Source organism: Fluviicola taffensis DSM 16823, assembly GCF_943372375.1.
GTDB classification, from domain to species: domain Bacteria; phylum Bacteroidota; class Bacteroidia; order Flavobacteriales_D; family Crocinitomicaceae; genus Fluviicola; species Fluviicola taffensis_A.
Map to the genome: position 1 here is coordinate 288,358 of NZ_CALRYJ010000004.1, position 57,671 is coordinate 346,028.

Consider the following 57,671-nt stretch of genomic DNA (forward strand, 5'->3'; position numbering starts at 1 on the left):
TGAGTCTTATTCAATTTACCGATGGTTTGATTCAAAAATCTTAAAGCGAGATTAAAATCCAATGACTGAACTTTCACCAAGAAATTAAGAACATGTTGAATAACCTCTCCTCTCATTTCCTGTTGAATTAATGGAATGAGGAAATTTGTATACAATCTCTCAATTTCAAAATATTTATTTTCAGTAAGATTTGCTTCTCCCAATACATCCAGAATTGCAATCAATACATTATCACGTTGTGTTGGAGAATATCTACGATTATCTTTAGAAGCATCTTTCATACACCAATCGAACCATTTATTTATTGCTTCGGAAACTTGCTCCGGATAACTCTCCATTGCCAGTACTAAACCTTCAACAATCGGTTCTCGTAATGCTCCGATTGGCATCAATTCCTGGAAAAGAACATGCTGTAACTGCAAAGAATGATGATGAATAAATTTTGGTAATGCCTGGCAAATACTATTATGGACTCCTGAATAAGGTTCCTTTGCAAAGTGAACCATTCCTTGAACGATTTCTTCATGGAGTTTATTTGGCTGATCATAATATGAGGCATGTCCTAATGCTAAAACAGCGGTCGTTTTAATTAAATCTATTGCATTTTTGGCATCAGTAGAAGAGTCTTTGATACTTCTTTCGAACAAATCTTTGATTCTATCTTGGATATCATTGTCTTCCTGCCACTTTTTCAAAGTTTCAAAAAACTGCTCTTCTTTACCTGACAAACGCCATTGAGCTATTGATTTCGCACAAATATTCTGCAGATGTAAGTTTCCTGATGCTGCCAATTCAAGTAGATGGCTTTCTACCAGGTTAAATTCAACGGCACCCGCATCATGCAGAATATCCCCAAACGACTTTCTGATTAATACACGTCTGGAAGAGGTTCCGTATAATTCCCAATTAATACTTTGTCTTAAGTATGAGTTCCTCATTAAACGATAGAAAACATCCATAGCGGCTTTAAAATGCCTGCGATACTCAACCCTCCCCAAATCCAATAAAACAGATTTGACTTGAGGCGTTTTACAAAAGATATACTGTTCCTCGTTGCGAAGCTGTATCTGAAAGAAGGGATCCAGGAATGACAATTGAAAATAATCCAATGCTTTCAATGTTGGATCGCTGGTTTCCCAAAATGTTTGAATATTTATATCATTTAAGGCTTCAAAAAATTGATCTACCAACATTCCGTCAAACATTGTAGCTCCTAAAACAACCATTTTATTCCGATGGTTTAGTTGATAAAACCAAGAACGCACCATTTTTGAATTTCCTTGGCATAATGCTTCTACAAGCTCCAATAACTTCCTGTCATCCGGAAACTCTGATAATCCAACATAATAATTCAGGAAAAGATTCACCTGATCAATATTCCCAAAGCGATTAATAGTACTTTCAACGCTCCAAGTTTCACTTAACAAACTGTCTTGATTCGTAGCTTCCATTGATAAAAGCCAAAACTTAGGACGTTCTTTGTGAAATCTTTGTAAAAAGTAACTTTGCAGTTGGATCTCACTGTAATGACGCCCTTCTGGTATTTCAAACCAATAATCGACCACCAATTTTCCCGCTTTTTTCCAGATCTCCAAGCCATAATCCATTGATATGATAAACAAACAAGATTCGTCTATGGAATAATCCAGCAAGCGGTCAAAATTATAATCAATTTTCTCTGGATGTAAATTAGTGAGCAGCACAATTTTTTGGTGGCACTTTTCATTATACAACAAATCAAAAAGAGATTTTCTTTCTTCCTGATTTTCATTTTTATCAAATAGTTCTACTATTTCTTTATCCTGAAACTCCTCTTTGGCTTTAATTTGAAAAGCAAGGTATCTTGCCAGATCATTTTGTCCAAAAATGTTATCTCCTGCTATAAATACAATCCGTTTTTCCAGTGCGAGCTGAAGCAAATTCTCCATATAATTTGGCGGCAAATATTGCTTATCTGAATTATTATAACTCACCTCAGTCAATTTACTTTTATTCGTGTAATTGTACTGATGAAAATCTCCCATTGACAAGTTATCAGTTTGGATTGAACCTGTAGAAATGATATTCGACTGGCTTGCATTTTCATTTATTTGTGTCATCTTTTTTTGTGTTATTATTATGAATAGTTTGATGAATGTCTCCTAATGAGGTATTTGCACTTGTGATTTTAATATCTCCCAGAAAGAATGTTCCACGACTACCTTGAAAATTTTGAGTACGGGAGTTCCTTACTTCATCAGAGGCTTGTTGCAGTAAGGAAGTTCCACCATCGTGAACTTTTTTGATTGCTTCATAGATATACAGCAAACCACAAAAGAGTCCTCGAAGACCTCCAATAGTTTGATGATTCTTTAGCCATGGAATCTTTGACGTCTGGATTTCCCATACATTCGATTCATCGATCCAAACAGGGAGTACACGTCTGGATTGCAGCATTTCTTTCCAAAGGGGATTATCCAATATTTCCAACTGGTTATTCCAAAGTACCGGGATCGCCCAAATGACAAACGGGTACTCCTTTAGAAGGTTCATTGTATGAGTCAGATGTTCTGATATCGATTCTTCATTTGAAGAACATAAGTGAATGGGATATACCGATGTTTTTCTTGCAAAAGCTAGATGCGGAAGTAAATCTTTTTCCAATATGGAAGGAAAAGAAATTCCAATCTCAATCGCCGAAAAACCAGATAAATCGAGATTTCCTGAAGAAATAAATTCATTGGCATTGAAAAAATAGTCTTCCCAGGTTTTCCAGCTGTCAAAACCACCACATCCTAAGAGAAGTTCTATGTGTAATTTACTTTTTGAAAGTTTGTTATCATTCTTTGAGGCCTTATTTGCCTCGCTTAAGAGATCCACCAGATACTTTTCATTCGGAGGTTTTAATTCCTTTGCTTTTGGTCCCTTGTCTGCTTTTTCAAAAGCATTGATTTCTTCGCACCTCGCAACTAATTTAGCTCTTAAGCTAAGAAGTCCGGGATGGTTCATTTCTACACGCGAACTCCAACAACAAAATTGCAGAAGTGCTATAACTTTATCCGCTTCATATTGGGACATTTCGAGCATATTTGAATTTTAACTCAAATAGAACTCAAAGAAAAAGGGAGACAAATTATTCTTTCCGAATGGACCGGATTAGTTTCCGAACCAAGAATTATTCTTTCCGAAAAATTACAATTGTTTCAAATGACGACTAAAATCAGATTTATATGATTCTGTAATCCCTAAACGCACATTGTGAGGCATTTCGACATCATTACCTCTAACCGCAACAATGTGTTTCAAATGGACGCAATGTGAACGAGCTATTCTTACAATGTTAGGATGTTCCAGTTTTTCGTATACTTCTTTCATTGAAGAAACAACGGTATTTTTCTTTCCATCAACAAAATGAATATCACAATAGCTTCCGGCAGCAATTAAATGAGTAATCGAATCCGGATCTATTTGCAATTTAACCCCATCCTTTGTTGTCATGAGTAAAATTTGAGCAATGTCAGCAACCATTTGTGTTGACAAATCAATCTCCAAAATTGCATTTCTCAAACTAAGCAAGTTTACTGGTTTGGGAAGATTTTTTAATGGTGCCGTGTTTTTGGCAAGTAAGTAAGTTGACATATCCTGAATACTTGTCAAATAGATAAATGGGATTCCCATTTGAGAAAGTACCTGTGCCAGATCTATTCCTGTTAACTCTCCTTTCAATTCGATGTCTAAAAGTGCTAGATCAGGTTTTTCTGTTTTCACAGCCAGTAATGCGGTTTCATAACTTTCTGCAATAGCCGTCACACGGTATGCCAATGTATTAAGCTTGTCAACTAAATCATCAGCAACCAATGGATCATCCTCCACAACCAGAATTTTCATAACGAAAGTTTAATACCTTTGAACAGCCCTAATTTAACTGAAATTTAGACATTATGGGACATTATGCACTATTCGCAATCGCCTGCCTGATAAACCTAATCGTTTCCGGGCAATCCAATATGAATCAACTTCTTGATAAGGGGTATTCCGAATTGGAAAATGGAAATTTTCGGGATGCTAAGCAAATCTTGGAAAAGGCAACAACCTTCATCAGTAATAAAACAGATTTGCGTGAAAAGGCGATCTTATTCAATAATCTAGGGGTTTGTTATTATCAATTGGGAGAATTCAAAAAAGGAATTGATCAATACACACATTCATTAATACTCTATCGAAAACTGGGAAATGATACTCTTATTGCAGAATCATTGCTCAATTTAGGACTTGCCTATAAAGACATTGGTTCGTTTGATCGTGCAACAAAAACCATTTTAAATGCAGCAGCTATCTTTGAACGGATTAAAAATGAAAAAGCACTTTCATCTGCATGGAATGCAATTGGAAACATTCAACGAAAAATAGGGAACTTCAATAAATCACTGGAATACCATCACAAAGCTCTAAAAATCAGACAACAGATTCACTATCTAAAAGGAATCGCCGATTCTTATAACAATATTGGTTCAGTTTACTTAGATTTTCATCAACCCGATAAGGCAGAATGGTATTTGCAACAAGCCTTGAAGCTCAAAAAAGAATTAGGCAATGAATGGAACTCCATGACCACTCTTACCTTATTAGGTCAGCTATATTTGGAACTTGACAAACCTAAGAAAGCTTTTGAATATCTAAATGCAGCGTACAATATGCGGATGGAAGCTGGAAACACTATCAAAATTGCATCCAGTCTTTATTATTTAGGAAGTTATTATTCAAAAACAAAGGAGTTAAATAAGGCTGTTGAATCTTTTCGTCAGGCTGAAATACTGGCTAACGAATTAAACGATCAACAATTATTAGCAAATGTATTGTTAGAAGAAATCGAGCTTCTAAAGAATCAAAATGTCAATGTATTACTAACGAAGTACCAAAAATTAACTATTGCAAGAGAACGAGTAGTTTTTGAAGAAAACCAAAAAGAGATTGCACGCTTAGAGATTGCCTATGATGTGGAACGAAAGAATCGCGAAATAAAGCTTCAAAAAAAGCAGGCTAAAATAAGTCGAATTGAATTAGAGAATCAACAGTTATATAGTCAACGACTGGTTACCTGGTTAATTGGAACTCTTTTAGTGACAATGTTTATTATCGTTTCCTGGTATCTACTTAGGAAACGCAAACTGCTCATAGAAACTCAAAAAAATGAACTTGAAATCCAGAAAGAGGAAATAATCAATCTTCACAGCGAATTAAGCCATCGAACAAAAAACTACTTTGGAATGTTGTCGGGGATCTTAAAATCTGATAAATCCAATGTCACTAATCCAGAAACTATTCAAGTATTAGAAGAAAATATTCGAAGGCTGGATGCCATGTCTCTTATTCAACATTATTTACTGGACGATTCTACAAAACACAATAAAGAAGTTCGTTTAGACTCCTACTTAAACAATCTGATTGATTTGCTTTTACTCAATCTTTTGTCTCAAAACCATTCTATTCAAGTAAAAAAGGATTTGAAAATGATTTATGTTGACTATGACATTGCTATGCGATTAGCTATTGTTTTAAATGAACTGGTATGCAATGCCGTTGAGCACGGTTTAGAACATGTAGAAGATGCTGAACTACAAATATCTGTTATACAAAAACAAAAAAGAATTCATCTTACAATTTCAGACAATGGAACAGGTATCTCGGAAGAATACCTGCAAAAATCCAATACGAAAGGGTTGAATTTAATTGGAAAGTTATTACAAAAAATCAACGGGTCTATTGACTTCAAAAACCAAAATGGCTGCACTGCTGAAGTTGTCGTCCAATTATAAAATTCAGGACGGAAATATCCGTCCTGAACTTATTAAAAGAATCTTACAAATCTATAAGAATAGTTACTATGGAATTTTCATTTATTGTAACTGTATCCGTAATAAATGGAGTCGACTCTCCCGGAACTGTTACTCTGAAATAATAAACATCCACTGGTACCTGATGTTCGAATTCACCATCATCGTCTGAATATGAAGCTCTCGCAATCTCATTAGTAGTATAAGATATCGTTTCCACATATGCATCATCAATTACTGACAAACTATGTTTCTTTTTTACCCTACCTTGAATGATCGGGTCTTCATCATCTTCACCTACATCTTTTGAGGTTACTACTTCTACCTGGGTCTTGTGGTTCTTTACTACTTGTTTTTTACAAGACACTGTTATTGCTCCAACCCCTACTAAAATAAGTAAAGAGGCAAGCATGAAATTATAATTTTTCATTGTTTTTCTCTGTTAAAAATTAATTGCTTGCGTGTCTTGACTTATGTCTTGAAACACGCATTTTAATTGGGAGAAAAACCGACCTTCCTTTTGACTCTTCTCCCAAAAGCAAAGAGAAAGTCGGCATGCAATGAAATTGATCTCAGATCCGGTATCTGAAAGTGCACTGCTTACCTTTTAGCTAAACTGGCAAGCTTATCAACTCATCAACAATGCAAAGATTTATAATTGGTGCGCCCGAAAAAAGGACAATAGAGAACCGCAAAAAACCGAAAATCGGTTTTAAATTAAAGCCTTGATAATCATGGTTTTAATTTAAAAAAGAAATTATTTTTTTTGAAAAAAATATTTATGAAGTGAGAATAAGCTATCGAAACACCATTTTTTAGAATTTACCATTCAACTAAACAAGCTGACTTGATGAAAAAAGGGGAGCAAAAACAAAAAAACTCAAGACATTTATGACTTGAGTTTTCAAATTATTTGAAAATGTTCAGTCACTTCCTGATACTTTTCTCTACCAAAAAACTAAATCGATTTATCATTTAACTTACCGTTTCTTGCCAGTCATATAACAAGTCCTTAATGAGCAAGTAATTTATCTAACATTCCTTTGTAGAAAAGAAAAATTTCTATGAAATCAGTTATTTTATTGTGCCTATTTGGTTTTTCCTTTGCTGCATTAGCTCAAAATATCAAACCATATTTACAGGCTCCAACTCCCAATTCGATTTATGTCAATTGGATTTCACAAAACTCGGGAAGCTCAACTATCTCATTGGGAACTTCTCCTACCAATTTGAATTTGACGGTAACAGGAAATCAATCCTTATTTAATGACGGTACTATCAGTTATTATTACAACACCGGGTTATTGAATGGATTGAACGCAAATACGAAGTATTATTATTGTGTCCATTCCAATGGGCTTTCATCAGACACCTTGAGTTTTAAAACAAAACCTCTTCCTGGTCAGGCAGCTTCAGCTGACGGTCATTTGCGTTTCCTGATCATGGGAGACAACCAAATTCAAACTACGGGAAGATATGACACCTTGGTTCATCGTGCAAAAGAGAAAATTTTCGAAAAATATGGTGGTGATCCCTCCGATTTCATTGAGTTGACCTTCATGGTTGGTGACCAGGTAGATTTAGGAAATTTGACGCAGTACAAAAACATTCATTTTGCTTACAATCAAGAGTTATCGGGGTATATTCCTATTCAAACAACGGTTGGTAATCATGAAACATACGGTTCCATGGGAATGAACGCTTACTACGCTCACTTTTACCTGGATCAACTGGCTTATCAAGGAATTAGCTCCGGAACAGAAAATTATTATTCCATGCAGGTTGGGAATGTATTGTTCATCAGTTTGAGTTCGGAACACACAGGAACTGCTCAATACAACTGGTTACAATCGGTCCTGAATGCAGCAGACAATGACAATACAGTAGACTGGATTTTAACATTCAGCCATCGCCCATATGAGTCGGAACAATATGTCGGAGATATTTCTTCCTGGATTAAAAACAATGCTGTTCCCATGTGTATGCAACATGAAAAATACTTTATGCATGTTGGTGCACACCACCACATTTACTCCAGAGGTCAGTTCAAAGAAGAACCTGTCTACAATATCATTTCCGGTGGAACTGCATGGGATCAATATTGGGGACAATCTACCGAACAGGATTTCGAATACATTCAAAAAACCATCTCCAATTGGTGTTACCAAATCATGGATTTTGATGTGACCAATGGAAAAGTGGATATTGAAACTTATTCCATCGGAAGTCCTATGCTATTTGCCAATTCAGAATGGAAGGATAATCAATTGGTTGATGAGTTCCACCGGTATAAAAACCAACCCATTCCCAATACTCCTTCCATCACTACCAATTTTGGGGATTCACTGCAATTGCCGGTTGCTGTCCAATCGACTTCCTTCTCAACAACTACTACTGAATTGTTGAATTCAACCGAATTCCAGGTTTCTCAAACAAGTAATTTCTCTGTTTTGGAACTGGATAAACTGCGAGATTATGAAAACTTATTCGGTCAGGCTCCAGGTCAGGCTGCCGATTCCACACAAGATTTGAATGCTGGAGTAAACATTTTAGATTATACGATTCCAGTTGGTTCAATTGGAAACGGAAAACATTATATCCGCGTTCGTCATCGCGACCGAAACCTGAATTGGTCCAACTGGAGTTTGACGGATTCGATGATTGTTTACAATTCATTTGCATCATTGCCGAGCCTTACCATGGATTCTACGGCTTATCCGTTAGGCGCTCCCATGCAGGCGTTGTATGCCAATGGACCCGGAAATGCTACAGACTGGATTGGAATTTATCATACCGGACAAACACCAGGACAAGTAAACTCAACTTCCTGGCAATATTGTTCCGGTGGCAATGGAACGATGAACTTTGCTTCAAACGCACTCACTTCTTCTGACATTTATTATGCTGCGTATTTTGAACTGGATGGATACAATGAAATTGCACCAAGAGATTATTTCTATTACGGTTTGATTCCGACAATTACTTCAGACACCAATTCCTATCCGGTTGGTCAATCCATTCTATTATCTGTTGACAATGCTCCTCATGTTGCCGATTCAATCGAAGTGATTAAAGTTGGATTTACACACGGGGTTCAACCGGCTGCATTTGCTGCACAAGTGAATCAAACTTCCGAGACATTTACGGTAAACCCGATCCCAAAAGGATATTACAGCGTGAAATACTATTTCAAAGGAATCGAAGTCATTGGGGAACCTTATTTTTTCAGTGTCGGAGACACCATTACCAATTTGTGGATTGATCAACCAATTTATGATTTAGGAGAATCCATTATTGCAACTTGGACGGATGCCCCCGGAATTGCCAAAGATTGGCTTGGGATTTATCATGCTCAGGACAATCCGAATGTGGATCCTCTGGTGAGCTACTCCTATTTCAACGGACAAGCTTCCGGAACCAAAACATTGACGGATTCCTTATTACCTTCAAGCATTGGGAATTATTTCATCGTCATGTTTACGAACGATTCCTATACAGAAGTATCTAATAGAAATTACTTTTCTATCATCGACCAAAGCGCTGGAGTTGAAACAAATGTGGATCACGGAGTAAGTATCTATCCAAATCCTTTGAATAAGGAAAACCTCACTCTATTCTCTTCCGAATATCCCATTGAGTACATTCAATTAATTGACAACGCCGGGAAAGTCGTTTATAGAACAGACAATGTTGCCAACCAAAAATATTCGATGGTTTCAGAGCAACTACCGGCCGGAACGTATATTGTAGAAATTCAGACTCGCAAATTATTCCGATACAAGTTAGTTGTGAATTGATATTCTCATTATCTACTACTACCCAAAACGAACAAATCCAATGGATTCCATTGGATTTGTTCGTTTATAATTAATGAGTTCCGTAAGGAATCGGATTTCTTATAATCACTCCTCCACCTCTCTTCGAATCTCCATCGATCCTTTCGCCCATTCGTGCATATCGGATGAACTCCAACTTCTTACCGTTTGCGGGAAAATCCGTTGCAGTGCGCCCTTGAATTCCTTTGACTGGATTTCCTTGAAAATCAAATCATTCTTTCTACTGCTGTTGCTGATGATGGCAGGACCGGTGATATCCAACACAATTTTTCCCTGGTAGTTGGGTTCGCTGTAAATGATCAAACGGGTACTATCCGGAATGGCGATTGCATCCATGTAGTATTGATTGATAACCGGATATTTTCCCTGGGGAATGAAATTCGAATACGAATCAACGTTGTAGGCTTGGGATGAAAGTTCATTGATGCTGGAATCAGAAATAGGCAAACTACTGATATGAACCGTTTTCCAACGTTCCCGTTTTGTTTGGGCCAAATCAATTTTAGCTCTCGGGTATTCCTCCTCCCTGATTTCAAGTGCTTTTGCGTAGTAGCGAATGGCTTTAGCATAATTCAACTTCGTATATTCGGCATCTGCAGTATCCAGTAAGGCTTCGTATTTCTGAAGGGTTACCCGGGTCGATTCCGTGTTGCATCGGGCAATCTGTTCCATCGGATATTCATCCCTTCGAAACTGCAAAGCCCGGTTATATTGCTCCGCTGCTTCCGTATATTTTTCTTGAACGAACAGCGAATCCGCACTTTGGATAGCAGTCATGTACTCTGCTTCATGCGCTTGCTCTTCTTTCTTCGATTTCCTGTATTCAGCGGCATTTACAGCTTCCCTTCCTAAAGTGGAAACAGCATTGATGATTTGGTATGCTCCCTGAACGCCGATATTGAACTGGCCAAAAGCGACTGGGGATCCAAACAAAAGAAATACAAGTAAGAGTTTACGCATGCTTAAAAAACTGTTTATTGATAGAACTAATTCCAGTAACCCATTCAAATTGAACAAACTAAATTCCACCCAAGCAAATATAATTCCTCTTTCAAAGTAATCAAAAAGAATTTGTCAGCGGAAATTACCTTACTTTTCATCTGCCGTCTTAATTTCCATTGAACCATTCAGCCAAGTATGCATATTTGTTTTACTCCAGCTTCGGACCGATTGCGGGAAATTAGATTGAAGCGCATCATAGAACTGTTTCGAGCTCAATTCTTTAAATTGCTTATTACTGATCCTGTATCCATTATTAACAATCGCCGGACCTGTGACATCTAAAAAGATCTCACCTGTGAAATTCGGTTTTTCATAAACGATCAGACGCGTATTTGCCGGAATCGCAATCCCATCCAAAGTAAAGTCAGTTGATTTTTGAAGATCATGCGCAATGTCATTGTATCGTCCCTCTTGCAAAAAATCCGAATAAGGGTCTTTTTTATTGAACGCCTCACTCGTCCAGTATTTGGAAGAGGATACATCAGACATCAAAGCTCCTGTAAAATGAACCGTATGCTTATCAAGCTTGTTGGACGAAGCTAGTTCTGCTTTTTCATAAAGCATTTTATCTTTTTTACGGATTTCTTCGTCCTTTTGCTGTTTTTCGATGAGCGCTTCAGCCTCCAATATTCGGTCTTTCGCATAACGATCTTCTCGTTCTTTCAAGATTTCCTTATACAGCTGTATCGCCGCATCATACTTTTGTTGTATCATGAAATCATCTGCTTTAGTCGTAAGCGTCAGATAATCGGCTTCGCTATAACCCCCTTTGGGATTTGTTTCTTTCGTTGCAGTTTTCACTCCCATACGGATCGAATTAATTACTGCGACTGCCTCAGATGCGTCACGAGAACCCGCTGCGTCACGAACGGCTACAGTTTGTTCATTTCCGAACACTTCTTCTGTGCCAGGTATTCTTTCTTGGGGTTGTTGTGCAAACAAGACTGAAGAACAAAGTATTGCAACAATTGCACTTGTTAGTTTCATATCTGTTATTTTAAGGTGTAGTAATTTCCATGGAGCCTTTCACCCATGATTTCATATCACTCACACTCCAGGTTCTAACGTATTGCGGAAATTTACCTTGAAGTGGGGCAGTAAATTCATGGGTCTGAATTTCTTTCGCATTCGATGTATTCTTTTTGTTCATATTATTGATGATTGCCGGTCCTACTACATCAACGAGTACAGTTCCTTTGAATTGTGGCTCACTGTAAATGACCAGGTGCATATTTGCGGGAACTGCAATACCATCCAGGGTTTGATAGTTGGAATACGTCAGAAAATCATCTATGATATTGTATTTTCCAGGTTTGATGAAATCGGAATAAGGATCTTTGGAAAAGGCCTTAGAAGCTAAATCATCTTCCCGTTTATCTGAAATAAGCAAACCACTGAAATGTACTTTTTCCCAGCGTTCCTGATCTGCTTTTGCTTCTTTGATCTTGTCTTTCGGGTATTGCACCTCTTTTTTTGTCAGTGCTTCCGTATAAGATTCAATAGCTGCTGAAAAATTCAATTGTGCATACAAACTATCGGCTTTATCGATGAAGAGCTGGTATTCTTCGCGTTCAATACGTGCCAACTCTGCATTGCAGCGAGCTATTTGATCTCTCACATATTGTTCCTGTTTGTTTTGCAATGCCAGGTTGTACTTTTGGTTTGCTTCTCGGTATTTTCCCTGATCAAAAAGCTGATCTCCTTGTTGAACCAAAACGCTGTATTCCGCATCGCGCTGTTCCCGTTCTTCCTTGGTCTTCTTGTATTCCGCAGCACGGACGACCTCTCTTCCTACACTGGAAACAGCTCCAAAAACCTGCTGTGCGCCAGAATTTCCCAGTACAATCTGACCGAAAGCTGCGGTTGATCCCAATAAAATGAATAAAAGTAAGGCTTTATGCATACGCTATAAAAAATGAACCATAAGCAAAATTAATGCCAGAAACTCCCTATAAAAAATAGACGAATTATTCAAAATTAAGGCTTCACTCGGATGATTCCAATTCATTGTTTTGGAAAAAGACTATTTTAGAATTTTAATAACACAAATACCTCATTCGATCTGTTCCATATTAAATCTTGTAACTAAAAATCCATGTCACTTGAAGATATTTTATATCTATTCACATTAGGTCTAGCGGCCTTTTCCGCTACAATCCTTTTATACCTATTGGTGAGAGCGAATTCAAAACTACCTGAAGGTTGGAGAACATCTTCTTCATTCCAACTCTTTAAACGAAGTGTTTTTCTTTTAATGGGTTATCTTTTTATCGAGTTTTTGGGTGAATTTATTTCACTTCATCTTGCAAGGAATGGCATTTACAATAGTTATGTAATGAGTATTAACAATACCTTATCTATTCCATTTCTATTTGGATATTTTTTCATCAATACCCCCAAACTCTGGAAGCGATATCTTTACGTTGTGTTCTACCTAATTATTGTTCTCTATTTAATATCCGGAGGATATTACCATCCAAAATGTATACTACCCGGCATTTTTGCTGTGATTGTATACGTTTCTCATTTCTTAGCAGCGCTTATTTATCTAACGGATTTGCTTGTTGCTTCCCGACCAGATCATTTCAAATTTCATGTAAAAATTAGCTTCAGCATTTTGATTTACATGCTTTTAGCATCTGTAGTCGGTTCTTTTGTGTGGTTTACTAAGGAAGACCCACAGTTTGATTACAAGCTCGTTTTCGATATCCATTTTACTTTTCTAATCTTATTTTATCTTTCATTGGCAATTACAATCATCATTGAAATCTTGAAACTTCGCCACAATAAAGGATTTTCGAAATAAACTTGTAAAATCACTGACGCTTCTTTTTAAATATGCTTAGAACTAAGCATATTTAATCTCTTTATCGCTGGTATCTTTGTTATCAGATAATCACAGGAACAAATTGAACTTATCATATTTGATCACATTATCCGCCACCTTATCAACACTCAACGACCGTAAGATGAACCTAACACATCTTGCGGTTGGTATGGGTTGTTCAGTCTATTCTAATGATAACAATTAATTATGTGCAAAAAAATCTATTTTTAAGGTTAGAAAGAAATTAGAGATTAAGTCAACCCCATAAACGGTTTCTTTGGATTTGTTGTGCCATCAAGTAGTTTGAACCTTTTATATCGAAACAAGCGTGTCATTTGAAAACAGTATTCTTAGCATCTATTTCTTTACAGTAGTACTGGGGATTATTACTTCTATAATACTACTATTCGCATTACGCAAATCTGCTTCAAAACTGCCCGAAGTATGGCGAAATTCAAAATCATTAAAGAAGTTTCGTCTTAGCATTTGCTTTTTAATGATCTTCTTAGTGAATGTTCTTACAAGTGATGTTGTGGGTACCTATCTTTCCAGACATCATATTTACAATCATTTTGTATTTAGTATTTATTTCACCATATCGACACCTTTTCTATTCGGTTTTCTGTTTATTAATACGCAAAAATCCTGGAAACAATTTTGTTATGTTGTTCTCTATCTGATTCTTGTCGGATATCTTATTTCAGGAGGTTATTATCATCCAAGAAGCGTTTATACAACTACAACTGAATTACTTATTAACAGTATTTATTTCCTTGCAGCCTTATTACACCTAATAGATTTACTCGTGACACCGAAATTAGATTATTTCAAATTTCAATTAAAAATTAATTTGGTCTTCTTGATTTGGGCACTCCTTTCAACCATCATTACTTCCTTTATGTCCTCTCATACCGAAGAAAGCAGGCTTTACTTTGACTTTTTCTATGTTACGAATGCTTTCAGTAATACACTTCTTTATCTTTCGTTTGCATTTATTTTTATTATTGAAATCCTAAAATTACGTCGTGGATAGTGCTGTTTTCATCATATTAATTGTTGTGATTCTCCTCCTGATTATATTGGGAATAGGGATTTATTTCGTGATTACGAGGCTTTACAAGCAACTTCGAAAGGGGGAAGCTGAAGCTATTGAATCTATTATTACTTCACAAGAACGCGAACGAACGAGTATTTCCAGAGAGGTACATGACAATTTGGGACCAATGCTATCTATCACACAAATGCAGATTGGATATTTAATAGAACAGACAGAAGCTTCAACCCAAAAAGAGCTCTTGGTCAAAATGCAGAAGCAGGTTCAAGAGGCAATCAAACAGTGTCGAAACATTTCGCACATGATCTCTTCCGAAGTCAATTCGTCCAAATCCTTTCATACTGTCCTTCAGGAGCAAATCGCATTTATCAATGAATTTGGAAATATTCAAATCGTTCTTACCATTCCGAATGACTTTCCGGCAATTGATCCGGCAAAAGGAACCTCACTCGTTCGGGTTTTTCAGGAACTACTGATCAATACCGTTCGCCATGCTGAAGCAACTCAGGTAACTATCCAGATTGAGAAAACACCGGATCATTTGTTTTTCAGTTATCAAGATAATGGCTTAGGCTTTCAGTTGAAATCGATCCCACTTGGATTAGGGATCCAGAACATTACCAAACGTATTGAAATCATTGGTGGAAAACAACTGTGGAATGAAGGAACGAACACTTCCGGGATGAATTTACAAATCATGATTCCACTTCAAAAGATCATTTTATGAAAGTACTAATTGTTGACGACCATTTTGTTTTCCGGGAAGGTTTGCATCTACTATTGGAGCAATCCAATCCGGATTTCGAAATAATGGAAGCATCCAATGGAAAAGAAGCTTTGTCGATTATCAATAGGACGACCATTGATGCCATTCTAATGGACGCCGAAATGCCGGAAATGAACGGTTTGGAATGTTTGAAAGCTTTGAAAAAAGGTCCTTTCGCGTCTATTCCCGTGGTCATGTTGACGATGCACAATCAATTGAACCACATGATACAAGCTTATGATTTGGGAGCTAACGGTTATCTGACAAAAGATTCCTCCATCAAGGAAGTCGTTTTAGCCATTGAAACTGTCATTCAAGGGGAAGAATACTATTCAAACGCAATTCGCACTCCATTTTTAAAAGAACTGAGTCGCAGGGAACATACATTCATAGATAAAGCCAATAAGCTGACATCACGCGAAATCGAGGTCTTGCAAATGATCTGTCGTGAATTTTCAACGGAAGAAATTGCTTCCAACCTGTTTGTATCACCGCTCACGATAAACAATCACCGAAGAAGTCTAATCGCCAAGACAGGCGCGAAAAATGTGGCAGGATTAGTCATGTATGCTGTAAAGAACGGACTGTTTGTCATTGAATGATTCTTTGATACCAAAAGAAAAACAGGTATCTTAGTCCAAAGAACTCCAATTATGATGCTCTTGAATTTCCGTTTTCCGAAAGGATTGATTCCTATTATTGGTTTGCTGTTTACGGTCTTTACCGTTGCCTGTAAAAAGAACAATCCCACACCTGAAACAAGTTACGAAGCTGCTCAGGAATATAATTTGCAGAATATCTCTTATGGAGCGGACAATCAGCAAAAAATGGACATCTACCTTCCTGCCAACAGAAATTCGAACACCAAAGTGTTTGTTTTGATTCATGGTGGTGGATGGAGCGGTGGAGACAAAGCTGATTTCACCAGTTTATTGAATTCATTGAAAGCCTATTATCCCGATCACGCAATTATCAATATCAATTATCGTTTGGCAACACAAGCCAGTCCGGCATTCCCGAAACAGATCGACGATATCCAGTCGGCTTTGACAGAAATCAGTCTTCCGAAATACAGTGTTTCATCCCAATTCCTTTTGTTTGGAGCTTCTGCCGGTGGACATCTTTCTATGCTTTATGCCTATGGGTATGACCCGAACCATCATGTGAAGGGAATTTGCAATACGGTTGGACCGTCAGATCTGACAGATCCGAATTACCTGAACAATCCGGTTTACAGTTCTGTTTATCCGATATTAATCAACGGAGGAACACAAAATCAGGCTGGAATTGAAACGGTGAGTCCAGCTCTTCGTGTTACTGCTGCTTCTCCTCCAACCATCTCGTTTTATGGAAGTGCAGACCCCTTGGTTCCTTCGACACAAATGGCTCGGTTACACGACGCATTGAATGCAAATGGAGTCTATAACCAGGCAACCATGTATCAAGGAGCAGGACATGGCAATTGGGACACAGCACAATCAAATGATTATATTGCGAAAATTGTGCTGTTTGTAAATGCTTATTTTCAGTAAGGTTCCCGGAATCAATTAAAATTTACCGGTTTGTCTGTTGGTTTCGGATCCCAACTCCCTTCAAATTTGAAGGTCAGTTTACCAAAATAATCAGAAGAGTAAAAAGCAACGCGATCCAAGGTTGCATCGATCTCACTTTTATCCAGGTTATCTGCTTCGCGCAAGGAAAGCACATAAGTCCAATCTGCTTTAACGCTTATTGCTGAACCATACATCGTGTGATTGATTTCCAATGTATTCTTGAAAAATGCTTCCTGATTGCGATCCGGAATGCGCAACAAAGGGCTCATTACCTGGAAATAATACTTATCCGGATTCTGTGGAAAGTTGAATACATCAATCCACACTGTCGACCCTTTATAGGTCATGTTCCATTGTCCGGGTTTATCGCCTCGACATAATCCCGGATCCACTCCCAACTCAGCAAGGCTCTGCTCAATCAGAAAAGATGTTGCGTCCAAATTCATTTGGGAAAAATAGTAAAAAAAGTTTTTTGAGGCAAGACACCAGGACTTTAAGTCTCCTTCATTTGAACGGATCCTCTCTCTTTTCAATTGTTATGTGTAAGTTTATCATGCAAATCCTGAAAGAAAATGAATCCCAAAAAGGCTCCGTGGTATTTCCTCTTGCTGCTTATTCTGGCTGGTGAATCGGTATTTATTCTTCCATTTGTGCTTTCGCGTGTATTCCGCCCGATTGTATTGGAGGCATTCGATCTGGACAATTTCCAACTGGGTATCTGCTTCTCTATTTACGGAATTGTCGCCTTATTCTCTTACCTTTTCGGTGGACCGATTGCTGATAAATTCCCGCCAAGAAGACTGATAGCAGTCGCTTTGTGGATGACAGCTTTGGGTGGATTTGTTTATGCAACATTTCCGGATTTCATCGTTTTGAAAGTCCTTTATGGTTATTGGGGATTCACTACCATTTTCCTGTTCTGGGCACCAATGATCAAAGCTACCCGCGTTTGGGGCGGTTCCACCTCACAAGGAAAAGCATTCGGTTTTTTGGACGGTGGACGCGGATTGGTAGGTGCATTATTCGGAACAATGGGAGTTTTGGTCTTTTCGTTTTTCCTCACTTCAAATAATTCTCATGCATCCATCCATGAAAGTAAACTGGCTTTCAAACAGGTCATCCTGATCTCTTCCTTCCTGATCATTCTGGTTGGGATCCTGGTCTGGTTTTTCATGAAACTGGATCCAAAAACAGAACAAGAACTCGAACTGGACAGGATCACGTCCTCCCAAATCCGAAGAGTGATCAGTTTGCCTTCCGTTTGGTTGTTGATGATTATCATCCTGTGCGCTTATGTAGGCTACAAAATAACGGATGTGTTCTCCCTGTATGCGCAGGATGTGATGAAATACGACCAGGTAAAATCTGCGCAAGTGGGTACATTCCTGCTTTTTATCCGACCGATCATCGGAGTTGTTATCGGGATCCTGGCAGACCGATGGCAAACCACTTCGTTGTTATTCGTAAGTTTCATTATCAGTTTCTTCGGAGCACTCTTATTTGCAATGGGGCTTGTTACGGCTTCCACCACCTTTCTGTTTATCCTCTCGATCCTGATTGTAGCAAGTGGCGTTTACGCAACTCGCTGTCTGTATTTTGCCGTGATGGAAAAAGGTCGGATTCCATTGGAACTCACAGGAACAGCTGTAGGGTTGATTTCTTTGGTCGGATATACACCGGATATCTTTGCCGGACCGGTCATGGGATTTTTATTGGATGGTTCAAAGGGAATGGTCGGGCATCAGCATGTATTTTGGATGCTGGCCCTGTTTTCGTTGATTGGAGGAGTGACGGCATGGTGGTATGATCGACTTTACAAAAAACAAGGAAGTTAATTCCCTTCTACAAATCACAGAAACCGCACTTTCTAGCTTCCATCCTTGAATTGAATTCCTCCACCTAAGCGAGGGTCATATTGTGTAGTTACACCATTATCGGTCACTTTCACAGTAAGCGTAGGGTCATTGTAATTTTGCACTCCGCCTTTCACATCGATATCTCCTGGTCCATAAGCCGGTGCAGCTACACATTCATAAGAACAATTTTCTTTAGCTTCATTTTGCCCGTCAAAACACTTGTCGAATTCCTTTTCCGCTTCATGCAGGTGATGACTGTTAGCTGCAGGCGACCCGGGAACGATATTCCCATCGGTTGCTCCTCCAAGACCTCCCCAACGCTTATTTACTACATGGAGCTGTGTCGCATTTCTACCGGTATTTGCCTGATTCACTAACCAACCAGCCCAATCAGAATCTCCCGTAATTGTACCTTCTTTTTTCTTTTCTCCTTTATTGTAACTTACCGTATTTTTGGTGCATTCTTCAAAGGTTTTAGTGTCATTGTTTCCAATTACTTTAATCTTTCGAGTGGTACCTCTGGCATAAGCATAATATTGAATCGGCATCAGCTGGCTTACTCCTGATAGTTCTTTTAACTGAGTTGCATGATTAACAGAGGAGCTGGTTCCGAGTGCTTTCGCGCCCATTACATCTGCTTCCTTTTCCAGTCCTGAATCATCGTTTATGGAAGTCCCTTTGAGTTGAGTTGTTGGTTTTACACGACCTTGAGCCTGCTGAACTACGTGCCATGCTTCATGTGGCAAATGTTTTTCCTGACCTGAAGCCACGTGAATATCCGTTCCTTGTGCATAGGCGTGAGCCTGCATTTGTGCCGGTTTTGCAGAATTGTAATGCACCTTCACCGAATCCAAACTCATTCCTGAAAGTGATTCGACTCCACTTTTCAATTGATCCGGCAAGCCTGTATTATTGTTTTTTTCTTTCAATTGCTTTACAGATTCACCCAATGGGCTGCAATCGGCCATACTCTGGCAAGCTTTCAATTGTTTCGAATTTCCACTATTCAAAGCAGCTTGCTGTATTTGATGTTGTTGAGCTACTTGCGGACGGTTATCCACATGCTGATGACTTGCTGTGCCTCCATCCTTGGTACGAGAATCCGTTTGAGCGACTGCTTTATTCTCTTTTGCTCCTATTGTGTTCATAGTGAAAGTTATCGGTTACTCAAACATATCAATAAAAACCATAAGAATCAAATTAAAAGAAGAAACCGATCAAAAACAGCAGAAGTCCGAAGAAAATCATACAAGTCGCCACTAATAACGACCATTTTAAAAAGGCGATAACGAGGTCATATCTTTCCTTCGTTTCACTCTCCTGAATTTCTTTCAAAACTGCTCTAAACCGGAGAATGAACCGGATAATCGGAAAACTGTTCTTCTCCTTCTCCCCCTTTTCTTCTTTCTCATCATTCAGTTGTTTTATATGAGCAACTATCTTATAATAAGAAAATAAAAAGATCAATGTATTGAGAATCAAACCCACCACCATTAGCAGGAATCCCACCAATTGCGCACTATTTATTTCAATGTCCATGGTTAACTTTTTAAGTGAAATTTTTCTACAGTACCGGCTACCCCAATTTTATCCTCATTCATTTCAGGATTTATCTTTTTCCTTCGGAACCTTTCCTCCTTCTTTCCGTGCCTCCGAAAGTCCGATCGCAATAGCCTGCTTCTTGCTTGTAACTTTTTTTCCGGAACCTGATTTCAACGTTCCCTCTTTCATTTCATGCATGGCTTTTTCCACTTTCTCACCAGCCTTCTCTCCATACTTTGCCATAACGAATGCTTTAAAGAAAGAAGTTAGGACAATTGAAAAAGAGAAAGTTCTATTTTTTGTTAAAAGATGTCGGAAGATTTTCCCGGCAAATCACAATTTATTTTAAAACCAAAAATAATGCAACATCTACCGGAAGTTGTGTAACCCATTTGAGAACTCCAGAGTTGATCTTTACACCATCACGTTCCCACTAGAAACACAGCTATGGTTCAGGTTATAAAAGAAGGTATCCTATTGGAAAAAACGGCTCATGACTTTGAGAGTCATGGGGTGCTCAATCCGGGGGCGATCCGCGAAGGAAGTGTGGTACATCTATTTTACCGGGCTGTTAAGGAAGGGAATTATTCATCAATCGGTCATTGCACACTGGACGGTCCTCATCAAATTGTCAGCCGTAATACGAATCCCATTCTTTTTCCTGAATTCCCTTACGAAGTTCATGGAGTGGAAGATGCCCGGGTTTGTAAAATTGACGATACCTATTATTTAACTTATACCGCTTATGATGGGAAGAACGCATTGGGCTCCCTGGCGACTTCACAGGACCTGATAACTTTTGAAAAACAGGGGATCATCGTACCTCAGCTTTCCTATTCCGACTTCGAAAAATTATTGGAAAAAGCCGGAATCGAAAAAGAACACTATTTGGGTTACTGCAACTCAATCAGCTTCATTCCGGAAAGGAATCAGGCCAATCTGATGTGGGATAAGGATGTGTTTTTCTTTCCGCAACGCATTCAGGGAAAACTGTGTTTTCTCCACCGCATCAAACCGGACATCCAATTGGTGTTGATCGATGAATTAAGTGACCTGACTCCTGAATTCTGGACGTCTTATCTTTCGGACCTGAAAAACAACACCATCCTTACTCCAAGATACGACCATGAAATAAGTTATATCGGTGGAGGGGCTCCTCCGATAGAAACAGAATCGGGATGGCTGTTGATCTATCATGGAGTGAAATGCACTCCTGAAGGGAACATCTATTCAGCCTGCGCATCCTTATTGGATCTGCATGATCCCAAGAAAGAAATTGCACGTTTAAATTATCCATTATTCGAACCGGAGTATCCCTGGGAACTCAAAGGAGAAGTTGACAATGTTTGTTTCCCATGCGGAACCACACTTTTCGGCGACACCTTATACATTTATTACGGAGCTGCAGATGAACAAATCGCATACGCTTCCTTAAGCCTTTCAGAACTCATTTCAGAACTCAAATTAAATACAATTAAAGATGAAACAGTTTAACAATAAACCTTCAATGGCAAGACCTGCGCTCTTGAATCATATCCCCATGAATAATTTAAAGTTATCAAACCAGGACGTTCCTGTCGTTTTATTGGTTACTTCCTATCCCCCAAGAGAATGTGGAATTGCGACCTATTCTCAGGATTTGTACCATGCTTTGGAGAAACAATTTGAGCATTCATTTGAAGTACAGGTCTGTGCTCTTGAAACCGGATCGATAAACTACCCTTCTTATCCTGAAGAAGTCACTTACAAACTTAAGACGGACCAGACTATTGAATATGCAGCACTTGCAAATAAGATCAATCAGAATGACCGGATTAGTCTGATAGTCATCCAACATGAGTTCGGGCTTTTCCAAACGGAGGACGAAACTGTTTTCCTGAAATTCATCCAGGCAATCGAGAAACCGGTAATCACCGTTTTTCATACGGTATTGCCAAACCCGGATGGGAAACGCAGAGCACTTGTCCGAAACATTGGGCTTATCTCAGATTCCATCATTGTCATGACCCATCATTCTGCGGAAATCCTGAAAAACGAATATGCCATTCCTCCGAAAAAAATAACGATCATTCCTCACGGAACGCATCTGGTACATCATCTGGATAAAGAAGCGCTGAAGCAAAAGTATAGCCTGAAGGGAAGAACCATACTCTCCACTTTCGGGCTGTTAAGTTCCGGCAAAGGAATTGACACCACACTCGATTCGCTTCCTCCAATCATTCATCAAAATCCGGAGGTAATCTTCCTGATTATCGGAAAGACTCATCCGGGAGTAATTGCAGTAGAAGGAGAAGTTTACCGCAACAGCTTGAAGTCCAAAATAAAGGAATTGAATCTGGAAGAGCATGTTCTGTTCATCAATGAATACCTATCATTGAAAGATTTGCTGGAATACCTCCAACTGACTGACATCTATCTCTTCACTTCCCTGGACCGAAACCAAGCGGTTAGCGGAACTTTTTCCTATGCAATGAGTTGTGGCTGCCCTATCATCTCCACACCAATTCCTCATGCAAAAGAGTTTTTGAATGAGGAAACCGGTATCATTGTCGATTTCAACAACTCCGATCAATTGGTCAGTGCGGTTAACAGACTGCTGGAAGACGAGCCTTTGAGAAACGCTTGCCGCATCAATGGTTTGGAACGGATTGCCTCTACTGCCTGGGAAAATTCTTCACTCGCTCACGTTGCACTTTTTCAAGAATTGATTGCTGATAAAATACAATTGCAGTATAGTTTGCCCGAAATTAACCTGTCACATTTCAGCAAACTGACTACCCGATTCGGAATGATTCAATTCTCCAAGATCAACCAGCCTGACCTCCAATCAGGATATACACTGGATGACAACGCCCGGGCAATGATCGCCAGCTCGATGTATTATGAAGCGACAATGGATGGTGCAAGCCTGGTAGCAATCCGGACTTATCTGGATTTCATTGAATTTTGTCAGCAACCGGAAGGCGAGTTTCTCAACTATGTTGATGAAAACCACCAATTCACACCTCAGAATGACGAAGTAAACCTTTCCGATTCAAACGGAAGAGCGATTTGGGCATTGGGATATTTGATCTCAAAACAGGCCATTTTTCCGGAACATTTCGGAGAACAGGCAAATTCCATCCTTCAGATGGCATTGAAAAGAGTTGAAGAAATGCATTCTCCTCGTGCTATGGCTTTTACTATTAAAGGATTGTACTATAGCAACCTGGAAAACAAGTCCGAAGAGGTGACTGCGCTAATCAAATTATTAGCAGACCGACTGGTTCAGATTTATCGTCACGAATCAGAAGAGAATTGGCCTTGGTTTGAAAGTTATCTAACCTATGCCAATAGTGTTTTGCCGGAAGCATTATTGTATGCCTGGAAAGAAACAGGAGATCAATTTTATAAGATGGTTGCAAAAACATCCTTCGACTTCCTATTATCGATGACATTCAACAAAACCGGAATCAAGTTAATCTCCAACAAGAGTTGGCTGCTAAAAGGCCATAAATCGGAGGAATTTGGAGAACAACCGATTGATGTAACCTATACTATCCTGGCACTTGACCGATTTTATGAAGTATTCGGTGATCTGAGCTACCTGGCAAAATCACAAAGCGCTTTCAGTTGGTTTTTAGGAAATAATCACCTCTCACAAGTAATCTACAATCCTTGCACAGGTGGCTGTTACGATGGTCTCGAACAAAAACATGTGAATTTGAATCAGGGGGCAGAATCCACCGTGAGTTACCTAATTGCACGAATGACGGTTGCGGATCAAAGGAAACTGAGAACCTCCCGCATACCCAGATTACATTTAATTAAAGAGGAACAGGAAGAATAACTGATTCGCAAATTGGGGATATGCATCAGTTCAAAGGAGGGGTGCATCTCCCTCCTTCAACGTTGACCCATCTACCACGAATGGATCTCCTTAAAACATCTGATGATTTATCGCTGCGAAAGCGGGAATGGTGTAATCGATTAACAGAGATTTCTAAATCCGACAATTGGGATTTCCAGATGCAAAAAGGGGGATTTTAACCTTCACCTCAATCTCCCCCTTCTTAACGCTACCTAACTCTTTAACCTCTATCTTTTCTTCATTCTAAAAATAGAACGGTGAAAAGACAATCTGCTTATATCATTTCTGAGGTTATTTACATCATTTTGAGATTTGTTAAGATTCAAAAGGTTTAAGCGCACCTTGCATTATTTTCTATTCAGTTATCAACTTATAGAAATAACCATTTCCATCTGATGTCCGGATGTTTTAAAGCAGCTGAGCTTTTACGTATAAATGTCGACTGTCAAAAACAAGTACCTCACTAATCCAAATTCCTATGACCTCCCTTCTTCCACCCAATCCTGAATAGAACCTATAACCTTGCCTTTGAACGCGTTTCCTTTTTCAGTTGAGAGCCACATCCCAATCCCCACTCCTGTTACGGTACCGATTGCAAATGCCTTTACGATTTTAGAAAAACTTCCGGATTTCTTTTTGCTCTTCGTTTTATTTTCAATTGCTTTCATCTTCTCTATTTTTAGGATTTTCTTCTATTTCTCTATCCTAAAATAACACTTTGGACCGCTAAAAACCTTACACAATTCACACATTCATTTGCAGACATCGCCAAATTATGCTAAATGATTCCGAAGCACTTTTTCTCTGGGATTGAATGTCCTAACTTTAAGAAAGTGACCTGATATTCAGGTTGGGAATATTCATTAAAACGTGCAAGATGGGAAGAGAGAACAATCAGGAATTTCAAGAATTTAAGGACAGACCGGATAAAGGAGAAGGAAGCGATCACGATTCAATGAAAACATTGTCCTCAACTACGAACAAACTTTCGCAAGAGGGTTACCACACGCAGTTCAAAGCATCCAAAAGCGGATTAGAATCCTTGGAAACACATGAAGTATTTAAACCTGACGAAGTGAAAATTATCAATTTTTATCGTTTTGAAGGAGAATCTGATCCGGCAGACAGTGCGATTCTATACGTTATTGAAACCAGCACGGGTGAAAAAGGAACACTAACAGATGCTTACGGCGTTTACACAGACCAGAAAGTATCCGAGTTCGTCCAGCAAGTTGAAGAAATCCAAAAAGCAAAAAGCAATCCACCGATAGACGGAAGACCGGAAGATCAGGAAGCTGGTTAACCACTCCGATGTATGTCATTAAAATCCCTCAAACCGTTGGCACAGTTTGGGGGATTTTGATTATTTGCTCCCATTTTTAAGGGAATCGAATCCGGCGAAGAGTATTGCAAACATTCTGACAGCAGAGAAAAACACCACAAAAAACGTTCAACGAAAAAGTGGTGGTTTCAAGGGATTGAGAATTATATAATTAGTGACACAGCCCTGATTCGAAAGAGTTGGGGCTTTTATCTACAGAGTGCAGTTCCTATTATCACACCAACTAGCACAGAGAAAAATGTTCCGAGATACACAATGACATTTCTAGATGATTTTCCAGTTAGAAGTTTCAGGATACCGTAAGAAATCAGCACAAATCCAGGTATTAAAATGAAAAACATATGACCTGAATAAACGATGGAATAGAACCAGATTAGGGTATTAATCAAGCTGGCAATTACTATTCCAACTAGTGTTCGGATAATGATTCCCCAATGAATTGAAAGGTCTTTTTCATGTGCCTCAATACTATTGAATTGTTTGGCAATAATCTCAGTTAATTCCTCCGAAGGAATTAAATCGGAGGTAATCTCGGATTGAATCACTTCCAAGTTCTTCCCATGAAGTCTCATTTGCACTACAATTTTATAGATTCTCTTCATTTCCAGCGGAAACCTTTCTTTCAACTCAATGTTCTTCTTTAACTGATCAAGACCACCTCTGCGTTCTATTTCAAGAATTAATTCATTGTTTACCTTGCCGGAATAGTCCAAAGTTGTTTGGTAACTTTCAAATAGGTCTTCGTCAGAAAATTTAGTGTATTTCATAATCCGATCTCAAATAATTATTTATCTTCTTTTTTACACTTCTTTGAAGCATCCATATAATACTCAAACCCGGTAAAATATAAATCTTCATTTTTATCCTTCACCACCCAAACATAAGGTTTATGATTCCTCTCTCTATCACTTATATTATAAGATAAAGTAGCAGACTCACAATCTCCGGATATTGTAACATGGAAAAAGTCAATGAGGTAGCTGGTATCCTTTAAATGAACCCAATTGGCTGGTTGCCAATTGGAAGTCAGAATGATTTGCCTAATATTATTTGCTAAGCGCTCAAATTGTTCATCTTCATACTTCACAGATTGTTCGCATTTTTTTATTCTTCCAAGTGAATCTAGTTTCACATTAAAATCAAAGTGAAAGTTACATTCATATTTCTCTGCTGTAAAATCATACTTTTTAAATTCTTTGTCAATTTTCTTTCGAATATCTTTGTTAAGACCACCCGTTAAGTACTTAAATGAATACTGAATCCATTGATCAAATTTTTCACGATTTTCAAACCGACTCGTATCCTGAGCCATCACAAAGGAAAAGACACCTGAAAGTACGAAGGATAATATAGCTGATTTCATGAGTTATTAATTTAGATTAAAACCAACACTTTCTTAGTTATTCTCATCTAATACACATTGATTTTCAACCATATTAATGCTTAACTCTCTTCACCAGATCAATCGGAGCAAGATAAAGTTTCAGAATCCCCTTCTCTCCCACCATTCCACCCAAGACATGGCCCACTACTCTAAACTGATCATCAACTACCGGAGCTCCACTCATACCTGCAGGTTCAATGTTGGAAGAATCCATAAAAATTTCCATTTGGTCAACAACCGTATACTGTTGAAAAGTGCCAAAGAATTGTTTTTGATTACAATCGGGATCAGAATATTCACACCCTATTATCGAAACCCGATCCCCTGGCTTCAAACGGTTAAAATTTGGTTTAAATATTCCTATTTCTTTCGGTTCATTCTTTAATTTCAACATTATCAAATCATCCATGATATCTTCACCGTATAACAAATCAGTTGTTTCAATGATTTCTTTTGACAATGTCCTGGTCCTTGAAAGTCCATACCAGTAATTCACGCTATCAGAATATGTTTCCAAGTCCAGAGCAGGACTAAAACCCATTTCATCTCTTGTTAGATGTTTTGCAGTAACCAGATAAGTGGATCCGTCAAATTCAAGTAAATAGGATGATGCTCCAGAAGCCAAGCTTCTATTCTTCATACTGATCTCATTACTGAGCAAGTACTGGGTTCTATTCAATTGCGGAAAGTGAAAAACATTCGATTTTTTTTGTTCACACGAGGAACAAACCGTGAGTAAAATAACACCAAGAAATAAATTGACGTATTTAACCATATAAATTGGTGTTAATTTAAAAAGACAAAACCCTCAAGACATTTGATACATCTTGAGGGTTTCTAAGCTTACAGCCATATAAGCTATTTTCTTCTAACGTTTTTTTAGCGGTCTGGACGGGACTCGAACCCGCGACCCCATGCGTGACAGGCATGTATTCTAACCAACTGAACTACCAAACCAATTTTCTTTCCGCTTTCACGAATCAAGCAACAGCTTGATTAAGAAATTGTGTAATGCTTTACGTTAAAAGCGTTGCAAAGATACACTGTATTTTCATTTTAGCAAGGGAATCTTGAAAAAAAAATCATTTTTATTCTTTCAAATTCCCATTATCACTAGAAATCAGAAGATTATTGATGGATTTCATGTTCCGTTTGTATGAAGAAATTCTTAAAAAATCAAAAAATATTATTTACCATGGTAATTAATTCAAAAGTTGTTGTACCTTTGTCATGTCAAATAATCCAAAAAGGAGAAAACAATATGAAAACAATCTTCCACTCAGAAAACTCAAGAGGTCATGCCAATCACGGTTGGTTGAATGCGAAACATTCTTTTAGCTTCGCTTCTTGGTATAACCCGGACAGAGTTCACTTCGGTACTTTACGTGTATTGAACGATGACACTGTTTCACCGGGAATGGGGTTTGGAACACACCCTCACGATAATATGGAGATCATCACGATTCCATTGGAGGGAGCTATCGCACACAAGGATTCCATGGGGAACAGTGCAACGATCAATGCCGGAGAAATCCAGGTAATGAGCGCAGGAACAGGCGTACAACACTCGGAATTCAATCCGAACGAGGATAAAGACCTGAAACTATTTCAAATCTGGTTGTTCCCGAACAAACGCAATGTGGAACCTCGTTACGACCAGCAAAAAATCGAGGTAGATGAGCATCCGAATGAATTGGTTCAGATCCTTTCACCGAATAAAGACGATGCAGGAGTTTGGATCCATCAGGATGCTTGGTTTCACATGGGAAAATTCACGGAAGACAAAACAATCACTTATGAACTTAAAAATCCAGCGAATGGCCTGTATGTGATGCAAGTGGAAGGAAGCTCGGTTATCGACGGTCAGCAATTAAATCGTCGGGACGCATTAGGAATAATGGATACTTCCTCCGTAACTTTGCAACTAACGAAAGGCGCTACTCTCCTACTCATGGAAGTTCCGATGGAAGTGAAATTGTAACAAAAGAGAAATGAAGAATGCATTAGCATGGCGGTATGCCACACAGAAATACGATCCAACGAAGAAAATAAGTAACGAGGATATGCAGGAAATTTTGGAAGCGATCAATAGCGCTCCAACTTCCTATGGTCTGCAACCCTTCAAACTGATACACGTGAAGTCTCCGGAATTACGCGCACAGTTGCGGTCTGCTGCCTTCGATCAGTCTCCCGTTACAGATGCTTCAGATTTGGTCGTTTTCACGGTAAATCGCAGCGTAGCGCATCAGCACATCGATTCATACATGCAGCGCATTGTAGAAGTTCGGGAAGTAGAACGTGAAAGACTGAACCGATTCCAGGAAAACATCGCGGGCACCTTGTCCAACTTGAGCTCCGAAGAACTGATTGCCTGGAATACCAAACAGGCATATATCGGATTGGGATTCGGATTGGTCATGGCAGCAACTTTAGGAATTGACAGCACGCCGATGGAAGGCTTTCAAAAAGAGAAATACGACGAGATCTTAGGTTTGACAGACGACCATTCGGTCCTGGTCTTAACCTTCGGTTATCGTTCGGATGAAGATCACACACAACATCACAAAAAAGTCCGCAAGACTTTAGAACAATTAGTAACGATTAAGTAGATTTTAGGATCTTCGGATAACAAGTAAAACAAACAATTAATAATTAAAATTCAATCAAAATGAGTACAACTAAATGGACAATTGACCCTTCTCACAGTGAAGTAGGATTTAGCGTAAAGCACATGATGTTTACAAAAGTAACCGGAACATTTGACAAAGTGGATGCAACGGTAGAAGCAGAAGACGGATTCAAAAATGTAGTAATCCATGCAAACATTGACACGGATTCTGTTAACACAAGAAACGAACAACGTGACGGACATTTGAAAAGTGGCGATTTCTTCGACGTGGAGAACCACCCACAAATTACATTTAAAGCAGAACTTCCTGAATTGAAGTCAGGAAAGATCGAAGGAGAGTTTTCTCTTCACGGGGTAACGAAACGCATTCCTTTGGATATCGAGTTCCACGGGGAAGGAAAAGATCCATGGGGAAATGAAAAAGCGGCATTCAGCTTTGAATCTTCTATTAACCGTAAAGATTTTGGGTTGACCTGGAACTCTGCTCTTGAAACAGGTGGTGTACTAGTTGGAGAAGACGTGAAATTACGCGGAGAGATCCAATTGGTTAAAGGATAAATAAGAACACAATATAAGAAAGGCCTTCGTCATAGACGAGGGCTTTTTTTTGTATAATCAATTAGTAAATCTATTCATCAAATTCAATCAATGCCTCGTGCTCTTCGTGTTCCTCGTGTTAATTAAAATCAACCACAAGGAACACAAAGCACACGAAGAAAATTTATTAATCACACTCAACAAAAAAAGCGGCCACTCTTTCGAATGACCGCTTTCACTTCTTAGAAGAAGATCAGATTATTAGTTCTTCACAATTCGTTCCAGAGAAGTGCCGAATTCGGTTTTAATTCTTAATGTATAAACACCTCTTTCGTAAGTGCTAAGATCAATTTGATCTCCGGACTTGATTTGAGTTGTTTGGATCAATTTTCCTTGAACATCCATCACTTCAACAGTTGCTGAAGCAGCTTCCATTGTCACGACAACTACATCGTGAGTCGGATTCGGATGAACTGAAATCGTTGAGATCATACTTTCCTTGATTCCAACGTTTGCAATAGTCACACAGTTCGTTGTATCCGAACATGTTCCATTTGATACGATCGCAGCATACGTTCCATTTGCTGTTGCAACAAACGTTTGTGCTGTTGCTCCTGCAATCGGTGAATTTGTCGTACAGTTGATCCATTGGTAAGTTGTACCGGCAGATGCAGTAGCTGTAGCATTTCCATTATCCGTTGCTGTTGCAACAAACGGTGCGATTGTCAAGTTCAATGTAACCACTGAGTCACAACCCGCAGCATTTGTAATCGTATCATTATACATTCCGGAAGCAGTGTAAGTCATTCCGCTTTGTGCCCATGTATAAGATGGGTTACAAGTCGAAACAGTTACCGTTGCCGTTGTCGGTTGGTTGATAGTTAAATTCAATGTGATAATCGAATCACAACCAGCCATGTTCGGAATGGTATCCGTGTAAGCACCAGAAGCAGTATACGTCATTCCGTTTTGAGCCCATGTGTAAGTTGTACACGCAGTTGCTGAAACACTTGACGATGTCGGTTGAACGATTGTCAAATTCAATGTGATCACTGAATCACAACCTGCAGCATTTGTAATCGTGTCTGTATAGATGCCTGAAGTGGTATACGTCATTCCGTTTTGAGCCCAAGTGAACGAAACACATTCCGATTCGACAACCAGACTTGAAGTTGGTTGATTGATTGTCAAACTCAAGGTAATTACCGAGTCACAACCAAACATATTTGGAACCGTATCATTGTAAGCTCCGGACACTGTATAAGTCTGCCCTGTCTGTGGCCATGTATAGGATACACAAGCTGTTTGAGTAACCAAAGATGCAGAAGGAGCACCAATTGTCAAATTCAATGTAATCACTGAATCACAACCAGCAGCATTCAGGATAGTTGCAGTATGCGTTCCTGAAGTTGTGTAAGTTGTACTGTTGATAGGCCATGTATACGTTTGACAAGCAACCTGATTTACCGTCGCTGTTGTCGGATGATTGATTGTCAAGTTTAATGTAATGACAGAATCACAACCTACCGCATTCAGAACTGTATCAGTATAAGCACCGGAAGTAACGTAAGTCATTCCGTTTTGAGCCCATGTATACGTGTCACAAGCCGCAACGCTTACAGATGATGCAGAAGGACTGTTGATAGTCAAATTCAATGTAATCACTGAATCACAACCAGCAGCATTCGGAATGGTAGCTGTGTATGCTCCTGAAGTAGTATACGTTGTGCTGTTTTGAGCCCATGTATAAGAAGAACATGCAGTTGCAGAAACAGACGAGCTTGAAGGTTGGTTGACAACTACGTTAACAGAACCGGTTGATGAACACCCGAAACTATTTGTAATATTAACCGAGTAATTCGTTGTTACAGTAGGGGCAACTCCCGTTGGATTTTGAACTGATGATGTGAAACCAGCAGGAGCAGATGTCCATGCGTATGTTGTCGGATCAACCGGAGTTGAAATGATTTTCACGTCATCTATCACCCAATAGTAACCCCATGCCGTTACGAAATTATAACGGATTTTTAAGTTTGATTGATTCAGGTAAGGAGCTCCCAAAACGATACTTTCATTTGCAGGAACTTGTGCCCCGGATGTCACCACCCCCTGGCTTCCCAAAGGAAGATAATCTTTCAATGTAGCCCATGAAGTACCTCCATCAGTAGATATTTCAAGGCGCACTAAGCTATCTCCTGAGTTCCATTTTTGGTAAAGGTTTTGGAAAGTAAGTGTTGCAGAAGTCATACCAACCGTACTGAAGGTAGGCGAAATCAAAGCAGCTCTTGTTTTAAGACCAGATCCTCCGATATCCCCATTCGTCATTGCGAAACCACCACCTTGTGGTGTTGCGAAGTTATTGAAGTAAGTCGTGTAGGTAAATGGTGCATTTTGTGCAAACCATCCCGACGCAGCAGGCGCTGTTCCGGAATAAGTTGTCGTCCAAGCACCCAATCCTGCATCAAAGTTTTGAGACAGAATAGTCACCGGATTTATTGGCGAACCTGTTGTAGAAGTTACTGACAAATTAACCAATTGTCCATTACAGATATCCGTATCATTTGCACCAGCAACAACTGCTGATGGATTCGGGTTAACTGTTACAACAACTGTATTTGTTGTTGAACAACCACCATCCGTTCCAGTTGCTGTATAGGTATATGTTCCAGCCACTGTTGGAGTGATAACTACCGGGTTACCAGCAACAGGTGTTGCAGCACCACTTCCAGCTGCACTTACCCAAGAATAAGTATAAGATTGGAATGGAGTTGGATTTGTATTTACAGCAGTCAATGTTACTGATCCATTCTCACAAACAGATGCAGCTGAAGTTGAAGCTGAAATCGCATCCGGTGAAGAAACGTTCACTGTAACAGGCACTCTTGCACTTTCACATCCAGTGACTGTGTTTATTTCACTTACATAGAATGTAGTGGTAACTGCAATCGTAGATGTGTAAGTTGTTGAAGTTCCGGATTGAAGCACCGTTCCTGCTACAGCCGCATCATACCATTTAAATGATGGAGTTGGCAACCCGGAAGTTGAAGTAACAGAAGCTGTTGGAACCTGAGTACCACATTGTGCAGAGTTTACAGCTGTTGGTGTCGCAGGTAAAGGATTTACTGTTACCGAGACACTTGGTGCAGGAGTAACTGTACATCCGGCAGCCGTTATTGTTGCTGTATAAGTAGTCGTTGCTGTTGGAGTAACAGTCAATGGGGTTGTTGTACCAACCGTTCCTACTCCATCTGACCATGAAATTGCAGAGATTGCAGGCGCACCATTTCCAGTAAAGACCACATTTAATCTATTCGTACTAGGTGTTCCAGTTGCCCCACCATTTGTTGACCAAGCAACCGTGTTTCCTGCGGTAGCTGTATAATATGTTTGGGAGTTATTTATTGAATTGGCTCCACTATGGCTTACTTCAACAACAATATTGGATGTTCCGTCCCAAATGTAAGGAGTCGAGAAGTTGATTACATTTACTCCAACTGCATGCGTATAAATTGCAGATGGAAAAACCGTGGTATAACCTGTTGTAGCTACAAAATCAGTAAACGCTGTAAGTCCAGTCGTACCTACTTTAACAATAAAGTTTGCATTTGTTGCTCCATCACCCAGAGTTGTAATATTGAAAGACATGGAAGTAATCGGACCTGCACTCAAACCTGCAGCCGTTAACTCAGCAGCAGTATAGATCGTTTGCATACGGTATGATGACCATCTGTTACAAAATGCTGTTGGCTGAGCCGTTGCACCAGTTAAAGTTGTTGCTGTTCCAATTACAGCACTAACATTCTTTGATAGACTTGCAGTTAGTGTAGTTGGGCTTCCAGCACAAAGTGTTGTTGTTGATGCTGTCACAGATGATGTAACACCCGTTAAAGGCTCATCTGTATAAGTTGTTCCATTAATAGAAGCACTTAAAGCAGATGAATTCGTAGCTGAAACCGCCCATGAAATAGTTGCATTGGCAGGTGTTGAAGCAGGAATAGTTGCTGTCCAAGTTGTTCCAGAAACGTTTGTCATTGCTATTGCAGTCTGAGGCGTACCATTGATTGAATAACCTAAATTCGCAGCAATGATAGTTCCAGTAGGAGTTGTAATGTTAACAGAAACCAAACGAGGTGCTGTAGTACATTGAGGAGCCGCAGGAGGTGTTACAGAGTTGATTGTAATCACTGGCAAAGCAGGAACACCATCAAATTCGTCAGCTCCCAAATCAGGAGAAGTACCACCACCATTCACTGAACCAGCCGGACCAGGACGAGATTGAGCATCAAAATCAGTAGTTACAGCTGCAATAGTTGTTCCACCTGATTCCATTGGAGTTGCACTAACCCCCATGTTTAGGTGAAGATCTCCAGTTGCCGTATTAACAAAAACAACCGGTAACGCAGAAAAACTATTTGCATCACTTGATGCTGCTACTCTCCAAGCATTAAATGTTGCATCAGTAGATCCCCAAAGACCAACAGTGGCTGTGTTTGCAGTATTTAACATATTGAAGTTACTTGCATTCACTCCCCAACCGGTTGCACTTGGCGCTGTACTTTGGTTTGCAATTGCATAGTGTTTTCCAGTACCTCCAGAACGTGTATTGTTGAAAATATTATTTCGAATATCGACAGTTGATGTAACTGAAGTTCCACTATTATCACCTCTCAACAAAGCAAAGGAAGGAAGAGCACCAGCACCAGCTGTACCTTCAACATGAATTGAATTATGATAAATGTTGATTGCACTTGCAGAAGTTGCACTGTTCCAAACTCCAATGAATTGGGTATTGGTTGTTTGAGCATCACCAAGTGAGATCATGTTGTTACTGATATTACTTCCAGCACCAATTGAACGTACCATAATTCCGGAAGCCGTTGGAGGAGTTGTTGCAGTTACTCCTGTTGAAGCATTCTGTAAATTGTAAATTTTATTCACTGAAACAACAGCAGCAGACAAACCAGCAATCCCAATACCATTTACATTTGATTGAACAGTACCAGTATTTGTTGCAATTAAGGTATGGATTAGGTTACCTGAAATTGTACCTCCAGCTGCAGAACCGCTGTGTAAAATCCCTTGAATTCCAGTACCAGCTAAACTTGTATTTGCATTCGCACCAGTAATCACTGAAATGGTATTTTGTGAAATAGTTGCAATTCCTGTTCCTGCATAAGCGATTCCACGAATCGATCCACCAGTAGTTGTACCGGATTGAGTTAAGTTGGAAATCGTATTGGATTGAATACTTGTTGCAAGTGTAACTCCGGATGTCACATCAATTCCACGGACAAGTTGCGCACCAGATGTAGCAACTGTAATTGCATTGATACTGTTTGCAGTTGCTGTACTACCGATAGTATTACCGTTAATAGTCGGAGTACCACCTGAAACCTGAATACCAGTTATTGAAGCAGGTGATGTAGCTGTAGAACCTAATCCATTGATTGATCCGATGGTATTACCTGTAATATTAACCGTTCCTGAACTGGAACTATTGATACCGACTACCACACCACCAGCAGTGGATGTTGTAGCAACGATTGCACCTGTTCCTGTTCCGGAACCAATCGTATTCGGTGTGATATTACCCACATTCACATTACCACCTGTAACGTTGATACCAGCGAAAATACCATTTCCTGTAGTCGCACCGCTTGAAGTGGTTAAACTAAAGTTAGTGATTGTATTATTTTGGATCGAAGAAGGTGCAGTTGTACCAGCTGAGATATTGATTCCAATAAATCTTGTGGCTACTGTACCTGCCATCGTATATGTTCCTGTTCCAGTGGAAGAAGCATAACCGATAGTGTTACCCGTGATTACGAATCCGTTACCGGAAGTGTTACTTACTTGAATACCATTATGTGTATTTCCTGAAGTGTAAGTGCGTGTTGCAGTTTGGAACAATTTATTATTACTAATTGTCCAAGTACTATTACCTCCACCTACAAAAACACCAACAGTAGAACTTCCTGCACTGAAGAAGTTAGAGATGTTATTACCTGTAATGATGTTATTGTCATTGAACTGAGCTGTTGTAGCTGTTGTACCGACAGAATAAATTGCATTGAAAGGTGTTGTTGCCCCATCGCGAATATCACAAGCAGAAATAGTATTGTTATCATTTCCATTTGCTCCAGTAGTTGTTCCAAAAACAATCGTACCTGAAGAAGTTGATGTATTCGTACTTTGAACGATACAATTTTGAATAACATTCGTGCTTGCATCGTTATTCAGCAAGATAGCATAACTTGTACCTGCATTTGTATTTGCGATAATCAAGTCATTAGCCCCAGCCTGATTCACACGACCATCAAATGTAATGTTCTTTGCATTGTTCAAGTTCAGAGTTCCTGTTGTATTACTACTTGTAATTGATAAACCGGATACTGTCGGGTAAACTTTCACGTTAAATGCACCAACAGATGCTGTGTTTGAACTTTGAATAGGGTATGTTTCCGGAGAAGCAGGGTATCCTGCTATCAACTGAAGCTCTACATCACCAATTAAACCTTGCGCATTAATGGTATTGAAAGCAGTAGTCAGGTTATTATAATCTCCACCTGAACCAACAGTTTTAATACCACTTAGTGTTCCCGTTGAAAGTGTCATTTGTGAGCCAAGAAGGTCAGGTGTACTAGTTGCACCCTCACTAATCGCTAAAACTTTCCAATAATAAAGTGTCGAAGTTGTAAGAGAAGTTGCGTTATAAGATGTCGCATTAGCAGCAGTAGTTGCAATTAAATTATAAGTAATTCCATCCAAAGAACGGTAAATCTGATACCCCACTTCAGTTGTGGCATTATCAACCCAGTTTAGAGTCATTCCAAAACCTCCAACTCCTGAAAAAGCAAGAGAGGTCGGAGCAGCTGGCATTGGAGAAACATATGAATATACACGTCTAGATCCGTCAGCAGCTGAAGTTAAATCTGTAATTGGACCAACTGCGGCAATATTCGGATTTGCGGCATAGGCCGCAACTGTAGAATTTGTGTGAGTTGCAAAAGCAACTGAAGCAAAAGAATTTGTTGCCGCACCAGTGTAAAATCCGATTGATGCAGCTCTGTTTCCAGTTGCGACGTCAGTAGCAGACATTGTTCCATATACGTAATCTATTTGACCTGTTGTTTCAGATAAAATCATTTGGAATGTAGATGTACCAGCAGTCCCAGTAGTTGTATAGAATAACTGCATGTTTAGGAACTCAACTACTAATTGACGATTCGGAGCAGCGCCAATTACTTTGTAATGAACTTTTCCGGTAGTTGTTCCCGTACGAAGATCCGCATTGAATGCAGCTAATCGGGGAAGTGCAATTGTACCAGCCGATATGGTGTAAATATTCGCACCGATTGCAGTACCACCAAGTTGCATAACCGCATCTTCATTAACTGAAAATTGAGTAAACACGTTACCCATCAACTGAAAAGAAAATCCGATTGGAGCTAACCCGGATGTGGCCGCATCTAATCCCGGACCAATCAATTGTGTCGTACCAGTGCTCATATCAACCAAAGATCCGGTTGCATTGGTAGAGAATGTGTAGTTGGCTGAACTCTGAGCTTTTAGCAGCGCATGTGGAGAAAAACACATGAATGCAAATAAAGCCGAAAGCGTTAACCACTTTTTAAAGGTATTATTCTTCATAAGTAAAAATTAAAATGTGTAGGTGATGAAATATGAAAAAATCAAGAGTGATCATTTCAAACCATAGCCTTATAATTTAAGTAACACTACAAAAATGTCACTATCCCAGCTACAAAAAAAATTGATATGCTAATTGATAGGACAATAATTGATTTGGTAAACCGATTTAGCTGAAAATTAAAAACTTAAAAAGCTAGTTGAATCCGAGCGAAAATGGGGTGAATTGGATTAATTCAAGGGGGAAAAAGAAAATATTGAATTGTTAATTATTTAACGTAATAATTATCAATAATTGATACTGAAGTGAAAATAACCGGTTCCAAAAAGCTTAAACTTGTTATCATCCTCTTATTTATGTTATTTTTTAATACAAACATTTTAAAAAATGAAATTTTAACAAAGACGTTAAACAGATAAAGGCATCTTATGGATGCCTTTATCTGTTTGTAAATTATTTCGATCCTTTTAGAAAATCCGAACAACTTTGGCAGCTCTTTCCGAATTGGTAAACCTGAACAGTTGCACTTGATTTATTCGAGGAATTGAAAGTGGAATTTGACCAACTTCTTGTTTTTCGAAAAGGGTTCTTCCATCAACACTCCATACTTCCAGTGAAAAACCCGGTTCGTTACTCATCACCTCCATGAACTCATCATGGGTTATCATTCGGACTTGCTCCACATTCAAATCCGATAGCCCCAAGGAGGTTACATTCACCTGGATAGACATCGTATCTGAATTGCACGAAGAAGTTGCAATCAATTGAACGGTATAGTTTCCATTCGAACTGAAAACGTGCTGCGCATCCGTTGTAGTTGCTGTTTGCCCATCCCCAAAATTCCAGCTATAAGTTACCGCGCGTGAACTTTCATTGGTCAATTGAATAGTCTCTCCATTTTGTACCATGGAGAAATCGGCTTGGGTCGGCTCATCAACCGGATGCAAATGAAAATGATCCAGAGAATCCAAAATAACCAGAGCTGCAGCATTTTGTAAAATCCCGGCAGTTGCAGAATTAAGTCCACCATAAAAGTTCGAACCTACAGGGGATTGCTGAAAAAGGGAAGTGTAAAATGTACAGGCAGCCAAATACGTCCCTTCCAAAGATGGGTGGGATTGATCTGCATTGTACAGGTTGATTGTCGGATGATTTGCCCGGACATATGACCAGACTCTTCCAACAGGAGAAACCATCGACCGGTCACTCGAATCTGCCATACGCATGTATGCATTGTACAAACGGGTATTCATTTTTTCAAAAGTGTTTATTTCCGACCATTGGGAATCTCCGTTTTGCCTTCCCCATGTCATGTAGTACATTACATTCCCACACGAATTGTTCGCCCAAATGCTATCCGTTAATTGAAGTGCGTATGGCAATGTCTGCGTATTCACTTGAGAATCCGGGAAACTGGGTTCCTGACTTTGACCTTGAATGACAACCACATCCCAAGGTTTTGAATGAATCTTGGAAAACGTCAACGGATCATTCACCTGGTTCTGAAATGTAAAACCGCCATTTGTTTTGGAATCAATCGTAATCTCTTTGCCCAAGCTGCTTGCAAGCGAACCAAGTGTTCCCGGCAAATCGTTCACATACGTATAACTGTTTCCTATAAACAGGACCGAAATGGAATCTTGCGCTAAAAGGCATGGGATTGTTAGTGGAAGAAGGAAAAAGAGGAGGAGAAATTTTTTCATAGTTTATTGTATTTGATTCATAAACCCCAAAACAGTTTTGGAGTTGCTCTTTATTTTGCCTTAATTTGGAAGAAGTATTGCAATCCTAATTGAATGAAAAAGACATTTCTTATTTTAATTACCTTCCTTGGCTTTTACAATTCGATTCTATCTCAGACATATTTAGGTTTTGAATACAACCCGAACATCCCTGTTAAAGTTGGAAGTACAACACTCCAAAATCCTTGGGCCGGAGGAATCAATTACGGACAATTTTCAACCATCGACTATAATTTCGACGGATTGGACGATTTGGTCATCTTCGACCGAAGTGGGGATGAATTCGTTCTGATGGAACACGTCATCAATGCATCTGTTCACAGCTACAAGTATGTTTACAAAGGATTCGATTACTTCCCTACTGACTGTAAATACCGCTCTGCATTCGTAGATTATGATTCAGACGGAAAAAAGGATCTGTTCACCTATGGAATCGGGGGAATCAAGGTTTACAGGAACATCGGGAATGCATCTTTAGGGTTACAGTGGCAACTGATCACAGACATTCTTCAAACCGATTATGTCGGCAATATTTCGAACCTATATGTCAGTGCAAGTGATATCCCGGCATACAGCGATATTGATTTCGACGGTGATATGGATATCCTGACGTTTCATATTGGCGGACAAAATGTCGAGTACCATCAGAATCAAAGCATGGAGCTCTACGGGATCCCAGATTCCCTGATCTTTGAATTGAAAAATCAATGCTGGGGAAAATTCAGTGAGGACGCCAGCAACAATGACCTGTTTTTAAATCAAACGGCCTATCCATGTGAAAATGGAGATATTGCAAACCCATTAAGACCCGCACATCTTGGAAAAGACTCCGTGAATGAAAGTGTCACAAGACATTCCGGTTCCACGCTATTAGCGATGGATGTAAACAACAACGGAGTGATGGATTTGATTTTGGGAGATGTCGCTTATCCGAACATCACACTTTTAGTCAATGGAGGAACAGCACCGAATACCAATTCGCCGATGATCAGCCAGGATCACAATTATCCATCTGTTGCTCATCCGGCTTACATGCAGTTATTTCCAGCCATGTATTGGGAAGATGTAGACTTCGACGGAAAAAAGGACCTGATTGTTGCTCCGAATGCGCGAACCGTTTCCGAAAATCAAAACAGCGTTCAGTTTTTTAAAAACACGGGAACAAATGCCCTTCCAAATTTCGTCTACCAGGAAAACAATTTCCTGCAAAAGGATATGATCGATCATGGTTTGGGAAGTATCCCGGTTCTGGTTGATGAAAACGCAGATGGATTGAAAGATTTGCTGGTAGCAAATTTTGTCCGATATAAAGCTACTTTGAATTTGGAATCCGTCTTTCAGTTATACCGAAATACAGGAACAGCAACCAATCCGGAGTTCACACTAGTGAATAACGACTATTTGGGTTTATCCTCACTCGGATTAGGATTACGTGCAACTCCCACTTTTGGAGATTTGGATGGTGACGGTGACCAGGATCTGATCATTGGAAAAGAAAACGGGACTTTGGTTCGTTTCACCAATACTGCCGGAGTAGGAAACCCATTAAATTTCGGGACTTCTGTTTCTGTGAATGACCATACGGGAACTCCAATCCAGGTGGTTTCGTATGCATTTCCGCAATTATTCGACTTGAACAAAGATGGATTGCTGGATCTGATTGTCGGAAAAAAGACGGGCGAAATAGCTTATTATCAAAATACAGGAACAGGTTCCAACGCCATTTTCACACTGATCTCACAAAACGTTGGTCAAGTAGATATTTCACCAAATCCGGATGGGTATGCCGCACCTCATTTCTTCCGGGTAAATGACACAACTCATCTGTTCGTTGGAGCCTACAATGGCGAACTCAATTACTATAAGAACATTGACGGACATCTAACAGATGGAGATACCTTCAGTTTATACTCGAATAGCTTCATCGATTTGGAAGTAGGGCTTTACAGCACGGTTTTCGTAGACGACATCAATGGAAATGGTTTCCTGAACCTATTTGTAGGTCAAGACCTGGGAGGGCTATTCCTGTTTGAAGCAGATCCATTGAGCTCCGTATCCCTTAAAGAATTTGATATCGAATCCAGCCTGGTGCTCTCTCCAAATCCGGGAAATCAACTGATCCGCATTCTGTCAAAGGAAGGAACCACCGCAGACCTGAAACTTCATGGCGTTTATAATGGTTTGGGGCAAAAACAAGATCTGGAACTTTCCGGAATAACCGTTGACGTCAGTAACTTAAGTATCGGAACTTATTACTTTGTTTTGGAAAGCAATGGAAAAATTGAGCACTTGAATTTTATTAAAAACTAAATCAAATTGCCGGCTTATTTTTTCATGTTCAAAAACAATAAAGCATTAAAAATCAATATTTTAACATTAAATCTGTTCGTGTTTTTGCGAATTCGCGAACAAGCGAATCTTGTGAATTTGTGAATTCTAAAATTTACAAAGGGTAAAACTAGAGTTTCAAATAGGTTTCATATTGTACTTTCCGCGACCATTGAATCGATTGGATTTCCGACTCAAAAATTCCAAACAGCGTAGATCCGGAACCGGTCATTGCAGCATAAACTGCTCCATGGGCATATAATTCATCTTTGATTAGAGCCAACTCCGGATACTTAGCGAAAACAGATTGTTCGAAGTCATTTACCAATTCATCTTTCCAGTTATGTATCGGTTTCTCTAAAACCGTTTTCAGTGAAACCCGGTTGCTATTTGGAGCAATCCCTTCATATGCCTCTTTTGTTGAAACATGGATTCCAAGGTTCACCAAAACCACAAACTTATTTTTCAAATCGATGCTCAAAGGAGTCAGGACTTCTCCCCTTCCGGTTGCAAACTGCAATCCACCCTCGATAAAAAAAGCGCAATCAGAACCGATTTTTGAAGCCATTTCGATCAATTGTGCATTTCCTATTTCAGGAGCATAATGATCTCTTAGCAATTTCAAAGCGAATGCAGCATCGGAAGAACCTCCTCCCAAACCTCCTCCCATCGGAATAAGTTTATGCAAATGAAAAGAAAGCGGTGGAATCGGTTTGTGCTTTTTAAACTCAGCAAGCGCATCTAAAATCAGATTACCCGAACCAGGAATTTCAAGACCTGAAGTCGTAAATCCGGATTCTTTGCTTTCAACAAGCTCAAGTATGTCATTAAACGGAAGTTCCAATAGTGCCGTCTCAATGTCATGGTAGCCATCATCTCGTCGTTTCAAGATATGCAAACCCAGGTTTATTTTGCATGTTGGAAAATTAATCATGTCGTAAAATTAATAGATGCGAACTATTTTCGTAAATTTCGCCCCTCAAAATAGCAATATAGCAATTATGTCCACGTATTTAGATTTTGAAGAGCCATTGAAGGCTTTAGAAGAACAAATTGAACAAACGCGAGAGATCGGAAACAGCACTGGTGTTGATATGTCTGACAAGATTCGTGTTTTAGAAGAGAATCTCACTAAAAAAACACAGGAAATATTCGGCAAGTTGACCCCATGGCAACGCGTTCAATTATCCCGTCATCCTGATAGACCATACACATTAGCTTATATCAATGCAATCTCTGATTTTTCTTTTCAGGAATTACACGGTGACCGAACTGTAAAAGATGATAAAGCGATGATAGGTGGTTTCGGATTATTGGATGGAAGAACAGTAATGTTCATCGGTCAGCAAAAAGGAATCAATACCAAAATGCGTCAGTATCGTAACTTCGGGATGCCGAATCCGGAAGGATACCGCAAGGCTTTACGTTTGATGAAGTTGGCTGAAAAGTTCAACAAACCGATCGTAACATTTATCGACACTCCGGGAGCATTTCCGGGACTTGAAGCGGAAGAAAGAGGTCAAGGAGAAGCAATTGCACGTAACATTTATGAAATGATGCAATTAAAAGTTCCGGTAATTTGTATCATCATTGGTGAAGGTGCATCGGGTGGAGCTTTGGGAATAGGTGTCGGAGACAAGGTCGTGATGCTTGAAAATACCTGGTACTCTGTAATTTCTCCGGAATCTTGCTCTTCAATCTTGTGGAGATCATGGGACTTTAAAGAGAAAGCTGCTGAAGCATTGAAACTGACAAGTACAGATATGAAACGTCTGAAATTGGTAGATGATGTGATCAGCGAACCACTTGCAGGGGCTCACAGAGATCAGGAAGCAAGCTTCCAAAATGTAAAAGGAAAAATCATTGAATACCTGAAAGAATTGGATCCTAAAAGTCCGGAACAACGTGTCGAGGAACGCATTGAGAAATTCAATTCAATGGGAGTCTGGAATGGGTAAATCCTTCGATCAGAGACTTTAGTAAAAAATTATCTTAAATAATATAAAAGGCTTCCACATTTGGAAGCCTTTTTCTTTGTCTCTTGATTTAATTCTATTTCAGGTTATTTACTCGTCCAATGCACCACAGTCGATTCATTATTCAGATCTATTACCCATTTCAATTTTTGGGCTTTTGACACCACCATGTTTTGTTCCAGAACAACATCCACCGAAAAATCATTGAGGATCGTATGTTCCTGCCAGATTGAATTCCTCAGGCATTCGCTCACTATCCGGATCTGATGCTCTCCTTTCGGGATCATCACCTTAAACGAACCTCCTGCACTTTCCAAAAATTCAGTTGAAGTAAACAGTTTCACATCGCCGACATACACACAAAAGCGCGATAAATGATCAAACCCGGGTTCAATATTGATAAATCGCCAATCAATTACCAAGGGCAAATGTTTTCCCTTAAAAACAATCGGCTTTGGTTTTATTTCCAATCCTTTCTTATCAAACCGGGTAATTGAAGTCGGTTTACTATTCAGGTCAAATACAATTTGGACTTTTGAAATCCCTTTCCCATTCAGTTGAAACTCGCAAACCGCATCTATGCTAAATTCATTCTCAAAGGTGTGTTCTCTCCATCGACCTTCGTAAAACGCTTCGTTAACCAATTTAATCGTATGAGGTGATTTCGTAAGGGACAATTGATAACTTCCCCATTCACTTTGATGATAAGACTTCGAAATAGGGAGTTCTTTTCCATCGATATAAATCTTGCTTCTATTCAAATGGTCATACCCTGCCTCTATCCCATTGAATTTCCATTCTAGAGTTACAAGCTTTTCTTTTGAATGTGCATTCAAAAAAAGCAACACAAATACGCAAGTTAAGAAGTAGTTCAACACTATATCTATTTCAATACTACAAAGTTAGTGAATAAACCGAACTATTGTATACAGATTTGGTGTATTTTAGGATTCCTATTATACCCCCAGTTTCCTATCAATAAAGTAGATTGATTTTCAGAAAGCATTCCAACCTTCACTAGAATTAAGCATTAGAAACATAGTTATTTATCTAGGTAAATATTATCTTGGCAACAAAATGAAACGAACCAAAATGATTCAAAAGCTATTATTTATAGGCGCAGTATGCTGTTTTACGCATTATTCAATCGCGCAAGATGAAGAAGAAACTGAAAGTACTGTCGATACAAATCTGGTGGAACAGACGTTTCAATCCACCCGAATTGTAAGCGGTCACTCTGTGGAATGTCTGCGAAAAGGTGTATTGGAATTCCGTGTAGAGCATCGTTTTGGTGATTTGGCTGGATCCAATGGAGGAGTTCAAAATTGGTTTGGACTAGATAATTCAAGTGATATCCGATTGGGATTTGAATATGGCATCACAAATAACATCATGGTTGGTGTAGGAAGAAGTAAAGGAAGCGGAACCCCTTACCGATCACTGATTGATGGCTTTGCTAAGTACCGGTTCCTTCAACAGAGAAAAAAAGGAATGCCTATTTCGTTAGCTGTCACCGGAAGCATGTTTTATACTTACATGAAAGCCCTTCCTGATATTTACGCTGTTGCACATTTCCCGAAACAGGAATACCGCTTTTCCTATTCCGCATCATTAAATATCGCTCGTAAGTTTGGTGACTTGGTTAGCTTAGCAATAATGCCTACTGTTGTTCACCGCAATTACGTTGCTGCGGATGATCAAAACACCCTTTTTGCCTTAGGCGGAGCTATGCGGTGGTCGATTACTCAGCGTTTGGGAATCATGGTGGAATATTATCAGGTTTTTCAAGATAAAGGAATGCGTAAAACGAATTTCAACAGTCTTGGGTTCGCCGTGGAATGGTTGACATTCGGACACAATTTCACCATTTACTTAACCAACTCACGCGGTTTTGGAGAAACACAATTTATTACCAACACCTATGAAAATTGGTTGAAAGGTCAATTTAGGATTGGTTTTTGCATCGGACGTAAGTTCGAGTTCGGACAATAGCAAAAAGTTCAAAGGATTCAACTGAAAAGTGCGACTTTAAAATGAAAATCCATTTTGAACATTTACATAAAAACAACTAATTATGAAAAAATTACTTTATCCAGCTTTAGCCATTTGCATCTTTGCAGGCTCTGCATTTGTAACGCTTACAGCAACAAAGGACTATACCTTCAAAGAAGGATTTACGATCTCATTTAAAAGCAAGGACCCTTCCGGTGAATTCAAAAAAGCCAAAGGAACCATCACTTTTGATGAAAGTGATCTGGACAAAGCCAAGTTCGATATTTCCATTGATGTGAATTCCATCAACACCGGAAACTCCATGCAAAACAAGAAAGCACAGACATCCGAGTGGTTTGAGGGAACCAAATACCCAACCATCAAATTTGTTTCTTCGAAAGTCGAAAAATCCGGAGATGGATATTCCATTACCGGTAAACTGACAATGAAAGGGGTTACCAAAGAGAAAAAAATCCCTGCTACTGTTACAAAATCAGGGAACGATCTGACTTTCACTGGTAAGTTTACTGTGAATCGAATTGATTATGGTGTTGGACACAAAAGCGATGCTGTTCCGGATTTGATGAATATTTCGTATTCGATTCCTGTATCAGAAAAATAGAATTTCCATGTTTAAACGTTTTTTCTTCTTGGGTGCTGTTGCCGGAGTCTTTGCATCGCTCGTCGCATGGATTTATTCATCGGTTTATAAGAGTATGATAGCTGACTTCACAGAAGTTACCGGATTTTGGCACTTGTTATGCTTTTCCCTGATGATCACTTTAGGAATCAGCATTATTGGAACTGCAATCTATGCGCTTTTAAAAAACAGGTCATTGGCAGCTTTCATTTGCAATTTCATTCTTTCAGGATTTTCCGTTTCACTGGTTTTCTATGTATTCCTGATGGATGACCCTGAATTTAAGAATGAAGATACCATGGCTATGATTGACTATTTCAAAGGATACATGATTCCTTTTGTATTTATTCCTGCACTTTCCTGGATGAGTTTTAAACCTTTATTTATTAAATAGTCGATGAAAAAAACAACTTCCCTTTTCTTCGTTATGAGCAGCTTTACGGTAATTGCATTGTTTCTGCCAAGCGGCTGTTCAAAGGCAAAGGCCCCTGCTCCCCTGCCTCAGATTGTTTGTACGAGCACCATTTCGTTCAGTCAGCAAATTGCCCCGATGATTGAAGAAAACTGTTCAAGTTGTCACGGAGCCGGAGCTGGAACAACGCCTGTGTTATCCAATTACACCGAAATTTCAGAGAATGCAGATGCAATAATCAATACCTTGCGTGGAACTCCTCAATTAATGCCGGAAGGTGGCCCTGCACTTGCAGATTCACTCATTCAACAATTTCAATGCTGGATGCAACAGGGAAAAATGAATAACTAAAACGGTCATGCACAAAAATTACATTTACTTTGGATTGCTGCTAGGATCAACTCTTTTATTAAGTTTTTCAGGGAAAGAATCCATTCAGACAGTTAAAAATTTCAGTGCCAATTTTCATTTATTGAATCAGGCTGGTAGCCCTGGTGGAAAAACCGGAGCTCCCGGAGACGCAACTTGTACACAATGTCATTCCGGATCCGTACAAAGTGGTTCCGGATTCAATCTTGTGACCCTGACCTCAGGTGGAAGTCCTGTGACGGAATATTTGCCGAGCACAACCTACCAGGTAACTGTAACTATGTCGACTAACAATGTAAAAAACGGATTCGAGATCGTCCCATTAAACCCCAATAATACCATGGCGGGTACGCTTGCAATTACAGATGCAACTCATACCAAAACAATTACCAGTTTGGGAAAGACGCGTGTAACTCATAAACTTGCAGGAACCAGCTTGACTAGTTGGTCATTCAACTGGACTTCTCCAGCAACGAATGTAGGAACAGTCACTTTTTATCTGGCAACGAACGAAACAAATTCCAATGCAGGTTCCACCGGAGATGTTATTCGCACATCACAGCATCCATTCGGATCGCAGGCCGGAATTCAGGAAGCTGCAAATAAAATTGAAACCAGTATCGGATATCAGGCAAGCACAAACTCGTTGAACATTCAGCTGGACAGCAAAGTGGACGGATCTGTATTTGTCAATGTCGTGGATCTGTCCGGAAAATCCGTTTTTACGGAAGATCTGGGAACAGTAAGTTCAGGTGAAAGTGCATTTTCGGTTCGATTGGATAAAGAATTAAACAGCGGTATTTACATGGTCAACGTTTCCGTAGACAATAACATGACCCTGAAACGGATTTTTATTTCGAAGTAGACCAATGGATTACTAATCTTTGCTTGCTCAGTTTTTCCCATGAATATCGTATCATTGCCTCATCCGAATAAATTTCTCATTATTGAGCCTTTGGATTACGACAATCCTTACAATTTTCACACTCCCCATCGGCACGATTATTTTGAGATTATTCTGGTAGAAAGTGGCAATGGACATCAACTGATCGATTTTACCGGAAGTGAACTGAAACCCGACCATATTTACGTCGTATATCCGGGACAGATCCACTTGTTAAAACGAGAAAGCGCCAATGGATTGATCATTCAATTCAAAAAGGAAATTTTTGAGCATATTTTCCCGATACAGCATCATTACCTGTATTCACAAGAATCTGAAATTGCAGTGACACCTGCCGATTTCAAGCATCTATATGCTTTAGCCCAAAGTATTTTTGCTTTGAGCAATAACGAGAACCTCTCTCCATTATCCATTCATAAATCGTACAGTTATCTTCAAATTATCCTCATTTCAATCATTGAGTTTTCGAATAAAAATCCCCATCAGACCGCAAGCAATTTTGCCGGTAAGTTCCTGCAACTTGTAAGCCAGCACGTGAGAGCCAAAAAGAAAGTCGCAGATTACTCGGAAATGATGAATCTAAGCCCGGACCGATTAACCTCCTTGTGTAAGGATGCTTTCGGCATCACTCCGCTGAGACTTATTCACGAAGAATTATTACTTGAAATCAAACGACTCATGGTTTTGGGTAATTTGTCCCTCAAAGAAATCTCCTATGAAATGAACTTCGACTCAACGGCCAATTTCAGTGCTTTCATTAAAACGGCTACAGGAAAAACCCCATCCGAATTACAATCTGAATTGAAAAGTGAATGACAAACACGCACACCAATAACTATCAGGATTGGAAATTCATAATTTATCACTGCAATTTCATAACAAGAAACAGCTTCCTGATAACTAGCTTCGTAACAATCAATTATACAGAATGAATCATCTACTATATAAAAACAAATTTATTAGATCATGAACAAAAATTACCTATTTATCGGACTGTTAGCATCAGCAGGGCTTCTAGTAAGTTTTTCAGGAAAAGAATCCATTCAGACAGTTAAAAATTTCAGTACCAATTTTCATTTATTGAATCAGGCTGGAAGTCCTGGCGGAAGAACCGGAGCTCCCGGAGACGCAACTTGTACGCAGTGCCATTCAGGAACAGTCCAAAGCGGTTCAGGATTCAATCTTGTTACCTTGACCTCCGGTGGAAATCCTGTCACGGAATATTTGCCAAGTACAACCTACCAGGTTACTGTAAGCATGTCGACGAACAACGCCAAAAACGGATTTGAGATTGTCGCTCTAAACCCAAGTAATACCATGGCGGGTACATTTGCAATTACAGATGGGACACATACTAAAACAATTGTTTCAGGAGGAAAAACACGTGTAACTCATAAACTTGCCGGCACCAGTCTGACTAGTTGGTCATTCAACTGGACTTCTCCGGCTACGAATGTCGGAACAGTTACTTTTTACCTGGCAACCAACCAGACAAATAGCAACAGTGATGATACAGGAGATGTTATCCGTACTTCTCAGCATCTGTTTGGAAGCCAAGCGGGTATTGAAGAAGAAGCAAGCAAAGTTGAAACACGTATCGGATACCAAGCCAGCACAAATTCATTAAACATTCAGCTGGACAGTAAAGTTGACGGATCAGTATTTGTCAATGTAGTGGATCTGTCCGGAAAATCCGTTTTTACCGAAAATATGGGAACGGTAAGTTCCGGTGAAAGTGCCTTTTCTGTTCGATTGGACAGAGAATTAAACAGCGGTGTTTACCTAGTCAACGTTTCTGTAGATAACAATATGACCATGAAACGGGTTTTCATTTCGAAGTAATAAAAAGCTGTATACTTTTTAATCCGGATAAAAATGTGGGGACGCGAAGCATCGCGTCCCTAACTATTTTTATCCTATTCTTCTCTGAACCAACTCCTCTACCCGTTCATAAAACTGAGCAGGCGTGGCAGTTCTCCATTCAATGTCTTCCAAATCTCCTCCCATCACAAAGTAATGATCTACACGTGCTTTCTCAAACTCGCTGATCACATGATCGTGAAAATTGATTAATGCAATCCACCCATCTTCCACATCATCAAACCATTCCTCGTAATAACAATCGTCTGAGTAATGAAAATTCAACACGTTTTCTCCTATCAGGATAAACTTATTGATTCCCTGAAGCATAATTTCTTCAATCACATTGCGTTTAAGGGTCATGATATCATTCTCAATGGCATCATTCCACTCCCCTATGAATTCCATAATTGCAAATCCCTCCTCATAATCAACAAAAAGGATTTTTGAAAAGAGTGTCCTGGAACCAATATTGTCCCATTGTGGATGAATCAGGAAATTATAAATACGGTCTGTAAATTCAAATTCGCTATATTCCCTATTGTAAAATGGAGAAAGTGAATCCTCAGAAGCGATGTACAAGTGTCTCCAATTAAAATAAGGCTCAATAAAATGCACAGAATCAGCGTTTTAAGTTTGGAATAAAAATTGTAAAAATGAACTTCGAAATTAAAAAGAAAGTCTACATTTGAGTGTCAATTTGAAACAAAAATTTACCTATGAAAAAATACAATAAATCGCTAATTCTCACCATTTTCACTTTGAGTGGAATTTTATTCGTTAGCTCATGCTCTTCTGATTCTAAAGAACGGGATGCTGCTGAATCCACTTCCGCTTTGATTGAAGGTAATGAAAAAATTGTTGCTTTCGGTCACATCAGTGCCATGAATATTTTGAACAATGCGGATTATAAGAGTATCCCGAAAGTGAATGTGATCCTAGGAAGCGTTTTGGGAAATTGGAAAAAAGGGTTGGAAATTGACAAACCGATCTATTACGCATTAGAAGCCCCATTTGCAAAAAATGGTACTCCGGAAACCATTTACGCCTTGATCAATGTCAAGAACCAAGATAGTCTTTCATCCATCATCAGTGAAATGGGATATTCCTTGGATAAGGATGGTGACATTTCATACCATCAGGAAGATGATGTGACTTTCGGTATTCGGAACAACCTCCTGATCATCATCAGTAAGCCCGGTGAGTATGACGGTAAGGCAAAAATCAAAGAGGCATTCAAACTGACGGAAGGTGACCTTTCAGAAGATAAGGCAGAGGAAATCATCGAACAAAAAGGAGATATCGTTTCAGGTGTTGACATTGCACGTTTATTAAATACTTCAAACACCGAACTAGCAAAATTATCGACAGAAAAGAAAGATCATTTGGACGAATTGGTGGAAGATGCTTACATCAAAACGGTTGCAAATTTCACCAATGGAATGGCGACAGTCGAATCCTTTAACCTCTTCTCCGAAGATTTGAAAGATGAGTTGTTCTTCAAGGATAAAAATGGCGCAACATTAGTCAGTAAGCTTGGTGGTGGTGACCCATGGATGGGAGTTGCAATGAACCTGGACTTACGAAAAGGGGAAAGCTTCTTGACCGACTATTTACCAACTGCGCAAAAACGTTTGATGGAGGATTTTCCAGGTGAAGCAAAATTTGCATTATTGGCTCTTGGAGAAAACCCTTTCTCCAGATTATTCTCAGGTCAGGCCGGTGTGGTTTTAAAAGGGAATCCAAAATCAGCAATGGGAATGGAATTGGAGTATACCAGCTTCTTAGGTCTTGGTCCGAAAGGAGATATCCTGCAACAAATACTGGATCAGCAATTCTCTGTTCTTGCAGAAAAGAAAGGAGATACTTATGTAATGGGAGATTTACGTGTTCAGTCGAACAAAAAAGGCATTTTCGCTTCCAGTGGAAAAGAAACAGGTGGAAAATTGAACCTTCCTCCCTATGCTAAGAATTTTGGCGAAGACAGCTTCTCCTTATTCATTGCATTCGAAAAAATGGACGTTGCCAGTTTGGATCTGGAAGACGAAGCAAAGGTTGTTGAAATCCTTCAGTACGTTACAATCAATGTAAACAGAGATGGTTCCAAAATGGTCATCGCTGCGAAAAATAAGAATACCAATATTTTGAAACAGGTCACTGATTTTTACGCGAAACAAATCATGGGTAAAATTGATTCCATGGGAGCGTAATGAATTGCTTTATTATTAGGAAAGGCTGCTCAGTAAATGGCAGCCTTTTTTATTGGGAAGCTCCTGAAAAACGCTTAAAACTCCAGCTTTTTATTATTCAAACTAAAAAACATTATTTATTGAAAATCAGTATTTTAACCTAAAATCTGTTCGTATCTTCGCTAACAAGCAAATTTGCGAATTCTGAAATTTTGAAATTTTCAGCTCACTCCAATTAAGTGCCATTCACATTCTTTTTTTTCGTATCTTGTTCTGCCAAATTAAACTGATGAAAGAAAAGAAAGATTGGAATCAATTGACTCCTGACGAAGAGCGTATTATCGTTCGTAAAGGAACCGAATATCCCTTCACCGGTCAATACAACAAATGGAATGAAGAAGGTGTTTTTGTGTGCCGTCGTTGCGAAGCCCCATTGTATCAAAGTTCAGACAAATTTGATTCCGGATGCGGATGGCCTTCTTTCGACGATGAAATTCCAGGAAGTATCAAACGTATTCCTGATGCCGATGGAAGACGTGTAGAAATTGTTTGTGCAAATTGCGAAGGTCACTTAGGACACGTCTTTAACGGAGAACGCTTCACCCCAAAAGACACACGCCATTGCGTCAATTCATTAAGCATTCTATTTGTAAAAAAATAATGGAGTTAATCTTTCAAATGCTTTTCAACCAATTCATCCAATTCAAGGTGTTTTGATTCTTGAAAAATTTCTTTATGAAAATCATCTAGCTTACGCAGAGTATTAACCAAGAATAGCAATTCTTCATCACTCAAAATTCCTGTCGCAATGGTTGAAAGTGATTTGGTGGTCGAAGCAGTAGAATAAACAGCAATGCGCCCTTTATCTGTTATGGAAACACGAACGCTTCGTTTATCTCTCAAATCATCTGTTTGCTCCAAATAACCTTTACCAATTAATCGCTTAATGATTTCCGTACCAGTAGTTATCTGATGTGCGTTGTGATTAATCAATTCACTTTTAGTCATACTTCGCTCTTGAAGCATTACAATCAGATAAGTGAATTCTTCAATGGAAGCAACTTGGGTTTTTGGCATCGCCTTTCGGGCATAATTATCCACATATCTTCCCATTTTGCCGATAAATGCACTTGCCATTTCAGTCAGTGTCTGCCGGTTAAAATTTTCCCAGCTTGAGATCCCAAAATCAATACCGTTATCTCCGGTCTGTCCCAAACGTTTGTTCATGAACAGTAAAAAACCAGTTAAGGAATCTCCTTGCAAATCATTCGCTATTGATTGTTTGTATTCCTCATACTGCTTGATTAATTGAACTAAAGTACTCTCCATTTGTTTACTACTGTAGTACGAAAATACAATAACTTGTACAAAAATGTTGTAAAAAACAGATTTATATTACAATTTCGTATTAAATTTGTATCGACTAATACGAAAACACATGAAATTAAATCGGTTACTTCTCATTTTATTTTTCTTTGCTTATTCAAAAGTAGATGCACAAACAAAAGGAATTATCCAGGGGGTGGCTCGTGATAAAAACACGCAAGAACTCCTGATTGATGGAATTGTAAAAGTTGCAGGAACCGACTTTGCTGTGAAAACGGATGAAAATGGATCTTATCAACTCGAAGTTCCAACAGGAACTTACAATGTAACTTTTAGTTTGGCAACGTATGAAAGTTTGACCAAGTATAATATCGTCGTAACTTCCGGAAATGCACAAATTGTAAACTTTGAAACCGCAGAGGTTGAAACGGAGATAAAAGAAGTCATTATTACCAGTTCAAATGCCACCAGAGCGGATGCCACAGACATGGTAACCCCATTGTCTGTTCAGAGATTAACAACAGAAGAAATTAAAAGCAATCCGGGAGGAAACTATGATGTTTCTAAAGTTGTTCAATCACTTCCCGGAGTTGGAGGATCAACCGGAGGAGCCGGTCGAAACGATATTATTATCCGTGGAGGTGCTCCGAATGAAAATGTGTATTACTTAGACGGAATTGAAATACCCGTCCTAAATCATTTCCAAACCCAGGGAAGTTCCGGTGGAGCCCAAGGAATCATCAACGTTTCTTTTATTGAAGAATTAAAACTTTCTTCTTCTGCTTTTGATGCAAGATATGACAATGCATTAGCTTCCACATTCGTGATCAAACAAAGACAGGGAAATAACCAAAAATTCTCAGGGAATGTGAGAGCAAGCTTGACAGAATCAGCCATTACATTGGAGGGTCCAATAGGAAAGAAAACCGATTTCCTTGTCGCCGGAAGATTCTCCTACTTAGACTTACTTTTCAAATTAATTGATTTACCCATCCGACCACGTTATCAAGATTATCAGCTAAAAATTTCAACCAAACTGAATGAAAAGACCACCCTTACATTTATTGGTTTGGGTGCTATTGATAAATTCAACTTCGGAGCGACCCGGAAAGCCAGTCCGGAGAACGAGTATTTCCGTCGTTCACTTCCATTCATCGAACAATGGAATTATACCACCGGAATCACTCTAAAACGATTGATTAAAAAAGGATACCTCAATTTTGCCCTTAGCCGAAACATGTTCAATAATCAATTGGATCAATTCAAGGATGCTCAATATGACAATGAGGCTTTTCGCAACTTCGGATTGCAATCTCAGGAAATTGAAAATAAGTTCCGTGCAGACTTGAATAAATACGTCAATGGATGGAAATATTCCGTCGGAATATCTGCACAATATGTCAAGTACAATACAAACATCTATTCCAAACTCAATGAAGGAAGCTCCGATTCAGCAGGTAATGTAATAACTCCTCCCCTGGAAATCCGTTTCAAAAGCGCCATTGATTTTTTCAAATTCGGAGCATTTGCACAACTTTCACGTAATTTTTTCTCTGATCGATTATTAATTTCAGGTGGAATTCGCTCCGACATGAATACATTCACAACCGATGGGCTAAATCCGCTTTCAACGCTATCTCCAAGACTTTCTGCTGCATTGAAGATCACTCCGAAATTCGAATTGACAGGAAGTGCAGGAGTTTACTACAAAATCCCTACTTATACCGTTTTGGGTTATCGCAATGACACCAATCAACTGGTAAACCAATCCGTCAATTACATCCGATCAACCCATTACGTTTTCGGCGGACAATTTCTTCCAAATGATGCATTGCGGATCACCTTGGAAGGTTTTTACAAACGGTACTCAAACTACCCGGTCTCAGTGACAAACGGAATTTCTTTAGCAAATCAAGGTCAAGAATATGGAGCTGTAGGAAATGAAGGGGTACAAAGTTCGGGAAAAGGAGAAACCTACGGATTTGAAATCTTCATTCAGCAAAAGTTAGTCAAAAAACTATTTTACTTTGTAAGCTATACCTATGTAAGAAGTAAATTCTCGGGCATCAACGGCTTATTGATCCCTTCAGCTTGGGACAATCAGCATTTACTTTCAGGAACATTGGGATACAAATTCAAGAAAAACTGGCAACTCGGCGCAAAATATCGTCTAGCGGGAGGTGTTCCATATACCCCATTCAACTTGACGGCTTCTCAATTGGCTTATCCCACAACAGGAAACGGGGTGTTGGATTATGCAAATGTAAACACAGAAAGACTAAAAATCTACAGTCAATTGGATTTGAGAGTAGACAAAACCTGGAACTTTAAAGCAACCAGTTTGGTCTTTTTTATAGATATTCAGAATATTCTCGGAACAAAACAACAAGGAACACCCTATTACACTTTCAAACGAACAGATGATAACAGTGCATTTGCCACTACTGATGGTCAGCCTTTAAAATCAGACGGTTCGAACGGAATCCCTTTAATTTTAAAAAACCAATCAGCCACCGTTACTCCAACCTTGGGTTTGATTTTCCAATTCTAAAAAAAAAAACAATCAATCCTTATCCTTTTCCGGGTAAGGATTGGTTCATGGTTCAATCTGCAATAAATGCTTGTCTGCACTGATAAACAGAAACAGAAGCGGCTTTGTTGGAGATAATTTGTGCCAATTGAATATGTGCTGCCAATGCTAATTGTGAATAGTTCTGAGAGCAATTCCCGAAACTTCCTGCACTGGTCACCCACATTTTTTGAATCAGTTCTTCTCCCGAACTAACCTGTCCGATTGCATTTACGACTGCTTTCACATTCAATGCTCCGGCATGATATACGTGCATGGTCAATAAACGAAACCAAATTGCTTGTTCATCCACCACCAAACCTGCACTTTCTGCAATGCCTTTTGCAGAAGGAATGCAAATGCGTTTTAGCAATTGGGAAGCAGCATAAGCAGAACGCATAAAGTCTTTTCGTTCATCTACCGACCGATTCACCGTTAATCCCATAGATCGGGCCACAGATGGCATTAGTTGGAAAGGTCCGTAAGCTCCGACAGATGATTTCTGCATCCTTCCCGGACTTTCAATCAATAAAATGGATTGCGCATACCAGGGATCCACTCCAAACTGCTCAAATGCCGAAACTCCTTTAGGTAAACTTTCAAAAACCAGGTCGAAACGGTAAAAATCATTTTTGCCTGTAGTGACGTTGATTCGTTCATCCGCATTCAAACCTAATAAGGTACGGACGCTATCTTTAAAAACAGTTTTTTCAGCTTCCGTTTGCGTATGCCAATCCTTGTTCGACATCTTAGCGATAATTTGTCGCGTAGATCCTACATTCACCAAAACGGAATCCGGAGAAAGTATCATGATCTGTTGCCAGAATTTCGGATGTTGAAGCTGATCCCATTGCGCGGATTCGATTCCTGCCGCCCCCATAATAATGTGTTCGGAAGTTCCTTCCGTAACTGAAATCATTTCTTTTTCCCAAGTGGAATTTTGAGAGGAAGCAATAAATGGAATACACGCAAGTATTGCAAGGAGAGTTTTGCGTTTCATTGTTATTGTGGGTTTTGGGTGATGCAAATTAAGAAAAAGTGGTGAAAAATGCAATGCATCTGTGAAATTTTAACGGTTCATTTCCAAATAGCCATCGAAACTCACCTCAAAATCGCTTCAATCCTTCTCCATTTACATATCCTTTCAGAATCACTTCTATCTCATCTATTGAAACGGGAAACCAAGACTCCTTCGCGATCTTGCGGATAGTCAATCGTTCCTTAACAGAAAGAGTCCCATCAACGATCAACCCGAAAACAAGCAATCGAGCAATGATTGTATTTTCATGCGGGTCAGAACCAAACAACTCGTCAATCTTCACTTCCTGATCGTATTTCAAATCCAAATCGGGAAGAATCAACAGCATTTCCTTCATGAAAGAATAAAGAGCGAAATTGTATTGTCTCTTTTGCTGAGCAATGAAGTGAACCAATTTGTTCAGTCTCCCCTCAACAAGAATAAGCTGCTCTTCTGAAAATTCACCCATAAAATCCTTTGCAGCGGCAGTTGATACGATGCGCATTTTCGTTTCCTTCATGACTTTCCTGCTGCTCCATGCGTTCCAAAAAGCAAAAATCGGAATCCCAACCAAGTCTGTTACAATTCGCAAAGCATATCTTCCGAGTAAACGTCTTACCAAAAACTTCATCAATACATTGGAAAGCGTCGCCTTCAGTTTTGTCCCGATCAAAAGCGCATAATACGAGAACTTCGTAAGTCCGATA

Annotated in this window: 48 protein-coding genes and 1 tRNA gene (2 of these 49 only partly in view); 25 read left to right on the forward strand and 24 right to left on the reverse strand. The window is 39.3% G+C overall.

The genetic code is table 11. From position 1 onward, the window contains the following. From AAG807_RS08545 to AAG807_RS08555, 3 genes are all read right to left on the reverse strand, one after another. Positions 1-2,099, reverse strand: the 5' portion of a protein-coding gene (locus AAG807_RS08545) for a hypothetical protein (RefSeq protein WP_341902382.1). The gene continues 559 nt to the left of window position 1, outside the view; 2,099 of the gene's 2,658 nt are visible here — the first part of the coding sequence; it begins with the start codon at positions 2,097-2,099; its stop codon lies beyond the left edge, outside the window. Beyond that, positions 2,083-3,057, reverse strand: a complete 975-nt coding sequence (locus AAG807_RS08550) for a hypothetical protein (protein WP_341902384.1) — start codon at positions 3,055-3,057, stop codon at positions 2,083-2,085. Before AAG807_RS08550 ends, AAG807_RS08545 begins: the two co-directional genes overlap by 17 nt. Before the next feature lie 114 nt (positions 3,058-3,171). After that, the gene (locus tag AAG807_RS08555; RefSeq protein ID WP_341902386.1) at positions 3,172-3,867 is read right to left on the reverse strand and encodes a response regulator transcription factor; all 696 of its coding nucleotides are present in this window, start codon (positions 3,865-3,867) and stop codon (positions 3,172-3,174) included. Between the two features lie 53 nt (positions 3,868-3,920). Here AAG807_RS08555 and AAG807_RS08560 point away from each other — a divergent pair, with 53 nt between their 5' ends. After that, positions 3,921-5,795 (forward strand): tetratricopeptide repeat protein, encoded by a 1,875-nt coding sequence (locus AAG807_RS08560; protein ID WP_341902387.1) that lies wholly within the window; start codon positions 3,921-3,923, stop codon positions 5,793-5,795. A 43-nt stretch (positions 5,796-5,838) separates the two neighbouring features. On the opposite strand, the gene AAG807_RS08565 is transcribed toward AAG807_RS08560, so the two are convergent. Further along, positions 5,839-6,243 (reverse strand): Vmc-like lipoprotein signal peptide domain-containing protein, encoded by a 405-nt coding sequence (locus AAG807_RS08565; RefSeq protein ID WP_341902389.1) that lies wholly within the window; start codon positions 6,241-6,243, stop codon positions 5,839-5,841. Between the two features lie 634 nt (positions 6,244-6,877). Here AAG807_RS08565 and AAG807_RS08570 point away from each other — a divergent pair. Further along, the gene (locus tag AAG807_RS08570; RefSeq protein ID WP_341902392.1) at positions 6,878-9,610 is read left to right on the forward strand and encodes a fibronectin type III domain-containing protein; all 2,733 of its coding nucleotides are present in this window, start codon (positions 6,878-6,880) and stop codon (positions 9,608-9,610) included. Between the two features lie 105 nt (positions 9,611-9,715). On the opposite strand, the gene AAG807_RS08575 is transcribed toward AAG807_RS08570, so the two are convergent. The 3 genes from AAG807_RS08575 to AAG807_RS08585 all read right to left on the reverse strand — a co-directional run bounded on the left by AAG807_RS08575 (position 9,716) and on the right by AAG807_RS08585 (position 12,554). Beyond that, the gene (locus AAG807_RS08575; RefSeq protein WP_341902395.1) at positions 9,716-10,609 is read right to left on the reverse strand and encodes a tetratricopeptide repeat protein; all 894 of its coding nucleotides are present in this window, start codon (positions 10,607-10,609) and stop codon (positions 9,716-9,718) included. Positions 10,610-10,738: 129 nt separating this feature from the next. After that, positions 10,739-11,638, reverse strand: a complete 900-nt coding sequence (locus tag AAG807_RS08580) for a hypothetical protein (protein ID WP_341902397.1) — start codon at positions 11,636-11,638, stop codon at positions 10,739-10,741. A 10-nt stretch (positions 11,639-11,648) separates the two neighbouring features. After that, complete coding sequence (locus AAG807_RS08585) at positions 11,649-12,554, reverse strand: hypothetical protein (RefSeq protein WP_341902399.1); 906 nt, start codon at positions 12,552-12,554, stop codon at positions 11,649-11,651. A gap of 1,432 nt (positions 12,555-13,986) precedes the next feature. Between AAG807_RS08585 and AAG807_RS08590 the strand changes: the two genes are divergently transcribed. From AAG807_RS08590 to AAG807_RS08605, 4 genes are read left to right on the forward strand one after another with little or no spacing between them, the layout of a single operon-like run. After that, a complete protein-coding gene (locus AAG807_RS08590; RefSeq protein WP_341902402.1) occupies positions 13,987-14,511 on the forward strand; it encodes a hypothetical protein in 525 nt (174 codons plus the stop codon). Next, complete coding sequence (locus AAG807_RS08595; protein WP_341902403.1) at positions 14,504-15,259, forward strand: histidine kinase; 756 nt, start codon at positions 14,504-14,506, stop codon at positions 15,257-15,259. The genes AAG807_RS08590 and AAG807_RS08595 overlap by 8 nt, the downstream gene beginning before the upstream one ends. Next, positions 15,256-15,900 (forward strand): response regulator transcription factor, encoded by a 645-nt coding sequence (locus tag AAG807_RS08600; RefSeq protein WP_341902407.1) that lies wholly within the window; start codon positions 15,256-15,258, stop codon positions 15,898-15,900. Before AAG807_RS08595 ends, AAG807_RS08600 begins: the two co-directional genes overlap by 4 nt. 51 nt (positions 15,901-15,951) lie before the next feature. Then, positions 15,952-16,830 carry an alpha/beta hydrolase gene (locus tag AAG807_RS08605; protein WP_341902410.1) on the forward strand — a complete coding sequence of 293 codons (879 nt, stop codon included), beginning with the start codon at positions 15,952-15,954 and terminating at the stop codon, positions 16,828-16,830. Positions 16,831-16,841: 11 nt separating this feature from the next. On the opposite strand, the gene AAG807_RS08610 is transcribed toward AAG807_RS08605, so the two are convergent. After that, positions 16,842-17,297 (reverse strand): YbjN domain-containing protein, encoded by a 456-nt coding sequence (locus tag AAG807_RS08610; RefSeq protein WP_341902413.1) that lies wholly within the window; start codon positions 17,295-17,297, stop codon positions 16,842-16,844. 126 nt (positions 17,298-17,423) lie between these two features. Here AAG807_RS08610 and AAG807_RS08615 point away from each other — a divergent pair, with 126 nt between their 5' ends. Further along, on the forward strand, positions 17,424-18,686 hold the full coding sequence (locus tag AAG807_RS08615; protein WP_341902415.1) for an MFS transporter: 1,263 nt from the start codon (positions 17,424-17,426) through the stop codon (positions 18,684-18,686). Between the two features lie 32 nt (positions 18,687-18,718). Here the strand turns inward: AAG807_RS08615 and AAG807_RS08620 are convergent, their stop codons facing one another. The 3 genes from AAG807_RS08620 to AAG807_RS08630 form a co-directional block, all read right to left on the reverse strand. Then, positions 18,719-19,855, reverse strand: coding sequence for a DUF4157 domain-containing protein (locus AAG807_RS08620; RefSeq protein ID WP_341902419.1), 1,137 nt, complete (start codon positions 19,853-19,855; stop codon positions 18,719-18,721). Between the two features lie 52 nt (positions 19,856-19,907). Further along, complete coding sequence (locus AAG807_RS08625) at positions 19,908-20,246, reverse strand: hypothetical protein (RefSeq protein WP_341902422.1); 339 nt, start codon at positions 20,244-20,246, stop codon at positions 19,908-19,910. A gap of 63 nt (positions 20,247-20,309) precedes the next feature. Beyond that, a complete protein-coding gene (locus AAG807_RS08630; protein WP_341902425.1) occupies positions 20,310-20,492 on the reverse strand; it encodes a DUF6496 domain-containing protein in 183 nt (60 codons plus the stop codon). Between the two features lie 204 nt (positions 20,493-20,696). Here AAG807_RS08630 and AAG807_RS08635 point away from each other — a divergent pair, with 204 nt between their 5' ends. Together AAG807_RS08635 and AAG807_RS08640 are read left to right on the forward strand one after the other, a co-directional pair. Next, positions 20,697-21,743, forward strand: a complete 1,047-nt coding sequence (locus tag AAG807_RS08635; protein WP_341902428.1) for a pesticidal protein Cry7Aa — start codon at positions 20,697-20,699, stop codon at positions 21,741-21,743. Further along, positions 21,730-24,078, forward strand: coding sequence for a glycosyltransferase (locus AAG807_RS08640; protein ID WP_341902431.1), 2,349 nt, complete (start codon positions 21,730-21,732; stop codon positions 24,076-24,078). The genes AAG807_RS08635 and AAG807_RS08640 overlap by 14 nt, the downstream gene beginning before the upstream one ends. Positions 24,079-24,575: 497 nt before the next feature. Here AAG807_RS08640 and AAG807_RS08645 read toward each other — a convergent pair whose 3' ends face one another. After that, positions 24,576-24,767 (reverse strand): hypothetical protein, encoded by a 192-nt coding sequence (locus AAG807_RS08645; protein WP_341902434.1) that lies wholly within the window; start codon positions 24,765-24,767, stop codon positions 24,576-24,578. Between the two features lie 209 nt (positions 24,768-24,976). On the opposite strand from AAG807_RS08645, the gene AAG807_RS08650 reads away from it, so the two are divergent. After that, positions 24,977-25,402 carry a hypothetical protein gene (locus AAG807_RS08650; RefSeq protein WP_341902437.1) on the forward strand — a complete coding sequence of 142 codons (426 nt, stop codon included), beginning with the start codon at positions 24,977-24,979 and terminating at the stop codon, positions 25,400-25,402. A gap of 227 nt (positions 25,403-25,629) precedes the next feature. On the opposite strand, the gene AAG807_RS08655 is transcribed toward AAG807_RS08650, so the two are convergent. The 4 genes from AAG807_RS08655 to AAG807_RS08670 form a co-directional block, all read right to left on the reverse strand. Continuing rightward, on the reverse strand, positions 25,630-26,208 hold the full coding sequence (locus AAG807_RS08655) for a hypothetical protein (protein WP_341902442.1): 579 nt from the start codon (positions 26,206-26,208) through the stop codon (positions 25,630-25,632). A gap of 17 nt (positions 26,209-26,225) precedes the next feature. After that, the gene (locus AAG807_RS08660) at positions 26,226-26,804 is read right to left on the reverse strand and encodes a hypothetical protein (RefSeq protein WP_341902445.1); all 579 of its coding nucleotides are present in this window, start codon (positions 26,802-26,804) and stop codon (positions 26,226-26,228) included. Positions 26,805-26,877: 73 nt separating this feature from the next. Then, positions 26,878-27,465: a serine protease gene (locus tag AAG807_RS08665; protein WP_341902451.1), complete on the reverse strand. Its 588-nt coding sequence runs from the start codon at positions 27,463-27,465 to the stop codon at positions 26,878-26,880. A gap of 243 nt (positions 27,466-27,708) precedes the next feature. Continuing rightward, positions 27,709-27,782, reverse strand: a tRNA-Asp gene (locus AAG807_RS08670). A 304-nt stretch (positions 27,783-28,086) separates the two neighbouring features. Here AAG807_RS08670 and AAG807_RS08675 point away from each other — a divergent pair. The 3 genes from AAG807_RS08675 to AAG807_RS08685 are packed head-to-tail and all read left to right on the forward strand — an operon-like array spanning position 28,087 to position 30,012. Beyond that, positions 28,087-28,806, forward strand: a complete 720-nt coding sequence (locus tag AAG807_RS08675) for a pirin family protein (RefSeq protein ID WP_341902455.1) — start codon at positions 28,087-28,089, stop codon at positions 28,804-28,806. A 10-nt stretch (positions 28,807-28,816) separates the two neighbouring features. Further along, on the forward strand, positions 28,817-29,434 hold the full coding sequence (locus tag AAG807_RS08680) for an NAD(P)H-dependent oxidoreductase (RefSeq protein ID WP_341902458.1): 618 nt from the start codon (positions 28,817-28,819) through the stop codon (positions 29,432-29,434). A gap of 59 nt (positions 29,435-29,493) precedes the next feature. Next, positions 29,494-30,012 (forward strand): YceI family protein, encoded by a 519-nt coding sequence (locus AAG807_RS08685; RefSeq protein WP_341902462.1) that lies wholly within the window; start codon positions 29,494-29,496, stop codon positions 30,010-30,012. Positions 30,013-30,252: 240 nt separating this feature from the next. Here the strand turns inward: AAG807_RS08685 and AAG807_RS08690 are convergent, their stop codons facing one another. Together AAG807_RS08690 and AAG807_RS08695 are read right to left on the reverse strand one after the other, a co-directional pair. Further along, positions 30,253-37,641: a T9SS type A sorting domain-containing protein gene (locus AAG807_RS08690; protein ID WP_341902465.1), complete on the reverse strand. Its 7,389-nt coding sequence runs from the start codon at positions 37,639-37,641 to the stop codon at positions 30,253-30,255. 465 nt (positions 37,642-38,106) lie between these two features. Further along, positions 38,107-39,342, reverse strand: a complete 1,236-nt coding sequence (locus AAG807_RS08695) for a PKD domain-containing protein (protein WP_341902468.1) — start codon at positions 39,340-39,342, stop codon at positions 38,107-38,109. Between the two features lie 93 nt (positions 39,343-39,435). Between AAG807_RS08695 and AAG807_RS08700 the strand changes: the two genes are divergently transcribed. Then, positions 39,436-41,691 (forward strand): T9SS type A sorting domain-containing protein, encoded by a 2,256-nt coding sequence (locus AAG807_RS08700; RefSeq protein WP_341902471.1) that lies wholly within the window; start codon positions 39,436-39,438, stop codon positions 41,689-41,691. 148 nt (positions 41,692-41,839) lie between these two features. Here AAG807_RS08700 and ispE read toward each other — a convergent pair whose 3' ends face one another. Then, a complete protein-coding gene (ispE, locus tag AAG807_RS08705; protein ID WP_341902474.1) occupies positions 41,840-42,643 on the reverse strand; it encodes a 4-(cytidine 5'-diphospho)-2-C-methyl-D-erythritol kinase in 804 nt (267 codons plus the stop codon). A 67-nt stretch (positions 42,644-42,710) separates the two neighbouring features. Here ispE and AAG807_RS08710 point away from each other — a divergent pair, with 67 nt between their 5' ends. Further along, entirely contained in the window at positions 42,711-43,667 is a 957-nt protein-coding gene (locus tag AAG807_RS08710; RefSeq protein ID WP_341902477.1) for an acetyl-CoA carboxylase carboxyltransferase subunit alpha, read from the forward strand. A gap of 104 nt (positions 43,668-43,771) precedes the next feature. On the opposite strand, the gene AAG807_RS08715 is transcribed toward AAG807_RS08710, so the two are convergent. Further along, positions 43,772-44,533, reverse strand: coding sequence for a hypothetical protein (locus AAG807_RS08715; protein ID WP_341902479.1), 762 nt, complete (start codon positions 44,531-44,533; stop codon positions 43,772-43,774). A gap of 244 nt (positions 44,534-44,777) precedes the next feature. Here AAG807_RS08715 and AAG807_RS08720 point away from each other — a divergent pair, with 244 nt between their 5' ends. The 7 genes from AAG807_RS08720 to AAG807_RS08750 all read left to right on the forward strand — a co-directional run bounded on the left by AAG807_RS08720 (position 44,778) and on the right by AAG807_RS08750 (position 49,844). Next, positions 44,778-45,677, forward strand: coding sequence for a DUF5777 family beta-barrel protein (locus AAG807_RS08720; protein WP_341902481.1), 900 nt, complete (start codon positions 44,778-44,780; stop codon positions 45,675-45,677). An 82-nt stretch (positions 45,678-45,759) separates the two neighbouring features. Next, on the forward strand, positions 45,760-46,299 hold the full coding sequence (locus AAG807_RS08725; protein WP_341902484.1) for a YceI family protein: 540 nt from the start codon (positions 45,760-45,762) through the stop codon (positions 46,297-46,299). A 7-nt stretch (positions 46,300-46,306) separates the two neighbouring features. Then, the gene (locus tag AAG807_RS08730) at positions 46,307-46,711 is read left to right on the forward strand and encodes a hypothetical protein (RefSeq protein ID WP_341902485.1); all 405 of its coding nucleotides are present in this window, start codon (positions 46,307-46,309) and stop codon (positions 46,709-46,711) included. A gap of 3 nt (positions 46,712-46,714) precedes the next feature. After that, positions 46,715-47,080 (forward strand): cytochrome c, encoded by a 366-nt coding sequence (locus tag AAG807_RS08735; RefSeq protein ID WP_341902488.1) that lies wholly within the window; start codon positions 46,715-46,717, stop codon positions 47,078-47,080. Between the two features lie 7 nt (positions 47,081-47,087). Next, a complete protein-coding gene (locus AAG807_RS08740) occupies positions 47,088-47,963 on the forward strand; it encodes a choice-of-anchor V domain-containing protein (protein ID WP_341902491.1) in 876 nt (291 codons plus the stop codon). A 39-nt stretch (positions 47,964-48,002) separates the two neighbouring features. Beyond that, entirely contained in the window at positions 48,003-48,818 is an 816-nt protein-coding gene (locus tag AAG807_RS08745; RefSeq protein WP_341902493.1) for an AraC family transcriptional regulator, read from the forward strand. Positions 48,819-48,968: 150 nt separating this feature from the next. Continuing rightward, entirely contained in the window at positions 48,969-49,844 is an 876-nt protein-coding gene (locus AAG807_RS08750; RefSeq protein ID WP_341902496.1) for a choice-of-anchor V domain-containing protein, read from the forward strand. A 69-nt stretch (positions 49,845-49,913) separates the two neighbouring features. Here AAG807_RS08750 and AAG807_RS08755 read toward each other — a convergent pair whose 3' ends face one another. Next, complete coding sequence (locus AAG807_RS08755; protein WP_341902498.1) at positions 49,914-50,480, reverse strand: hypothetical protein; 567 nt, start codon at positions 50,478-50,480, stop codon at positions 49,914-49,916. A gap of 101 nt (positions 50,481-50,581) precedes the next feature. Between AAG807_RS08755 and AAG807_RS08760 the strand changes: the two genes are divergently transcribed. Beyond that, on the forward strand, positions 50,582-52,072 hold the full coding sequence (locus AAG807_RS08760; protein WP_341902501.1) for a hypothetical protein: 1,491 nt from the start codon (positions 50,582-50,584) through the stop codon (positions 52,070-52,072). Positions 52,073-52,340: 268 nt separating this feature from the next. Continuing rightward, the gene (locus tag AAG807_RS08765) at positions 52,341-52,712 is read left to right on the forward strand and encodes a methionine-R-sulfoxide reductase (RefSeq protein WP_341902503.1); all 372 of its coding nucleotides are present in this window, start codon (positions 52,341-52,343) and stop codon (positions 52,710-52,712) included. Between the two features lie 5 nt (positions 52,713-52,717). On the opposite strand, the gene AAG807_RS08770 is transcribed toward AAG807_RS08765, so the two are convergent. Continuing rightward, positions 52,718-53,380, reverse strand: coding sequence for a winged helix DNA-binding protein (locus AAG807_RS08770; protein WP_341902506.1), 663 nt, complete (start codon positions 53,378-53,380; stop codon positions 52,718-52,720). Positions 53,381-53,489: 109 nt separating this feature from the next. Between AAG807_RS08770 and AAG807_RS08775 the strand changes: the two genes are divergently transcribed. Continuing rightward, positions 53,490-55,928 (forward strand): TonB-dependent receptor, encoded by a 2,439-nt coding sequence (locus AAG807_RS08775; protein ID WP_341902508.1) that lies wholly within the window; start codon positions 53,490-53,492, stop codon positions 55,926-55,928. A gap of 52 nt (positions 55,929-55,980) precedes the next feature. On the opposite strand, the gene AAG807_RS08780 is transcribed toward AAG807_RS08775, so the two are convergent. Together AAG807_RS08780 and AAG807_RS08785 are read right to left on the reverse strand one after the other, a co-directional pair. Next, positions 55,981-56,946, reverse strand: coding sequence for a transglycosylase SLT domain-containing protein (locus AAG807_RS08780; RefSeq protein ID WP_341902511.1), 966 nt, complete (start codon positions 56,944-56,946; stop codon positions 55,981-55,983). Between the two features lie 106 nt (positions 56,947-57,052). Further along, positions 57,053-57,671, reverse strand: partial view of a hypothetical protein gene (locus tag AAG807_RS08785; RefSeq protein WP_341902514.1) — the 3' portion only. The gene runs 524 nt beyond the window's last position; only the last 619 of its 1,143 coding nucleotides appear in the window; its start codon lies beyond the right edge, outside the window; the stop codon is at positions 57,053-57,055.

Excerpts from the sequence above, each read along its gene's own strand:
- AAG807_RS08570 (WP_341902392.1), top strand. The coding sequence starts at position 6,878 with ATGAAATCAGTTATTTTATTGTGCCTATTTGGTTTTTCCTTTGCTGCA.
- AAG807_RS08750 (WP_341902496.1), top strand. The coding sequence starts at position 48,969 with ATGAACAAAAATTACCTATTTATCGGACTGTTAGCATCAGCAGGGCTT.
- AAG807_RS08740 (WP_341902491.1), top strand. The coding sequence starts at position 47,088 with ATGCACAAAAATTACATTTACTTTGGATTGCTGCTAGGATCAACTCTT.
- AAG807_RS08725 (WP_341902484.1), top strand. The coding sequence starts at position 45,760 with ATGAAAAAATTACTTTATCCAGCTTTAGCCATTTGCATCTTTGCAGGC.
- AAG807_RS08735 (WP_341902488.1), top strand. The coding sequence starts at position 46,715 with ATGAAAAAAACAACTTCCCTTTTCTTCGTTATGAGCAGCTTTACGGTA.
- AAG807_RS08770 (WP_341902506.1), bottom strand. The coding sequence starts at position 53,380 with ATGGAGAGTACTTTAGTTCAATTAATCAAGCAGTATGAGGAATACAAA.
- AAG807_RS08605 (WP_341902410.1), top strand. The coding sequence starts at position 15,952 with ATGATGCTCTTGAATTTCCGTTTTCCGAAAGGATTGATTCCTATTATT.
- AAG807_RS08585 (WP_341902399.1), bottom strand. The coding sequence starts at position 12,554 with ATGCATAAAGCCTTACTTTTATTCATTTTATTGGGATCAACCGCAGCT.
- AAG807_RS08775 (WP_341902508.1), top strand. The coding sequence starts at position 53,490 with ATGAAATTAAATCGGTTACTTCTCATTTTATTTTTCTTTGCTTATTCA.
- AAG807_RS08765 (WP_341902503.1), top strand. The coding sequence starts at position 52,341 with ATGAAAGAAAAGAAAGATTGGAATCAATTGACTCCTGACGAAGAGCGT.
- AAG807_RS08645 (WP_341902434.1), bottom strand. The coding sequence starts at position 24,767 with ATGAAAGCAATTGAAAATAAAACGAAGAGCAAAAAGAAATCCGGAAGT.
- AAG807_RS08780 (WP_341902511.1), bottom strand. The coding sequence starts at position 56,946 with ATGAAACGCAAAACTCTCCTTGCAATACTTGCGTGTATTCCATTTATT.
- AAG807_RS08625 (WP_341902422.1), bottom strand. The coding sequence starts at position 20,246 with ATGGACATTGAAATAAATAGTGCGCAATTGGTGGGATTCCTGCTAATG.
- AAG807_RS08760 (WP_341902501.1), top strand. The coding sequence starts at position 50,582 with ATGAAAAAATACAATAAATCGCTAATTCTCACCATTTTCACTTTGAGT.
- AAG807_RS08560 (WP_341902387.1), top strand. The coding sequence starts at position 3,921 with ATGGGACATTATGCACTATTCGCAATCGCCTGCCTGATAAACCTAATC.
- AAG807_RS08700 (WP_341902471.1), top strand. The coding sequence starts at position 39,436 with ATGAAAAAGACATTTCTTATTTTAATTACCTTCCTTGGCTTTTACAAT.
- AAG807_RS08620 (WP_341902419.1), bottom strand. The coding sequence starts at position 19,855 with ATGAACACAATAGGAGCAAAAGAGAATAAAGCAGTCGCTCAAACGGAT.
- AAG807_RS08640 (WP_341902431.1), top strand. The coding sequence starts at position 21,730 with ATGAAACAGTTTAACAATAAACCTTCAATGGCAAGACCTGCGCTCTTG.
- AAG807_RS08695 (WP_341902468.1), bottom strand. The coding sequence starts at position 39,342 with ATGAAAAAATTTCTCCTCCTCTTTTTCCTTCTTCCACTAACAATCCCA.
- AAG807_RS08710 (WP_341902477.1), top strand. The coding sequence starts at position 42,711 with ATGTCCACGTATTTAGATTTTGAAGAGCCATTGAAGGCTTTAGAAGAA.
- AAG807_RS08655 (WP_341902442.1), bottom strand. The coding sequence starts at position 26,208 with ATGAAATACACTAAATTTTCTGACGAAGACCTATTTGAAAGTTACCAA.
- AAG807_RS08745 (WP_341902493.1), top strand. The coding sequence starts at position 48,003 with ATGAATATCGTATCATTGCCTCATCCGAATAAATTTCTCATTATTGAG.
- AAG807_RS08665 (WP_341902451.1), bottom strand. The coding sequence starts at position 27,465 with ATGAAGAATAGAAGCTTGGCTTCTGGAGCATCATCCTATTTACTTGAA.
- AAG807_RS08600 (WP_341902407.1), top strand. The coding sequence starts at position 15,256 with ATGAAAGTACTAATTGTTGACGACCATTTTGTTTTCCGGGAAGGTTTG.
- AAG807_RS08690 (WP_341902465.1), bottom strand. The coding sequence starts at position 37,641 with ATGAAGAATAATACCTTTAAAAAGTGGTTAACGCTTTCGGCTTTATTT.
- AAG807_RS08720 (WP_341902481.1), top strand. The coding sequence starts at position 44,778 with ATGATTCAAAAGCTATTATTTATAGGCGCAGTATGCTGTTTTACGCAT.
- AAG807_RS08630 (WP_341902425.1), bottom strand. The coding sequence starts at position 20,492 with ATGGCAAAGTATGGAGAGAAGGCTGGTGAGAAAGTGGAAAAAGCCATG.
- AAG807_RS08730 (WP_341902485.1), top strand. The coding sequence starts at position 46,307 with ATGTTTAAACGTTTTTTCTTCTTGGGTGCTGTTGCCGGAGTCTTTGCA.
- AAG807_RS08555 (WP_341902386.1), bottom strand. The coding sequence starts at position 3,867 with ATGAAAATTCTGGTTGTGGAGGATGATCCATTGGTTGCTGATGATTTA.
- AAG807_RS08580 (WP_341902397.1), bottom strand. The coding sequence starts at position 11,638 with ATGAAACTAACAAGTGCAATTGTTGCAATACTTTGTTCTTCAGTCTTG.
- AAG807_RS08660 (WP_341902445.1), bottom strand. The coding sequence starts at position 26,804 with ATGAAATCAGCTATATTATCCTTCGTACTTTCAGGTGTCTTTTCCTTT.
- AAG807_RS08615 (WP_341902415.1), top strand. The coding sequence starts at position 17,424 with ATGAATCCCAAAAAGGCTCCGTGGTATTTCCTCTTGCTGCTTATTCTG.
- AAG807_RS08550 (WP_341902384.1), bottom strand. The coding sequence starts at position 3,057 with ATGTCCCAATATGAAGCGGATAAAGTTATAGCACTTCTGCAATTTTGT.
- ispE (WP_341902474.1), bottom strand. The coding sequence starts at position 42,643 with ATGATTAATTTTCCAACATGCAAAATAAACCTGGGTTTGCATATCTTG.
- AAG807_RS08675 (WP_341902455.1), top strand. The coding sequence starts at position 28,087 with ATGAAAACAATCTTCCACTCAGAAAACTCAAGAGGTCATGCCAATCAC.
- AAG807_RS08610 (WP_341902413.1), bottom strand. The coding sequence starts at position 17,297 with ATGAATTTGGACGCAACATCTTTTCTGATTGAGCAGAGCCTTGCTGAG.
- AAG807_RS08685 (WP_341902462.1), top strand. The coding sequence starts at position 29,494 with ATGAGTACAACTAAATGGACAATTGACCCTTCTCACAGTGAAGTAGGA.
- AAG807_RS08635 (WP_341902428.1), top strand. The coding sequence starts at position 20,697 with ATGGTTCAGGTTATAAAAGAAGGTATCCTATTGGAAAAAACGGCTCAT.
- AAG807_RS08565 (WP_341902389.1), bottom strand. The coding sequence starts at position 6,243 with ATGAAAAATTATAATTTCATGCTTGCCTCTTTACTTATTTTAGTAGGG.
- AAG807_RS08680 (WP_341902458.1), top strand. The coding sequence starts at position 28,817 with ATGAAGAATGCATTAGCATGGCGGTATGCCACACAGAAATACGATCCA.
- AAG807_RS08575 (WP_341902395.1), bottom strand. The coding sequence starts at position 10,609 with ATGCGTAAACTCTTACTTGTATTTCTTTTGTTTGGATCCCCAGTCGCT.
- AAG807_RS08650 (WP_341902437.1), top strand. The coding sequence starts at position 24,977 with ATGGGAAGAGAGAACAATCAGGAATTTCAAGAATTTAAGGACAGACCG.